This is a genomic window from Acidobacteriota bacterium (genome assembly GCA_035529075.1).
Taxonomy (GTDB): domain Bacteria; phylum Zixibacteria; class MSB-5A5; order GN15; family FEB-12; genus DATKXK01.
The window spans coordinates 57,672-115,342 of the sequence record DATKXK010000009.1 but is presented as its reverse complement, the minus strand read 5'-3'; the positions used below and the strand labels follow the sequence as shown (position 1 = coordinate 115,342).

The 57,671-nt window shown below is 60.0% G+C and carries 49 protein-coding genes (2 of these 49 cut by a window edge); 32 read left to right on the top strand and 17 right to left on the bottom strand.

Annotation, left to right across the window (positions count from 1 at the left end):
- The 6 genes in view from menD to menE are tightly spaced (at most 34 nt apart) and all read left to right on the top strand, a layout consistent with a single transcriptional unit that may run on beyond the window.
- On the top strand, window positions 1-1,562 hold the 3' portion of the coding sequence (menD, locus tag VMY05_03005; protein HUV30051.1) for a 2-succinyl-5-enolpyruvyl-6-hydroxy-3-cyclohexene-1-carboxylic-acid synthase. The gene continues 193 nt to the left of window position 1, outside the view; only the last 1,562 of its 1,755 coding nucleotides appear in the window; its start codon lies beyond the left edge, outside the window; the stop codon is at window positions 1,560-1,562.
- An 11-nt stretch (window positions 1,563-1,573) separates the two neighbouring features.
- On the top strand, window positions 1,574-2,380 hold the full coding sequence (gene menH / locus VMY05_03000; GenBank protein HUV30050.1) for a 2-succinyl-6-hydroxy-2,4-cyclohexadiene-1-carboxylate synthase: 807 nt from the start codon (window positions 1,574-1,576) through the stop codon (window positions 2,378-2,380).
- 34 nt (window positions 2,381-2,414) lie between these two features.
- Window positions 2,415-3,236: a 1,4-dihydroxy-2-naphthoyl-CoA synthase gene (gene menB / locus VMY05_02995; GenBank protein ID HUV30049.1), complete on the top strand. Its 822-nt coding sequence runs from the start codon at window positions 2,415-2,417 to the stop codon at window positions 3,234-3,236.
- A gap of 8 nt (window positions 3,237-3,244) precedes the next feature.
- Entirely contained in the window at window positions 3,245-4,135 is an 891-nt protein-coding gene (locus VMY05_02990) for a 1,4-dihydroxy-2-naphthoate polyprenyltransferase (GenBank protein ID HUV30048.1), read from the top strand.
- On the top strand, window positions 4,123-5,229 hold the full coding sequence (gene menC, locus VMY05_02985; protein ID HUV30047.1) for an o-succinylbenzoate synthase: 1,107 nt from the start codon (window positions 4,123-4,125) through the stop codon (window positions 5,227-5,229). The genes VMY05_02990 and menC overlap by 13 nt, the downstream gene beginning before the upstream one ends.
- Window positions 5,222-6,679 carry an o-succinylbenzoate--CoA ligase gene (gene menE / locus VMY05_02980; GenBank protein HUV30046.1) on the top strand — a complete coding sequence of 486 codons (1,458 nt, stop codon included), beginning with the start codon at window positions 5,222-5,224 and terminating at the stop codon, window positions 6,677-6,679. Before menC ends, menE begins: the two co-directional genes overlap by 8 nt.
- Here menE and VMY05_02975 read toward each other — a convergent pair.
- Window positions 6,670-7,071 carry a thioesterase family protein gene (locus VMY05_02975; GenBank protein HUV30045.1) on the bottom strand — a complete coding sequence of 134 codons (402 nt, stop codon included), beginning with the start codon at window positions 7,069-7,071 and terminating at the stop codon, window positions 6,670-6,672. The two genes, menE and VMY05_02975, sit on opposite strands and share 10 nt — an antisense overlap.
- Before the next feature lie 133 nt (window positions 7,072-7,204).
- Between VMY05_02975 and pepF the strand changes: the two genes are divergently transcribed.
- Entirely contained in the window at window positions 7,205-9,097 is a 1,893-nt protein-coding gene (gene pepF, locus VMY05_02970) for an oligoendopeptidase F (protein ID HUV30044.1), read from the top strand.
- 81 nt (window positions 9,098-9,178) lie between these two features.
- On the opposite strand, the gene VMY05_02965 is transcribed toward pepF, so the two are convergent.
- The 8 genes from VMY05_02965 to VMY05_02930 form a co-directional block, all read right to left on the bottom strand.
- Window positions 9,179-11,764, bottom strand: coding sequence for a hypothetical protein (locus VMY05_02965; GenBank protein HUV30043.1), 2,586 nt, complete (start codon window positions 11,762-11,764; stop codon window positions 9,179-9,181).
- Between the two features lie 29 nt (window positions 11,765-11,793).
- Window positions 11,794-12,666, bottom strand: a complete 873-nt coding sequence (locus tag VMY05_02960) for a hypothetical protein (GenBank protein HUV30042.1) — start codon at window positions 12,664-12,666, stop codon at window positions 11,794-11,796.
- A gap of 104 nt (window positions 12,667-12,770) precedes the next feature.
- Window positions 12,771-13,322, bottom strand: coding sequence for a hypothetical protein (locus VMY05_02955; protein ID HUV30041.1), 552 nt, complete (start codon window positions 13,320-13,322; stop codon window positions 12,771-12,773).
- Window positions 13,323-13,407: 85 nt separating this feature from the next.
- A complete protein-coding gene (locus tag VMY05_02950; GenBank protein ID HUV30040.1) occupies window positions 13,408-13,971 on the bottom strand; it encodes a hypothetical protein in 564 nt (187 codons plus the stop codon).
- A gap of 332 nt (window positions 13,972-14,303) precedes the next feature.
- Window positions 14,304-14,882: a hypothetical protein gene (locus VMY05_02945; GenBank protein ID HUV30039.1), complete on the bottom strand. Its 579-nt coding sequence runs from the start codon at window positions 14,880-14,882 to the stop codon at window positions 14,304-14,306.
- A gap of 167 nt (window positions 14,883-15,049) precedes the next feature.
- Complete coding sequence (locus VMY05_02940; GenBank protein HUV30038.1) at window positions 15,050-15,523, bottom strand: DUF4402 domain-containing protein; 474 nt, start codon at window positions 15,521-15,523, stop codon at window positions 15,050-15,052.
- A gap of 81 nt (window positions 15,524-15,604) precedes the next feature.
- The gene (locus tag VMY05_02935) at window positions 15,605-15,982 is read right to left on the bottom strand and encodes a hypothetical protein (GenBank protein HUV30037.1); all 378 of its coding nucleotides are present in this window, start codon (window positions 15,980-15,982) and stop codon (window positions 15,605-15,607) included.
- 216 nt (window positions 15,983-16,198) lie between these two features.
- The gene (locus tag VMY05_02930; protein HUV30036.1) at window positions 16,199-16,729 is read right to left on the bottom strand and encodes a hypothetical protein; all 531 of its coding nucleotides are present in this window, start codon (window positions 16,727-16,729) and stop codon (window positions 16,199-16,201) included.
- Between the two features lie 307 nt (window positions 16,730-17,036).
- Between VMY05_02930 and VMY05_02925 the strand changes: the two genes are divergently transcribed.
- The 4 genes from VMY05_02925 (at window position 17,037) to VMY05_02910 (ending at window position 22,174) form a co-directional block, all read left to right on the top strand.
- Window positions 17,037-18,551: a T9SS type A sorting domain-containing protein gene (locus VMY05_02925; GenBank protein HUV30035.1), complete on the top strand. Its 1,515-nt coding sequence runs from the start codon at window positions 17,037-17,039 to the stop codon at window positions 18,549-18,551.
- A gap of 195 nt (window positions 18,552-18,746) precedes the next feature.
- Window positions 18,747-19,241 carry a ferritin gene (locus VMY05_02920; protein ID HUV30034.1) on the top strand — a complete coding sequence of 165 codons (495 nt, stop codon included), beginning with the start codon at window positions 18,747-18,749 and terminating at the stop codon, window positions 19,239-19,241.
- Window positions 19,242-19,317: 76 nt separating this feature from the next.
- Window positions 19,318-20,106 carry an ROK family protein gene (locus VMY05_02915; GenBank protein ID HUV30033.1) on the top strand — a complete coding sequence of 263 codons (789 nt, stop codon included), beginning with the start codon at window positions 19,318-19,320 and terminating at the stop codon, window positions 20,104-20,106.
- Between the two features lie 52 nt (window positions 20,107-20,158).
- On the top strand, window positions 20,159-22,174 hold the full coding sequence (locus VMY05_02910; protein HUV30032.1) for a thioredoxin-like domain-containing protein: 2,016 nt from the start codon (window positions 20,159-20,161) through the stop codon (window positions 22,172-22,174).
- Between the two features lie 93 nt (window positions 22,175-22,267).
- Here VMY05_02910 and VMY05_02905 read toward each other — a convergent pair whose 3' ends face one another.
- The 3 genes from VMY05_02905 to thpR form a co-directional block, all read right to left on the bottom strand.
- Window positions 22,268-24,394: a S9 family peptidase gene (locus tag VMY05_02905; protein HUV30031.1), complete on the bottom strand. Its 2,127-nt coding sequence runs from the start codon at window positions 24,392-24,394 to the stop codon at window positions 22,268-22,270.
- A gap of 88 nt (window positions 24,395-24,482) precedes the next feature.
- Window positions 24,483-24,902 (bottom strand): secondary thiamine-phosphate synthase enzyme YjbQ, encoded by a 420-nt coding sequence (locus VMY05_02900; GenBank protein ID HUV30030.1) that lies wholly within the window; start codon window positions 24,900-24,902, stop codon window positions 24,483-24,485.
- On the bottom strand, window positions 24,899-25,456 hold the full coding sequence (gene thpR / locus VMY05_02895) for an RNA 2',3'-cyclic phosphodiesterase (protein ID HUV30029.1): 558 nt from the start codon (window positions 25,454-25,456) through the stop codon (window positions 24,899-24,901). Before thpR ends, VMY05_02900 begins: the two co-directional genes overlap by 4 nt.
- Before the next feature lie 242 nt (window positions 25,457-25,698).
- Here thpR and VMY05_02890 point away from each other — a divergent pair, with 242 nt between their 5' ends.
- The 4 genes from VMY05_02890 to VMY05_02875 all read left to right on the top strand — a co-directional run bounded on the left by VMY05_02890 (window position 25,699) and on the right by VMY05_02875 (window position 30,081).
- A complete protein-coding gene (locus VMY05_02890) occupies window positions 25,699-26,727 on the top strand; it encodes a glycosyltransferase family 2 protein (GenBank protein HUV30028.1) in 1,029 nt (342 codons plus the stop codon).
- A gap of 223 nt (window positions 26,728-26,950) precedes the next feature.
- The gene (locus VMY05_02885; GenBank protein ID HUV30027.1) at window positions 26,951-27,727 is read left to right on the top strand and encodes a hypothetical protein; all 777 of its coding nucleotides are present in this window, start codon (window positions 26,951-26,953) and stop codon (window positions 27,725-27,727) included.
- A gap of 84 nt (window positions 27,728-27,811) precedes the next feature.
- Window positions 27,812-28,774, top strand: coding sequence for a GDP-mannose 4,6-dehydratase (locus VMY05_02880; protein ID HUV30026.1), 963 nt, complete (start codon window positions 27,812-27,814; stop codon window positions 28,772-28,774).
- Window positions 28,771-30,081 (top strand): UDP-glucose/GDP-mannose dehydrogenase family protein, encoded by a 1,311-nt coding sequence (locus VMY05_02875; protein HUV30025.1) that lies wholly within the window; start codon window positions 28,771-28,773, stop codon window positions 30,079-30,081. Before VMY05_02880 ends, VMY05_02875 begins: the two co-directional genes overlap by 4 nt.
- A 15-nt stretch (window positions 30,082-30,096) precedes the next feature.
- Here the strand turns inward: VMY05_02875 and asnB are convergent, their stop codons facing one another.
- The 4 genes from asnB to nadE all read right to left on the bottom strand — a co-directional run bounded on the left by asnB (window position 30,097) and on the right by nadE (window position 35,048).
- Entirely contained in the window at window positions 30,097-32,115 is a 2,019-nt protein-coding gene (gene asnB / locus VMY05_02870) for an asparagine synthase (glutamine-hydrolyzing) (protein HUV30024.1), read from the bottom strand.
- Window positions 32,116-32,133: 18 nt separating this feature from the next.
- A complete protein-coding gene (locus VMY05_02865) occupies window positions 32,134-33,684 on the bottom strand; it encodes a class I adenylate-forming enzyme family protein (protein ID HUV30023.1) in 1,551 nt (516 codons plus the stop codon).
- An 80-nt stretch (window positions 33,685-33,764) separates the two neighbouring features.
- Window positions 33,765-34,028: an acyl carrier protein gene (locus VMY05_02860; protein HUV30022.1), complete on the bottom strand. Its 264-nt coding sequence runs from the start codon at window positions 34,026-34,028 to the stop codon at window positions 33,765-33,767.
- Between the two features lie 54 nt (window positions 34,029-34,082).
- Window positions 34,083-35,048, bottom strand: a complete 966-nt coding sequence (nadE, locus tag VMY05_02855) for an NAD(+) synthase (protein ID HUV30021.1) — start codon at window positions 35,046-35,048, stop codon at window positions 34,083-34,085.
- A gap of 355 nt (window positions 35,049-35,403) precedes the next feature.
- On the opposite strand from nadE, the gene VMY05_02850 reads away from it, so the two are divergent.
- The 15 genes from VMY05_02850 to VMY05_02780 all read left to right on the top strand — a co-directional run bounded on the left by VMY05_02850 (window position 35,404) and on the right by VMY05_02780 (window position 52,614).
- Window positions 35,404-36,927: a Wzz/FepE/Etk N-terminal domain-containing protein gene (locus tag VMY05_02850; protein ID HUV30020.1), complete on the top strand. Its 1,524-nt coding sequence runs from the start codon at window positions 35,404-35,406 to the stop codon at window positions 36,925-36,927.
- Window positions 36,928-37,196: 269 nt separating this feature from the next.
- Window positions 37,197-38,039 (top strand): T9SS type A sorting domain-containing protein, encoded by an 843-nt coding sequence (locus tag VMY05_02845; GenBank protein ID HUV30019.1) that lies wholly within the window; start codon window positions 37,197-37,199, stop codon window positions 38,037-38,039.
- Between the two features lie 205 nt (window positions 38,040-38,244).
- Window positions 38,245-39,330 carry a hypothetical protein gene (locus VMY05_02840; protein ID HUV30018.1) on the top strand — a complete coding sequence of 362 codons (1,086 nt, stop codon included), beginning with the start codon at window positions 38,245-38,247 and terminating at the stop codon, window positions 39,328-39,330.
- 23 nt (window positions 39,331-39,353) lie between these two features.
- A complete protein-coding gene (locus VMY05_02835) occupies window positions 39,354-39,983 on the top strand; it encodes an acyltransferase (protein HUV30017.1) in 630 nt (209 codons plus the stop codon).
- A gap of 2 nt (window positions 39,984-39,985) precedes the next feature.
- Window positions 39,986-40,747 carry a GDSL-type esterase/lipase family protein gene (locus VMY05_02830; GenBank protein ID HUV30016.1) on the top strand — a complete coding sequence of 254 codons (762 nt, stop codon included), beginning with the start codon at window positions 39,986-39,988 and terminating at the stop codon, window positions 40,745-40,747.
- A 109-nt stretch (window positions 40,748-40,856) separates the two neighbouring features.
- A complete protein-coding gene (locus tag VMY05_02825) occupies window positions 40,857-41,543 on the top strand; it encodes a hypothetical protein (protein ID HUV30015.1) in 687 nt (228 codons plus the stop codon).
- Between the two features lie 50 nt (window positions 41,544-41,593).
- The gene (locus VMY05_02820; protein ID HUV30014.1) at window positions 41,594-42,652 is read left to right on the top strand and encodes a GNAT family N-acetyltransferase; all 1,059 of its coding nucleotides are present in this window, start codon (window positions 41,594-41,596) and stop codon (window positions 42,650-42,652) included.
- Window positions 42,653-42,749: 97 nt separating this feature from the next.
- Window positions 42,750-43,817, top strand: coding sequence for a polysaccharide deacetylase family protein (locus VMY05_02815; protein ID HUV30013.1), 1,068 nt, complete (start codon window positions 42,750-42,752; stop codon window positions 43,815-43,817).
- Window positions 43,814-45,337 (top strand): oligosaccharide flippase family protein, encoded by a 1,524-nt coding sequence (locus VMY05_02810; GenBank protein ID HUV30012.1) that lies wholly within the window; start codon window positions 43,814-43,816, stop codon window positions 45,335-45,337. The genes VMY05_02815 and VMY05_02810 overlap by 4 nt, the downstream gene beginning before the upstream one ends.
- A 157-nt stretch (window positions 45,338-45,494) precedes the next feature.
- On the top strand, window positions 45,495-46,349 hold the full coding sequence (locus VMY05_02805) for a methyltransferase domain-containing protein (protein HUV30011.1): 855 nt from the start codon (window positions 45,495-45,497) through the stop codon (window positions 46,347-46,349).
- A 98-nt stretch (window positions 46,350-46,447) separates the two neighbouring features.
- Window positions 46,448-47,824, top strand: coding sequence for an O-antigen ligase family protein (locus VMY05_02800; GenBank protein HUV30010.1), 1,377 nt, complete (start codon window positions 46,448-46,450; stop codon window positions 47,822-47,824).
- On the top strand, window positions 47,824-49,173 hold the full coding sequence (locus VMY05_02795; protein HUV30009.1) for a phenylacetate--CoA ligase family protein: 1,350 nt from the start codon (window positions 47,824-47,826) through the stop codon (window positions 49,171-49,173). Before VMY05_02800 ends, VMY05_02795 begins: the two co-directional genes overlap by 1 nt.
- 1 nt (window position 49,174) lies before the next feature.
- Window positions 49,175-50,374, top strand: coding sequence for a glycosyltransferase (locus VMY05_02790; protein ID HUV30008.1), 1,200 nt, complete (start codon window positions 49,175-49,177; stop codon window positions 50,372-50,374).
- Window positions 50,371-51,477, top strand: coding sequence for a glycosyltransferase (locus VMY05_02785; GenBank protein HUV30007.1), 1,107 nt, complete (start codon window positions 50,371-50,373; stop codon window positions 51,475-51,477). Before VMY05_02790 ends, VMY05_02785 begins: the two co-directional genes overlap by 4 nt.
- 3 nt (window positions 51,478-51,480) lie before the next feature.
- Window positions 51,481-52,614 (top strand): glycosyltransferase, encoded by a 1,134-nt coding sequence (locus VMY05_02780; protein HUV30006.1) that lies wholly within the window; start codon window positions 51,481-51,483, stop codon window positions 52,612-52,614.
- Between the two features lie 82 nt (window positions 52,615-52,696).
- On the opposite strand, the gene VMY05_02775 is transcribed toward VMY05_02780, so the two are convergent.
- Window positions 52,697-53,416, bottom strand: a complete 720-nt coding sequence (locus VMY05_02775) for a hypothetical protein (protein HUV30005.1) — start codon at window positions 53,414-53,416, stop codon at window positions 52,697-52,699.
- 488 nt (window positions 53,417-53,904) lie between these two features.
- Between VMY05_02775 and VMY05_02770 the strand changes: the two genes are divergently transcribed.
- Window positions 53,905-55,095, top strand: a complete 1,191-nt coding sequence (locus tag VMY05_02770) for a hypothetical protein (protein HUV30004.1) — start codon at window positions 53,905-53,907, stop codon at window positions 55,093-55,095.
- A protein-coding gene (locus VMY05_02765; protein ID HUV30003.1) for a fibronectin type III domain-containing protein crosses the window boundary here: on the top strand, window positions 55,076-57,671 show its 5' portion. Its footprint extends 578 nt past the window's final position; the window shows 2,596 of its 3,174 coding nt (coding positions 1-2,596); it begins with the start codon at window positions 55,076-55,078; its stop codon lies beyond the right edge, outside the window. The genes VMY05_02770 and VMY05_02765 overlap by 20 nt, the downstream gene beginning before the upstream one ends.

The following is a 57,671-nucleotide window of genomic DNA, read 5'->3' as shown; positions in this document are numbered from 1 at the left end:
TCGGCCACGCCCGCGCCGGATTGGAACCGGCCGTGCTCATCTGCACCTCCGGTACGGCGGCCGCGAACTTCCTGCCCGCCGTCATCGAAGCCTCCTTGGACATGATACCAATGATCGTCCTGACGGCTGACCGCCCTCCGGAACTTCGCGACACCGGGGCCAACCAGACCATTGACCAGGCAAAGATGTTTCAGCCCTACGTCCGCTGGCAGGCGGACCTCCCGTGCCCGGATGACAGGCTGGACCCGGCCTTCTGGCTGACGACTATCGATCAGGCGGTCTATCGCGCCCGACGCTCACCGGCGGGACCGGTGCACCTGAACTGCATGTTCAGAGAGCCGCTTATACCATCACCGGACGCATGCCGCACCGGGAATGCACCGGCTGCCATCGCCCGGTGGGACAAATCCCGGCGGCCGTTTTCGGATTATTCGGGCCCGACGGAAATGCCCGACTCGGGGGCTGTCACCGCTCTGGCTGAGACGATCGGCCGTACCGCCCGCGGCCTGCTGTTGGTCGGGTCCCTCCGAAACAGCCGGGAGCAGGAAGCAGTTGCTCGCCTGTCACAGAAGCTGCGATGGCCCACGCTTCCAGACATCAGGTCGGGACTGCGACTGACAGATTTCGGGAAGCAGGCACTTCGGCATTACGACCTCCTGCTCCGATCAGAGAGCCGTGCGCGGATGCTCGGTCCTGAGGTGGTATTGCAGATTGGCGGCCGCATGGTGTCAAAGAGACTGCTGCGGTATGTTGAAGACCTGTCTTCATCGGAGTACGTGCTGGTCGACAATCACCCCTTCCGCTACGACCCCGCACACCGCGTTTCCCGCAGGATCGAGTGCGACATTGACGCCTTCTGCGAAGCCCTGGCAACAGCCGCATCCGGCCGAACGGACAAAGACTGGCAGGGCCGGATCAGCCGAACTGATTTGGCGATCTCGACGGTTGTCGAAAACGAGCTTGATGAGAATCCCCGGCTGACCGAACCATCGGTGGCGCGCATGATCAGCCGGCAACTCGGTTCCGGCAGTGCCCTGTTCCTTGCCAACAGCATGCCGATCCGCCTGATGGATATGTATGCCGCTGTCGGCGCTTCTGTGCCGATCGCGGCCAACCGCGGAGCGAGCGGAATTGACGGCACCGTGGCTTGTGCCGCCGGCTTTGCCGCGGGCACCGGCAGGCCGACCACGCTCCTGATCGGAGACCTTGCACTCCTGCACGATCTGAACTCACTGGCCTTACTCGGGGCCGCTCCTTCTCCGGTCACGGTTATCGTACTTAACAACAACGGCGGAGGGCTGTTTGACCTGCTCCCGGTGGCTGAGCATGCTGACGTTTTCGAGGAGTTCTTCGTGGCGCCGCACGGCCGCACCTTTGAAAAGGCCGCGGCGATGTACGACGTACCGTACGAGCGGCCGGACTCGGCGCAATCGTTTACCGAAGCCTGTCGCGGCGCGCAGGAGGACGGCGCATCCCGGCTCATCGAAGTCATGACCGACCGGCAGGAATCAATCGAAACACATAAACGTATCCGTGAACAGATCGCCAAAGCCCTCGCTTGAGGGATTATGCCGTGGTCGACACCTTTCCCTTTGTTCTGATGGGGAACGACAGCTCCCGGCCGGTCGTACTGTTTCTTCACGGCTTTCTGGGAAGCCGGGCCGACTGGCAGCCGGTCGCCGACGCCTTGAGCGATGATTTTCGCCCCCTGGTAACAGACCTGCCGGGTCACGGGTTGAACAGGTCGCGGCCTTCCGGCCACGACTTCACCATGGAGAACTGCGCGGGCGCTCTCCTGCGCCTGCTTGACAGCCTCCATCTCGGAAGCGTCAACGTCATCGGATACTCCATGGGCGGCCGCCTCGGTCTGTACCTTGCCCTGACCTGCCCGGATCGCTGCCGCCGCGTGGTGCTGGAATCATCCTCGCCCGGCCTTAAGACTGCATCCGAACGAAAGAAGCGCATACGCAACGATAACTCTCTTGCCGACAGACTCGAACGAGACGGCCTCGACGCCTTCCTGGAGCACTGGTACAGCCAGCCTATGTTCAAAACCCTTGAAGACTACCCGGATCGGCGTGCCGACCTGCTCAAACTGCGGCGGCAGAATGACCCCGTGTTGCTGGCTACCTCGCTTCGCTCGATGGGGACCGGCAGGCAGCCCTCGCTGTGGGAGCGGTTATCGGCGTGCAGCACACCCCTGCTGCTGCTGGCCGGCGGCAAGGATCGAAAGTTCTCGGCACTGGCTGAGGAGATGGCCCACTTGTGCCCTGCCGCGCAATCTCGTATCATACCCGGCGCCGGGCACAACGTTCACGTCGAGAAACCGGCGGCATTCATACGTGAAGTGAGGGACTTCCTGAAAAGTACGGGGGACTGAGGTCCGGTCCCACCGGTAAAAGGACGAGGTTACCATGACCACCATCAACTGGCTTGCGGCCGGAAACTTTACGGATATCAAATACCACAAGGCCGACGGCATCGCTAAGATCACGATCAACCGGCCGGCGGTGCGCAATGCGTTCAGGCCCCTGACGGTAAAGGAGATGTCCGAGGCGTTCGAAAACGCCCGTGAAGATGCTGCGATTGGAGTGATTATCCTGACCGGGGAGGGCCCCAAAGCCTTTTGTTCCGGCGGTGATCAGAGCATACGCGGCGAGGCCGGCTACAAGGACGAGTCCGGAACCCACCGGCTCAACGTGCTCGACCTCCAGCGACAGATACGCACATGCCCGAAACCGGTAATCGCGATGGTAGCCGGCTACGCCATCGGCGGCGGCCACGTGCTGCACCTGATATGTGACCTGACTATCGCCGCCGATAACGCCGTCTTCGGGCAGACCGGACCGCGCGTCGGCTCGTTCGACGGCGGTTACGGTTCGAGCTACCTGGCGCGCGTGGTCGGTCAGAAAAAAGCGCGTGAGATATGGTTCCTCTGCCGTCAGTATGACGCTCAACAGGCGCTGGAAATGGGGCTGGTCAATGCCGTCGTCCCGCTGGACAAACTCGAAGAGGAGACAGTCGGATGGTGCCGGGAAATTCTGGCTAACTCACCGATGGCGATTCGCTGCCTGAAGGCGGCCCTGAACGCTGACTGCGATGGCCAGGCGGGCCTGCAGGAACTGGCCGGAAACACCACCATGCTGTTTTACATGTCTGAAGAAGGCCAGGAGGGCCGCAACGCCTTCAACGAGAAACGCCCGCCCGATTTTTCGAAATTCCCGCGCCGCCCGTGAGGAAAGCCATGCCCGTGCAGCCGTCACGACTGAACGTCTGGATCAGGGCCAGCCGTCCAAAAACGCTCTGGTTGACCGTCTCGCCGGTCATCATCGGCACCGCCATGGCGTACGCGGACGGCGGGTTGCATCTGCCGTCGGCGCTTGCCGCCTTGCTCGGGGCCGTCATGATCCAGATAGGCACCAACCTCGCCAACGACTACTTTGATTACGCCAAGGGCACGGACCGACCCGACCGATTAGGCCCCCTTAGAGTCACCCAGGCCGGACTGGTATCCCCGTCGGTCATGAAGCGGGCCACCGCTCTTGTCTTTCTGCTGGCTGTGCTCGCCGGCGCATACCTTGTATATCGCGGCGGCTGGCCGATCGTGGCAATAGGTTTGATTTCAATCGCCTGCGGCCTCCTGTACACGGCCGGACCGCTGCCGCTCGGATACACCGGTCTTGCCGACCTCTTCGTGCTTGTCTTCTTCGGGCCGGTGGCCGTGGGCGGAACGTACTACGTCCAGACGCTGCATCTGACCTGGCCAGTCATTCTGGCCGGTCTCGCACCGGGCCTGTTTTCGGTCGCGGTCCTGACGGTGAACAATCTCCGTGATATCGACAGTGACCGGCTCTCCGGCAAGCGCACGCTCGCCGTGCGGTTTGGACCCACGTTCGCACGTCTTGAATATGTCCTCGCCATTCTCTTCGCCTGCCTGATTCCGGCCGTGCTTGCATCGGGACGGGCGGTGATGCCCTGGCCGCTTTTGCCTCTTCTCGTCCTGCCGCTCGCTCTTCCTTCGGCAAAGCTTGTTCTGGTCAATGCCACCGGTCCCGTCCTGAACAACGTTCTGGCCGCCACGGGAAGACTCCTTTTCGTGTACGCGATTCTCTTTACGATCGGATGGCTGCTGTGACCATCAGGACCGTCCGTCTCTTCACCTTCCGACTACCCCTCACGGCACCGCTCAAACTTCGGGACAGAACCCTGTCGCACCGGGAGGGATGCGTGATCCGGCTTACGAGCGAGCGCGGTTTGGTCGGCTGGGGAGAAGCCTCTCCGCTGCCTGGTTTCAGCCGGGAAACGCTGGACGAGGTCAGGGGTCAACTGGCAGAACTGAGAAGCAGGCTCCAAGGCCGGACTTTGCCGCCTGATATCGAGCAGATGGCCGGCAGTTTCGAGGAATGGCTCAGGGAATACGCGCTCTGGCCGTCCGCACGCTTCGGCGTTGAGGCGGCGGTTCTTGACCTGCTGTCCGTCGAGCGGCAGACGCCGCTTCACGTACTGCTGGGTGCGGCACGGCACCAGGCAGTGCCCGTGAACGCCCTGGTCTCAGGCTCGCCCGAAGAAGTCATCCGCGCAGTCACCGAGATCAGGCAAAGCGGCTACCGGGCGGTCAAACTCAAGGTCGGACATGACCGGATGGAAACCGAAATCGCGCTGGTCAGGCGCATTTGCGATCTGGTAAAGGACAGCATGCGCGTCCGGCTGGATGCCAACCGCGCCTGGTCCCTGGCCGAAGCAATATCTTTCGCCGAGGGATTGACCGGATGTGACATTGAGTACCTTGAAGAACCGTGCCGCACCGACGATGAAACCCAGATGTTTGCCCGGCGCTCAAACCTCGAAGTAGCACTGGACGAGACTCTGGCCGGGATCACTCCCGAAAAGCTGGGCGGACTCCAGGCGGCCGCAGTAGTGCTGAAACCGACAATCCTCGGCGGCGTCGAAAAAACCATGCGCTTCGCGGTTGAGGCAAAGCGTCTTGCCGTCAAACCGGTCGTCAGTTCATCGTACGAAACCTCCCTCGGCATGCGCGTGCTGGCGCACCTGGCGGCGGCCCTCGACGATGACGACACCCCGGTCGGCCTGGATACCACGCGCTGGTTTGCCCGGGACCTGCTGCAACCCCCCATGCGGGTGGCGGCCGGCCGGATGATGCTTCCCCAGGAACCCGACGGCGCCGTCGGACCGGACCCGCAATGTCTTCGCGAGATTACCGATGAGTGATTTTAAATCGCTGACGGCTCGTGCAGCCCGGGAATATCATGACCTTCCCGCCCTGGTCAGCGCTGAGCGTGCCGTAAGCTACGGCGAGTACTCCGAACTGGTCTGCCGTGCCGCCTCCAATCTGACCGCACTCGGCATGCAGCCGTCGCAGCGCGTCGCCCTGCTCGGGGATAATTCGCTTGAGTACGTCGTATCGTTGATGGCCGTGATTGAAGCCGGTGGCGTGGCGTGTCCGGTGCCTGCTCGACTCCCGAATGCGGCCGCACGAGAGCTGATCGAACGCACTGACTGCTCATACGTCGTGACCCTTGCCGAAGATGCGGGCCGGGCTGTGCCGACAACGACGCGACAGATCCAGCCGGCCCTGCTGCAACGTCCTGTCCGGGTGGCCCGGCCGGCTGGCCGCGTGACGCTCGAGCAGGACGCCACGATCATCTTTACCTCGGGCAGTTCGGCGCCGCCCAAGGCGGTCCTGCACAGCCTTGGCAATCACTATTTCAGCGCCCTGGGCTCAAACGCTAACATCCCGGTCAACCCGGGCGACCGCTGGCTTCTCTCGTTACCCCTGTACCACGTGGGCGGGCTGGCCATTCTCTTTCGGGTCCTGCTCGGCGGCGGCGCCGTGGTTATCCCCTCTCCGGGGGACGACCTGGCTCAGTCCATTGAGAACACTGCTGCCACGCATCTGTCGCTGGTCCCGACCCAACTATACCGCCTCACGCGGCAGAGCAAGAAACTTCGAGAGGCTTCGCTGCAATTGAAGGCCCTCCTGCTCGGCGGCGCCCCCGCCCCGAGGCAGGTAATCGACGATGCGCTGGCATCCGGCCTGCCCGTGCTCACAAGCTACGGACTTACCGAGATGGCCTCGCAGGTGACAACGACACAGTGCGACGATCCTCCGGAAAAGCTCGCGACCTGCGGCAGGGTCCTTGAGTACCGCGATCTGAAGATGTCGGAGCGCGGAGAGATATTGGTCAGGGGAAAAACACTGTTCGCGGGATATGTCGATCGCTCTCGAATCATCCGCCCGTTCGACCCGGACGGCTGGTTCGCCACGGGCGACGTGGGCCGGACCGATACCGACGGCTACCTTGAAATCCACGGTCGCATCGATAACATGTTCATATCCGGAGGTGAAAACATCCACCCGGAGGAAATAGAGCAGGCTATGATGGCGGTCGACGGCGTGCAGGACGCTATCGTGGTCGGTATCCCCGATCAGGAATTCGGCGCGCGACCGGTCGCGTTCGTGCGGATGGCGGACAATCGCCCGGAGCCAGCGGGCCGACGGGCCCTGACACATATCCTCAGCGAGCGTCTCCCCCGTTTCAAAATCCCGGACTCGATCTATCCCTGGCCCGAAGAATTCGAGTCGTCCGGCCTGAAGGCTCGACGCCGGTACTTCGCCGACCTGGCGCAGAAGCTGGCCGCCCGAAACGGCTACAGGTGAGCCGTTAGCGCCCGGCGGAGACCGTCAGGCAACGGTTTTTTCTTCCGCCCCGCCTTGTCCATGCACACGTGCACCGTTCTCACGGTGCCGGCAGATTTGCCGTCGTCGCCCAGCAAATCGTAGGCAAGCGTGAACGACGTGTCACCGACATCTTCAACCGTCAGCCGGACGGTCAGCCGGTCACCCACAAACAGCTCGGCCCGGTAATCCGCCTCGGCGTGCACAATCGGCAGGAGGAAATCTTCTTCCCGAATGATCCGGGCGAAACCGCAGCCGATCTGCTCCATGAACGTCTCGTATGCGTCGTGGGCGATCGTGAACTGATGCCCGAAAAAAAGAAGGCCGGCGGCATCCGTGTCATGAAGTCTTACCGAGGTCCCAAAAGTTACCATATTCCGCCCTCCGCAGATTTAATTTAACAATTCCAAGCAGGTGGCGTATATTAGCTACCGTCAAGGCGCCCCGCAACAGCGGGATATCGCACCGGGAACAGGAGCCTGAACATATGGTAACTCGGGAGACACCATGAAGCAAAGACAAGTGACAGCCGTGGTTATGATCACTTTTGCGGCCCTGGCCTTTGGCTGGGTGCTGGCCGGCAGCGCCGCCGCCCAGTCCGGCGCGGTGCCGCAGCGATCCGACATTGACGACCAGTACAAGTGGCGGGTCGAGGACATGTACGACAACCTGGAGGCCTGGGAGGCGGATTACGCGTTGCTCGAGTCCCGTATCGGGAGTTTCGAGCAGTACAAGGGTCATCTGGGCGATTCTCCGGACATGCTTCTGGGCTGCCTTAAGTTGTCGGACAGCCTCTCGTCCGTAATCTCGAACCTGTACGTGTACGCGTACCTGAAACTGGACGAGGACAACCGGCAAAGCGAGTTCCAGGAACTGGGCGGCCGGGCCTCGGCCATGGATTCCCGGTTCGAGGAAGCCAGGTCATTCGTGGAACCGGAGATTCTCACCCTGGACAAGGCCAAACTGGAGTCGTTCCTGCAGCAAAACCCGGAACTCGAGTCGTACCGGTTCTACCTGGAAGATCAGATGCGGCTTAAGGAACACATTCTATCTGCTGAAGAAGAAGCCATCCTCGCGCTGAGCGGGCCCCTGGCCGGCTCGCCGCTAAAAATTTTCAACATGATCGACAACGCCGACCATACGCTGGGAAAGGTCATCGACGGCGAGGGCAACGTCATCGAACTGACCAGGGGACGCTACTACAAGCTCCTCAGGGAGCCGGACCGCGAGCTTCGCAGACAGGCCAACGACACCGCACAGCAGTCATGGATGAAGTACGCCAACACGCTTTCCGCCACCCTGGGGGCGTCGCTCGATAAGGACCTGTTCTTTACAAAAGCCCACGGATACAATACGTGCCTTGATATGTCACTGGACAACAACAACATTCCCGTGTCCGTATTCCACAACCTGATCAAGACCGTCAACGCCAACCTGGCCCCGCTGCATAAATGGGTGAGCCTGCGCAAGCGGATCCTCGGGTACGACACGCTGTATACGTACGACCTCTCGGTCCGCCTGGTTCCCGAGTTCGAACGAGAGTACACCTACGAGGAAGCCCGGGACATCATTCTCAACGGACTCAAGCCGATGGGCGAGCAGTACGTCCGCGACCTGGAACACGGCCTCAACTCCGGGTGGGTCGACTGGTACGAGACTGAAGGAAAGGGATCGGGAGCGTACAGTTGGGGAACGTACACGTCCCACCCGTACATCCTCCTGAATTTCACGGGCGCCCTCGATGATATATTCGCCCTGGCCCATGAGATGGGTCACGCCGTTCACAGCTACTACACCAATCGAACCGAACCGTACGTGTACCACGGACATTCGATGTTCACCGCCGAAGTCGCCTCGACGTGCAACGACGCGGTGCTGATGAAGTACCTCATCGCCAACGCCAGGGACAAACAGGAGAAAATCGCCCTCCTGGATTACTACATCAACCAGATTGAGGGTACGTTCTTCACACAGGTGATGTTTTCCGAGTTCGAGAACGTCATACACGAGCGGATTGAAAGCGGCGATGCCGTTTCGGTGGACTACTTTCGCAAAACCTACCGGGACATTTTCCAGAAGTACGAGGGTCCCGACCTCGTGATCGGCGAGAACAACGACATGGGGTGCCTCAAGTTGTACCACTTCTACCGCCTGTACTACGTCTACCAGTATGCGACGAGCTACGCGGCCGCCCAGATGATCTCGCAGAGCATCCTGGAGGAAAAGCCCGGGGTCCTGGACAAGTACATGCAGTTTCTTGCCACCGGCTCATCGGAGTATCCGGTCGAAGTCCTCAAACAGGCCGGTGTCGACATGACCAGCCCGGAGCCGGTTGAGCGAACCATCAAGCTCTTCGGCGAACTGGTCGACGAACTGGAACGGCTGCTCGACGAAAGCTGAGCGCCGTCGCGCACGCTCCGAAACAATGCCAACGAAAAAGACCGGCGATACGGCCGGTCTTTTTTCATATCGGTGTGAATCCTACCGGGAAGTCTGCGTTTTCGGCAGCAGCAGAAAATCGATGTTCACCACTGACATGCCACCCTCCGCCACGGTGACTTTGAACTCGCGTGCCTCCGGCTGTGTGATATAGCCGTAGTTCTCAAGCTGCGCGGGGTCGATATACACGCGGTATGATCCGGGCAGCAAGCCCAGGTAGTAGTAGTCGCCGTCGGCGAACGTCGTCACTTCGCTCATGATATCTTTGCTGACGTTAACCACAATCAGCTTCATGCCGCCGATGCCTGCGTCGCCGTATTCCAGGCGCCGCCGCACCTGGCCTGACAGCTCACCTGCCATCACCAACGGCACATCGATGGGCGTGACCACGTTGGGATTGAGCGTTACCTGGTAGGCCTCGTTGGTCGGCTTGAGCAGCGGGTCATCAAGACTGTACTCGTCGATCTGGAGGAGGTATTCGTCGTAGGGGCGCAGCCGCTCGTAATAGTACACCCGGTCCTTTCCGCGCGGCCTTCCGGACACCCCGGGAATCCGCGCCCGGAGACCCGTAAGATATTCCTCGCCGAGGTCGTAGCGGCCGTTGTAGTTGCCGTCCAGATACGGTCGCACCACGGCCGTACCGTAGCCGACGCCGTTGGTCCGGTCAAACAGCAGCTTGCGGTCGTCCTGATCGTACCTGACGGAGCCGCGCTGAAGCTGATTCATGCTCAGGTTGCCGGCGGCGTGCAGCACTCTGGTGGTGAAGTGCGCAAAATCGCTGAAGAAATTGAAGGTCAGCATGATGGAGTTCGCCTTGGCCATCTCGTTGCGCTCGTACGACAGGGTCAGTTGCCCCGTTCGGAAAAGCCGCTTGCTGATCCATACCCCGTACTTGGCCAGGAGATTCTCCGTGTGATCGTAGTCCAGACGCAACTGCGGGCGGCACCACCGCAGGAACCGGGGCGAAATCAGCAACTGGCTGGTAAAGTTGCTGGCCCTGCGCCAGCCGTACTTCGTCACCTTGTACCGACCCATGTAGTTGACCTGCACCGGACTGAGCGATGCCGTCAGGCCGAAATTCATGTTCACCGAAGTGTGAGAGGGAAATCGGTCCGCGGCTACAAAGTAGCGCACACCGAAATACTTGTCCCTGATGCGCAACGGAACCGAAAAGGCGAACTGAAGGCGGAAATCCTGTTGCAGCGGGTTGCGGAACCGGTTCTCGAAGTACTTGCTGAAGCTGCCGTTCAGGTTGACCCGGGACGGCTCGCTGAAGCTGAAACTGCCGGTCACCACGTTCGAGGGAGAAATCGAGCCGTTGACCGTCAGGTTGTTGGCCAGTTGCAGCACCGCCTCGCCGGCGACCAGCGCGTCTTCCTTATTGTCGCTGCCTACCGGCAGGTCGGCGGACAGCCCGGCGGTCAGGCGGTTAAACACCCCGTAGTAGGCGCTGGCCTGAGCGTAGTTGCGAGCCTGCTCGCGCACCGACGACTCGCCCAGGGCTACCGTGTACTCGATTTCGCCGTCGGGAATCAGGTTATGAGGGATGCGAACGTACCTCTCTTCCGTCCGGATCTCGCCGTTCGGACCGTACATCCGCAGCTCCATTACCGAAGCACCGTAGTAGATGTCGAGCGTAAAATGATACTCGCCCCGGGCATCGGCCGTCACGAAATCAACCAGCGTGCGATCGACGTACAGCTCCACCTCCCAGCTCTCTCCGGCGTACCCGGATACCTCGACCGTCTGGAAGTACTTCCGGCGCGTCTGCGGCCTGTTGGTGACCACGGCGCCGGTGAAGCGGCGGGAGAAGGCGCCGGTGGAGTAAACATGCCCGACATCGACCTGCGTTATATAGGGGCCGTTGTCAAGAAAGTAGTGCCAGCGGCCGGTGAAACGATCGGTGTCAAAACGACTTCGCGAATTGCCGGCCATACCGATGTAGGCGTCGCCCCCGAGCACCATGCCGCCCATACTGAGATCATAGTACTGCCCGTCGCGTTCGAGCGGATTGGCTCCCACGACCCAGTCGATGACGCCACCCTTGAGGTAGTCCCGCTCCTGCGCCAGCCTCAGAACATCATTGAGTGCCGCCTTCGTGCGCTGGAGTTTTTTCCGTTTCGCCTGACGTTCAAGCTTGCGGTATGCCGGAAGGTCCTCGCTTAGGGGCATCAGGACCCGCAACAGGGAGAAGTCGAACGTCACGGGCAGACCGAACAGTTGCTCGAACAGGTCGACTCGAACGTAGAGATCGCTCCGGCCCATGTAAAACTCGGAGGCCAGCAGATGGTACACGCCCTCACGTGCCTGTACCTCAAAGGTGTTCAGGTCGATGCGAAACCGGTTCTTCTCGTCAATAACGAAGCCGGAGATGGTTTTTTCGGTGAAGTCGGCGGCAATGCTGAGATCCAGGATGGTCAGCATCTCGACAACCGGCAGGTAGACGGTCCGGCCGTCGTACTGCACGAAGACGTCCTGCTGCAACAGCCGGGGAACCTCGAAACTGACCACGATCTCTTCGAAGGAGGGTTCCTGCGCCGGCACCGTTGATGCCCCCAGGCACAGAACGGCGGCGGTTACCGCCAGTATCCCGGCCCCCGGTCTTCGTCTTGCGCTATGCCGTTCCATGGCACGTCACCGCCGTTCCGGAAACCACGCTATTCCGGCGTTTGGGTCAGCATGATATTGTTGCCGTGGATCATGTCCTCGGCCGCAATATCGGTGCGGCCCCTGGTGCTGATAGCGAGTTCCACGTGATACGGTTCCTTGAAATCGGACCCGGTTACGGGCAGGAAGACTCGCCGCCGCAGACTGTAGTAGACGGCAAGTTGCACCGACTGGCTGCTCAACTCCCGGTTGTCGGCATCCAGCAGCCGGCAGTTTAGCAGCCCCACGTAGGAGGCATTCCCCTGGCTGGTCATGTCGACCGTAACCTCGACGTTGCCCGAGTCACGGCGCACCTCCATTCCCGTGACCTCGAGTTGAGACACAAGATTTCCCTTCCGGAACTTCAGCATCATCGCCGTCTGCATCACCATGTTGAGTCGGGTCGTGATTATGCCCTCCTCGCTCGCCGGCGGCACGGCCGTTTCTGCTTCGCGTGATTGCACGACAATCCGGGCCCAGTACTCTCCCTCGGGAAGGTCGGCCGGCGGACTCGCCACAAAGCGGATGATCTGCTCTCCGCTCGGCGGGAGAATGAGCTTTCGCGGAAACGCTTTTACCCAGCCCAGCGCCGAATGCGGGTCCGTGACGGCGCTGTCCTGAAGGGCTATGTGTACCTGGCCGAGGCTGTCCGACACGGGTAAGCCGAAGCTGAACCTGATCGTGATTTCCTTGGGCGTGTCGGTGGGGTTCTGAACGGTCAAACGACCGGTCCGCTGCTTGCTCGATATGAAAACGATGGTTGGCGCGACCAGAACTCCGGCCGCCGCGTCGAACAGCGGCACCAGAAGCATCAGGCAGAAGACAACAAATCCCCGCAGTCCCGGCGCTGTGCTGCGGGGAATCAATCTTTCAAGCGGTTTCATGTCCGGCCATCCTATGCTACGGTTGAGGTTCCCAACCCGGTCGGAACCGGCAATCCATGCCGGTTCCGAATGGGTCGTTATCAGTTCAGGACTGAATTTTCAAATTAGGTCCCCGTGTAGGCGACGGTCAATATAATGTCGGCCGTGTATGCGCCGGCAGCCTGATCGACCGACGGAATGACGGAACCTCCCAGGAAAATATTGGTGGTGCCGAGACCGCCGACGACGCAGTCCGGAAGGTTGTGTGGATCGACGTCTTGCCAGCCTACGCCGAACGTCGTGGGATCGACATTACCAGTTGAGTCGATCGAGGCATCGGTGGCGCCAAAAGCGATCACCATCCGGTCATCACCGGTCGCGGTGGACAGGTAGTCCGGTAGCTGCATGTACGCGGCGATCCCGGCCAGCCCCTGTCCCGTGATCAGGAACCTGCCCGCCTCGGCCACGTTGTTGGCGACCGACTTCGGTACTCCCTGATATACGGTACCAAACGTCAACGTACCGGGAGCCGTCACGACCAGCGCCGACTGCACCGTCGCCGTCGCCGAACCGTTGGCGACGTCCTGGGCCAGCCCGGTGTTCGGCACGGCCAGCAACACGAATCCCGCGGCCACCAGGAGCAGCCCCGTCAGTCTCATCCGTGAATGCGTTCTCATAGATTTCTCCCTGTTGGGGCGATCCCGCCCCGCACTGTTATGTTTACCCGCTTAGTTTGCTGTGTCTTTCATCGGTTTAGACCGCCTACGACCCGTTGTAAGCCACGGTCAGCACGACATCGCCCGAGTATGCGCCCGCCGCCTGATCGACCGACGGGATCACTTTGCCCCCGAGGAAAATCGCGCTCTGATTCTGTCCCGCAGTACCGACCGTTATGGTATTGGGGAAGTTGTGCGGGTCGACGTCCTGCCAACCACTTCCGAATGCGGCTGGATTGACGTTAACGGTCGAGTCAACCGAGGCGTCGGTGGTGCCGAACGAGATGACCATGCGGTCATCACCGGTGGCCGTGGCCAGGTAGTCGGGAAGCTGCATATATACGGATATACCTGCACCCCCCTCCCCGGTAATCGTAAACACCCCGGCATCCGCGGCGCTGTTGGCGATGGATTTGGGAATCCCCTGGAAAACGGTGCCAAAAGCGAGCGCTGCCGTCGCCTGCACCTGCAGTACCGCCTGAACCGTCGCCGTCGCCGAACCAACTGCCACGTCCTGCGCAAAAACGGCAGCAGGCCCCAGGCAGACGGCTGCGGCAGCCAGGAGTGCGAAAGTTCTCGCCATCAATAGCGGTCTTGACAGCTTGCTCATAACTATCCTCGTTCCGATGTTCATTCTGCGAACAGAATGAACTGTTTCTGTTTACGCCATTTGTGTAGTTGTTTAATCGTCATGCAGTTCAGAATCTTAACAGGGGGAATCGGTTTTTTTCGCAGAGTGCGACGCGGCGAGCCACCCGTGTGGGACCCGGGCCAGACCACGCTGTTTCAACCGGCGGTGCCCGGAGGACTCCCCACTTCGCCCGTGTGACGCGGGGAAGTTCACAGCGTAACCCGCCCAATACCAGTCAACTAGAAGGATGTGATGAAAGGAAACGGGGAGCCTGACCGCTCCCCGTTGCAGGCTGCAAGCGGTGTGAGCGCTCAGGTGCCGTTGTAGGCAACAGTGCAGATAATGTCGGCCGCGTAGTTGCCCGCGGCCTGGTCAATAGCGGGCGTCACCCTGCCGCCAAGGTACAGGTTCGTCTGGCTGGTGGCACTGCCGATGACTACGCCGGTCGGCGGCAGGCTGCCCAGGTCTCGCGGGTTGACATCGAGCCAGCCGTCGCCTGCCACCACCGTCGCCGGTGACGTCGCGTTCGTGTCCACAATGGCATCCGTGCTCGAAAAGGCAATTGTCATGCGGTCGGAACCGTCCGGCAAAGCCATGTAATCGGGCAGCGTCAGGTATACGGAAATGCCCGCCCCGGTGGCACCGGCCACGGAGAATATGCCGGAATTGGCGTCGTCGTTGTTCGGGGTCGACTTGGCAACACCCTGAAGGACATTTCCGAACTGAAGGTCCTGAACGGCGGTCACGACGAGACCGGCCAGCACGGTTGCCGTGGCCTGACCGTTGGCCACGTCCTGCCCAAAACCGGGCCGGCTGAAGAACACCAGCAGGATCGCTGCAACCAGCAGCACCGAACGAAGGCGGCGGTTCCGGTCATGTCTATTTTTCATCTTCCTCTCCGTCAGTTCTACAGGAAAAACCGCAGGCGATCTTTTTCTTGCCTTTCCTTGTATATTCGCCCGCCCGGAAAGTCTCAATTACCCGGCGGCGCAAGAAAGCAGGCGTACCGGCAGAGTATGCCTCAAGATTGAACAAAGCCCAAAGGAGAAGGAGATCGTCAACTGCCGGTGTAGGCCACGGTAAGAACGATAACGGCCGAGTAATCGCCGGGCGGCTGCCCGATCTTCGGCACCAGCATGCCCCCCAGCCAGACGGTCAGGCCGCTCGAGCCAAGCCGGTACGTAATCACGTCCCACGGGTCAAGATCGTCATACCCCGGATTACTCTGGTCCGGGGAGGCGCTGGAATCCATGGCGCAGTCCATGTCCTGGAAAACCAGCTGCATGTTGAAGCCGTTCATGTTCATATAGGTCGGGAGAGTGAAATCAATCGAAACCTCGTCGCCGGCGGTGCCGGTTATCAGGAATTCCGCCGCCGCCCCGGCCGTGTACTTGGATACTACCTTGGGAACACCGGGAAACACGTTGCCGAAAGCGAGACCGGCGATGCTCGTGGCGTTCTGACCGGCCGAATCAGACGTGGTCAGCCCCATGACCACCAGAACGCCGAGGAAACACCGGCCCACGTTCATAACCCAACCGCGCGGAAACACAAGGCAAGCTACCGATGCCGCGACGACGACGTCAAGGTTTAACAGGCCTCGGCCGGCCGGTCAGTTCTCCGTGGCGATCACCGTTACGGTAACGTCGGAAGTACCGGGCGGTACCAACCTGAGAAGAGCCGCCGTATCGACAGCTGCCTCCGCAGAGCCTGCTTTGAGGGCGGGCCGACTGCACTCGTGCGATTCCGGGGCGTCTCCCCTCGGGAAGCACCGGACCGGGCGTTTGTCAGCTTCCAGCCAAAGCAGCCAGGAACTCCCCGGAGGAAAGCGAACGAGAAGCGCGCCGGTGCCGGATTCCCGAACCCCGACAGTCGGCATCAGGCCCACGGCATCTTCGGACTGAGACGGTGAGGCCTCGCTGACGATCAAACCGAGTGGCGGCACCACCGTGGCTGAGGCGCTGATGGCCGCCGACGCTCCGGCGTTCACAGGCCCGGCCGGCGAGGATAAGGCCGGGAAAAACAGCAGGATCGCCACCGCCGCACAAAGGCATATACTGTTTATTCGAATCACAACGGTATCGAGGTGTAAACAGACAGGTACACCTCAAGATACCGCGAATCCGGATATTGTCAATACCCGATTGGCCTCGGCGCGCCCGCGCCGCCCAAAAAACGGCCTGTGATGTCGCCGGCAGGGCCGCCGTCAACTGCCCGTGTACGCTACCGTCAGGACAACATCGGAGGCGTAGTTGCCGCCCGTCTGGGAAATGTCGGGGAAGACGGTGCCGCCGATCCAGACGGTCATCGTGCCCAGCGGACCCAAGCGCTCGGCGCTGGGGCCGTTTGGATTCAGGACCCCCGAGGGCAACGTCTGCCCGCCACCCGTGCCGTCATCGAAGGAAGCGTCTATGGCGTTGAAGCCGATGTTCATTCCGACCGGCTGGAGGGCGTGCTGCAGGGAGTCCGGCAGCGTAAAATTGAGCGTTATCTCGGAGTTGACCGTTCCCGAGATGGCCCATTCGCCGGCCTGCCCAATGGTCGACTTGTCCACGGTTTTGTTGATCCCCGGCGTAACCACGTTAAAACGCAGGTTCTGGGTCCCGGTGATCGACAAGGTGGTAGTCACCGAAGCGGTAGCCTGGATGGCCGCCGATTCCTGCGCCGGCACCCGCTCTACCGCGAGCCCCAACACTATTGCGACCGGCACCAACACCGCCAAAGACTGTCTGGACATCACGATCTCCTCTCTTGCATCCGAACCACAGTCTACCTGAAACAGTGACAGAGCAAGGCCGATGCCACCCGCCCTGGCGTGGGCTATCCCATTGACAGCAAACGGATTAGGTCGGGATCTGAGCGGCTCCGCCCGGTCAGGTCCGGGGGCCCGTGTGGGCTGACCGCTATACGCTGTGGAGAGATTCTGAGAGTGCCGTGCCCGGCTCGCCGGGAATCAGCACCTGGATCACGAAAGAAACTAAAGTAGTCCGACGGCCGGCCGATACTTCAGGTAGCAGAGGCTGTTCAAAAAAAGAACAGCAGTCATGCAGATAGGATCTAAGGCGATGATTACCGCGTTCGGCCGAAAGCTCTTTTGTACGCTCGTTTCGGCAATCCTGCTTGTTGCCGGCGCTTCCGGAGTGAAGGCACAGGGCGTCGTCTGGTCAACCAACTACGGCGGCATCTACAACGAACAGGGCCACTCCGCGTGCAGCCTGCCTGACGGCGGGTACGCGGTCCTGGGTGCCACCTACTCATTCGGTGACGGTGACCACGACATATACCTCCTGCGGCTCAACTCCTTCGGGGACACGATCTGGACACGGCACTATGGGGGCGCCGCCGCCGACTACGGCTTCGATATCCAGCCGGCGGCCGGCAACGGGTTTGTTATCGTCGGAGTCACTCAGTCGTACGGGCTTGGCAAGGGCGACGTTTATCTCATCAGGCTCGATTCGCTGGGTGAGCTTCTGTGGTCGCGAACTTACGGTGGAACGGAACTCGACGAGGGGCACTCGGTACGTCAAACCGGTGACGGCGGATACATCATCTGCGGCACCACCAATTCTTCCGGTGCCGGATACGCCGATCTGTACCTGGTCAAGACGGATGCCAACGGCAACGTTCAGTGGACCCGGACCTATGGCGGAGCCGGCGGCGAGTCGGGTTCGGCCGTCCGCGTGACCGCGCAGGGAGGCTATATCGCCGTCGGTTCGACCGGGTCGTTCGGCGAAGGGTACAGCAGCCTCTACGTTGTGAGAACCGACGCTGCCGGTGATTCCTTGTGGGCCGCGGCGTACGGCGGCAGCAAGGCGGACTTTGGCTACTCGGTTGAGGGGACCTCCGACGATGGGTATGTCTTTGTTGGCGCCAGCGCCTCCTTCGGACTCGGCTATACTGACGCGTACCTGCTGAAAACCGATGCCGATGGTTTCGTCCAGTGGCAGGAGGCTTACGGCGGCGCCAAGGACGACCGGGCGTACGCCGTACGGTGCACGGCGGACGGCGGCTACATTCTTGCGGGAACGACCGAGTCATTCGGAAACGGTAAGATTGACTGCTACGTCGTTCGAACCGACCCGGCCGGAGTGCCGGTATGGACACAGACCTACGGAGGCCGCTATTCTGATTTCTGCCGCAACCTCGTAACCCAGACAGGCTCTTTCTGCCTGATCGGTTATTCATACTCATACACGGCGGGCGGATCGGATATCTATGTCCTTAAAGCCTACGCCGACCAGATGACAGCGGTGCCGGAGGACGACGAGCCTCCGCTGCCGGCCGGCCTTCGGTTGGCGCAAAACTACCCTAACCCCTTCAACCTTTCAACCACCATTGAGTTTGCCGTGTCGAACCGTTCCCCGGCTCGCCTGACTATTTTCAACGTGCTCGGCCGCAAAGTCGCCGAGTGGGTGTTTGCCTCCGTGCCGGCGGGCACAAGCTCCGTGGTGTGGGACGGCTGCAATGCCTCGGGCAACGTGGTCACCTCCGGTGTTTACTTCTACCGCCTGGTAACCGGCACAGCGGTACAGACCAAGAAAATGGTGTTGATCAAGTAGGCGTCCGCCTGATCCCGCGTTCCGGGGGACTCCTCCTGCTCCGTAGCAGGAAGCCGATACTCCCGACTGCCACCGCGCTTCTCGATTATGTCCTTGCTTTTTCGGCTCAAGGAATGGAAATTAGGAACTGTTTCACTCAATCAAGGTTTATCCAATTAGTATCGCGCTTTACAACTGCAAAAACGGAGAGGTCTCATGAAGATGATTTCGGACAAGATGGCCGCTCGCCTGAACGAGCAGGTCAAAAACGAGTTCTTTGCCTTCTGGTCATATCTTGCCATGGCCTATTCTTTCGAATCGATGGGCTTCAAGGGTTTCGCCCAGTGGTTCTTCGCCCAGGCGGACGAGGAGAAGGGGCATGCCACGAAGATTGCCGGCTACCTGCTCGACCAGGGAGCGGAAGTAATTCTCCAGCCACTGCCCGAACCCAAGGCGAAGTACGCGTCGGTCGAGGAGATCATCAAGGCGGCACAGCAGCACGAACTGAAAGTAACCAAGCAGGTGCACGAGATTGTCGATTTGGCCGTGGCCGAGAACGACCACGCCACTCGCAAGTTCATCGACTGGAAGGTCGAAGAACAGGTGGAGGAAGTGTCGACGATTACGGCGATGCTGGAACTGGTTCAGAAGTGCGAAACGCCCGGACAACTGCTCATGATGGAGAGTCAACTCTCGCGGGGCGAAGGCTGACCCGGCCAATGACGGCAGACGGTCACCTTCCCGGGTGACCGTTTTTTGTATGCGGAGCAAGGCGCATAGGATTAGAATGAAAACAAACAACTCACTGCTTTCACGTGTCCTCGGAGTCGACATCGGCGGCAGCGGAACCAGGGCCGCACCGGTTGACGTCCGAACCGGCACCCTGTCGGCCGCACCGTATCGCGTGCCGCTCACCGAAAGCTCGACACCCGAAACCGTCATGGCCACCATAAGCGAGACACTGGCCCATTTCGGTTGGTCCGGACCCCTCGGCTGCGGCTACCCGGGAGTGGTCAGGGACGGCGTAGCGAATTCCGCGGCCAACGTCTCGAGCGCCTGGCTGAACGTAAACGTGCGTCAGAAACTAACCGCACTGACCGGCGGCCCGGTGGTTGTGATCAACGACGCTGATGCCGCCGGTTTGGCCGAGATGCATTTCGGCGCCGGACGGACTCGCAACCACGCCGCCGGGGGCACCGTGCTTATGATTACGCTCGGCACCGGGATCGGCAGCGCTTTCTTTCACAACGGACGACTGTTCCCCAACACCGAGTTCGGACACGTCTACCTGCCGCAGGGGATCGAGGGCGAAGCCCTGGCCGCCGGGTCTATCCGGGTAAGCGACGACCTCTCCTGGGAAGACTGGGGTACCCGCGTGAACCTGTACCTTCAGGAGATGGACAAGCTGATCTCACCCGATCTGATTATCATCGGTGGCGGCGTGAGCGAGAATTTCGACCGCTTCAAACCGTACCTGACGGTCAAACCGGACGTCGTGCCGGCTCGAATGGGCAACGATGCCGGTATTGTGGGCGCCGCCCTGGCCGTTCTTCTGCCTGACAGGGAACAAATCTGACCCCGCACCGATTACAGTGGCTACGGACTGCCTAACCACTGGAGCGAAACACATGGGTAGATTTGTAACACTGCGATGGTTCTTGTACGCGCCGGCGTGGATGGTGCTGATCGTAACTCTCTCGTGCACCGGCGGCCATACCCAGCAGCAGTCAGACCCCGGAGACGCGTTTATGACAGACAAGCAGTTGGAAGGGCTCGTTACCGCCCCGGAATTCCCGACGCACCTTCAATGGGTTAATACCGACCACCCCCTGACTCTCAAGCAGCTTCGCGGCAAGGTGGTCCTTCTGGATTTCTGGACGTTTTGCTGCATCAACTGTATGCATGTGCTGCCCGACCTGCGAAAACTGGAAGAGAAATACAACGACGAACTGGTGGTAATCGGTGTTCATTCCGCCAAGTTCGCCAACGAACAGGACACGGAGCAGATCCGGCAGGCAATCTTACGCTATGAAATCGCGCACCCGGTAGTCAACGATTACCGATTCGAGATATGGAACAGCTACGGCGCACGTGCCTGGCCGACGCTGGTCTTGATCAACCCGAACGGCAGGATCATTGGCTCGCACTCCGGCGAGGGAGTCTTTGACGCTTTTGACGGGATCATCGCCCGCGCTGTCGAATACTTCGACAGGAAAGGCGAACTGAAACGGAGCGCAATGGAGCCGTTGTCCGTCGGCGAAGGCACGGAGCCGACAGCCCTGCTTTTCCCCGGCAAAGTCAAGGCCGACACACGAGGCAAACGGCTCTTCATAAGCGATTCCAATCACAACCGCATCATTGTGGCGGACAGGACCGGTGCGGTGGCCGATGTCATTGGCAGCGGCTCCAACGGGTCAGGAGACGGCACCTTTGAAGAGGCCGCGTTCTTCCACCCACAGGGGACCTGTCTCGTCGGCGACATTCTGTATATTGCCGACACGGAAAACCACCTTATCCGTGCGGCGGATCTGAAAAAGCGAACAGTCCGCACCGTACTGGGAACCGGCAAACAGGCCCGACGGTCAAATGTCGGAGGGATCGCCACCGGGGTCGCCCTGAACTCACCGTGGGATCTCGTGGCGCACGATGGCAAGCTGTTTATTGCCATGGCCGGACCGCATCAAATCTGGGTGGCTGACTTGCACACCATGGAAGCAGCGCCGCACGCCGGCTCAGGCCGCGAGGATCGCCTTGACGGGCCGTTGCCGGACGCCGCCCTGGCTCAACCCAGCGGCATTACGACGGACGGCACGAAATTGTACTTCGCTGACAGTGAAGTCTCATCCATACGGTCAGCCTCAATTGCACCCGATGGCACTGTGGAAACGATTATCGGCCATGCCCTCTTCGAGTTCGGTGATGTCGACGGTGGCTGGGAAGAGGCGCGGCTCCAGCACCCCCTTGGTGTCGTATATAAGGACGGGCTCCTCTACGTCGCTGACACCTACAATGCCAGAGTCAAGGTCGTCGACCCGGAGACTCGAACCAGTACTACATATGCGGGCACCGGTGAGCACGGTCTGACCGACGGTCCCGCCGACGAGGCACGCTTCAATGAACCGAGCGGCATCACAACTCTGGATGACGAGCTGTTTATCGCCGACGCCAATAACCATCAGATACGCGTATTGAACATGGAAAGCAGGCAGGTGCGGACGCTGGTCCTTACCGGACTGGAACGATTCGAGCGCCCGTCATCGCCCCGGTTCGCGGGTCGGATAGTCCGGCTGGCTCCCCACCGGCTGCGCGCGGGAAGCGCGGAAATTACGGTCGATGTGAACCTGCCGGGCGGCTGCAAACTGGCCCCGGGAGCACCTACCCTTCTTCACTGGCAGTCCAGCGACGAGGATGTCGTTCAATTCGCCCGCAACGACGGGGAAACCATCAGCTTTCCCTTCAGCCTGCCTGCCCGAACAGCAAGCGGAACGAGCGATCTGACGCTTGAAGCCGTCGTGTACTACTGCCAAGGCGAGTCAAGTGTCTGTCTGCTCGACAATGTGCGAATCCTCGTGCCGGTGACGGTTGACACCGACGGTCCGAGCCGCCTCTCCGTCTCGCTGGAGGTGCAGCGGGCGGAGACGTAACGACCCCGCCCCGGCTGCCGTACGCCCGCATAGACGAGAAAAATACGCCCGGCCGAAGCCGGGCGTATTTCGTTACGATCGCCGTTGTTGATCTCACTCAGTGATGCCGAGGCAGTCAAGTACGAAGGCGTATTCGAAGGCAATCTCTCTCAAGTAGTCGTACCTGCCCGAAGCGCCGCTGTGGCCGGCTCCCATGTTTGTCTTCAGCAGAAGGCGGTTGGACCCGGTGTTCACGGCGCGCAGCCTGGCCGTCCACTTGGCCGGTTCCCAGTAGTGGACGCGAGTGTCGTTGATCCCGGCCGTTATCAGCAGATTCGGGTAGTTTTTCGGCCGCACGTTGTCGTACGGAGAGTAAGACAACATGTACCGGAAATACTCCTCGACGTTCGGGTTGCCCCATTCATCATACTCGATAACCGTCAGCGGAATCGATTCATCCAGCATCGTGTTCATGATGTCGACGAACGGAACGTCGGCCACCACCGCCTGAAACAGATCGGATCGCACGTTCACAACCGCGCCGATCAACAAGCCGCCCGCGCTTCCGCCCGCGACCGCAAGCTTCTCCGGTCGCGTGTACTTCTGCTCGATCAAGTATTCGGCACAGGCGATGAAGTCGGTGAACGTGTTCTTCTTGTTCAACAACCGGCCGTCCTCGTACCACCGCCGCCCCATCTCCCCGCCACCGCGAACGTGGGCAACGGCCCAGACAAACCCCCGGTCAAGATAGCTGATGCGATTGGTCGAAAACCACGGATCCATGCTTATCCCGTACGCCCCGTAACCGTACAGAAGGGTCGGATTGTCGCCGTCCGTGACCAGGCCCTTCCGGTAAACCAGGGAGATGGGGACACGCGTGCTGTCGCACGTCGTGGCGAAAAGACGTTTCGACTCGTAGGCACCGGGATCGTACCCACCCAACACCTCCTTCCGCTTCTTGAGCTCCCGCTCCCTGGTGCGCATGTTGTAGTCGTAGATTGAATTCGGGGTAATCAGTGACGTATAGGTCAGGCGCACGGTCTCGCTCCTGAATTCAGGATTGTCGTGACCGTAGAAAGTATACACCGGCTCGGGAAACGTCACGTAGTGAGTCTCGTCGGCCGCAAGGTCCGTCACGCGCATGGCCTTCAAACCGTTCTTGCGTTCGTAGACGACCATGAAGTCAGCGAACATCTCGACGCCGTCAATCTTGACGCTGTCACGGTGGGGGATCAGTTCTACCCAGTTTTCTTTTCGGGGATCATCAACCGGCGCCGAAAGGAGCTTGAAGTTCGTGGCCTCCTCATTTGTCCAGATGTAAAAACGGTCACCGTGGTGCGCTGCGCCGTATTCCATTTTGGGTTGCCGGGGATGAATCAGTCGAAACCGGCCGTACGGATCATCCGCCCTGAGAAAGCGTATCTCCGTCGAGGTCTGGCTTCCCGCCTCCAGCAGCAGGTATACGTCGGACTTGGTCCTTTCGATGCCCAGCCAGAAGGCGTCGTCATCCTCCTCATAAACGAGCGTGTCTTCAGAAGGATCTGCCCCGAGCCGGTGCCGGTACAGACGGTACGGCCGCCAGGCGTCGTCCGGTACCGTGTAGAACAACGTTTGGTTGTCGTTGGCCCAAACCACGTCGCTGGTGACGTTTTCGATGGCGTCCGGGTAAAGCTCGCCCGAATCAAGGTCCTTGATCCGCAGGCTATACCGTTCAGAGCCGTCGTCGTCCGTGCCGTAGGCCAGGAGCGAGTGGTCAGGACTGACAGCGTACGGCCCGATATCCATGAAGTACTTGCCTTCGGCAAGCACATTGACGTCCAGAAGCACCTGCTCCTGAGCGTCAAGCGAACCCTTCTTGCGGCAGTAAATCCGATACTGCTTGCCTTCTTCCATGCGATCGTAGTAGTAAAAGTCGCCGTGTCTGACGGGAACGGACAGGTCGGTTTCCTTGATACGGGCCTTCATCTCCGCGTACAGCTTTTCCTGGAGCGGTTCGGTGTGTTTCATGACCGCTGCCGTGTATGCGTTTTCGGCCTTCAGGTAGTCGATTACTTCCGGTTTCTCCTTACCCCGCAACCAGGAGTACTCGTCCGTAAGGACGGTATCGAAGATGGTGTCAGCCGTGAGTTCGGTTTTAGCCGCCGGAGGCGTCAACTGCTCCGCCCGTAACAGAGCGATCGCGAGCAGACACGAGACCACCAGGCCCAGCCAGGCCGGCCGGTGTAGTTTTCTGAAAATCATGGTAGGTTTTCCTGTGTGGTTACTGCCTTACTTACCGGTTTCGAATTCACGCCGGCAGCGCCGAGGGAGCTCTGCCGGCGCTTCCTCGCTATTCTCCGATTATCTTCACCAGTACGCGCTTACGACGGCGGCCGTCGAATTCCCCGTAAAATATCTGCTCCCAGGGACCGAAGTCGAGTTCGCCGCCCGTGATCGCGACCACCACTTCGCGGCCCATCACCTGCCGCTTGAGGTGGGCGTCGCCGTTGTCCTCGCCGGTCAGGTTGTGCCGGTACCGCGATACCGGCTCATGGGGCGCAAGTTGCTCGAGCCACGCCTCGTAATCCTCGTGCAGGCCTTTCTCGTCATCGTTGATAAACACCGAGGCCGTGATGTGCATGGCGTTTACCAGGACCAGTCCCTCCTGCACTCCGCTTTCACTGACGCACTTATCGACCTCGGGGGTGATGTTCACAAAGGCTCGTCGAGTGGGAGTGCTGAACCACAGTTCCTTACGCAAGCTCTTCATTCCTTCAGGCTCCTCCTGCCGCGCAATTCGTAAACCGCCTCCTGGTTATGGATAGCACCCTCTGAAGCCAGGTAACTGGAGTAAAGGGAAAAGCGGTCAACCCTGAACGGATCAGTTTTGAACAGGTTGTTGACCGCAAGATACTGCGCCAAACGCCCGGCCGGAGTGTCTTTAATCGTGGCAATCCTCACGTGAGCCGAGAACTTGCGCCCTTCAGGCGCCAGGCCGGAGCGCACCAGGGTGGATTCGACTTTGTTACGAAGGCGAACCAGCACCGGGTTAGAAGCGACCCCCACCCACAGAATCTCTGGGTTCCGCCGGGGAGGGAAAAAGCCCAGCCCCTGAAGCGTTACCGAAAACGGCTCTGCTTCAATCGACTGGAGCGCCTCCTGGACGTCACGGAATACGCCGCCGTCGACCTCGCCTATGAAACGAAGAGTCAGGTGCATCTGGCTTTCCGTCACCCACCGCACCCTCGGCAAACCGAAACAGATCGCCCTGAGCTGCTCGTTGATCCACGCGGGAAAATCTATGGCCACAAATAACCGGTACACGGCAGCCCTCGCTAAGGTGGCGGTCATCCGGGCGACCGGCGAGGTCTCCCGGCATCAGCACGTGCCAGGGAAAATACCGGTTTTCCGCCAGAAGTCAAACGCCTCAATCGGCCCGTCACCGGGAAGCGCCGCAGCATCAACTATCTGCTTGACCACCCGTGGTGGGAGGGCTTTACTATAATCACGCCCGGCGGCTGCCAACTGTCGGCGTCGAGGATCGGTCTCTCAAAAGGAACCCGGCAGTGGATGATTACCCCACAATCACGGTTGTTGTTCCCATACGGAATGAGGAGAAATTCATTGCGCAGACGGTCCGTTACGTGCTGGAGCAGGACTACCCGCAGGACCGGCTTGAGGTGCTCGTCGTTGACGGTGACTCGGACGACGGCACCGCCGAGGTGGTCCGGCAAATCGCCGCTGCCGACCCGCGCGTGAAGCTGCTGCACAACGCGAAACGCCTGTCATCGGCGGCCCGCAACATCGGCGCCCGAAACGCCACTGGCGACATCATCACCTACATCGACGGCCACACGTATATCGACAATGATCAGCTCCTGAAGAACGTCGCCCGGTTGCTCGGCGAGAAGGAGGTTTCAGTCCTCAGCCGGCCGCAGTTTCTGGACACCCCGCACAACAATGTCTTTCAGAAGGCGGTCTCGCTGGCAAGGAAATCAGCCATCGGGCACGGGCTGGATTCGACCATTTATCTTGACCGGGAGTGCCTTGTCGATCCGACCAGCGCGGGCGCCACGTACAGGCGGGAAGTGTTTGAGAAGGTCGGCTATTTCGATGAGCACTTTGACGCCAGCGAGGACTACGAATTCAACTACCGCGTGGCAAAGGCCGGTTTTAAGGCCTTCACCTCCCTGAAACTGGCGGTGTTTTACTACCCGAGATCCTCACTGTCGGCCCTGTTCCGCCAGATGGCCCGGTACGGGACCGGACGCATGCGGCTGGCCCGAAAGCACCCGGAAACCCTGTCACCGGGGACCCTGATCCCGGTGCTGTTTACAGCCGGACTGGTAGCGCTCCCCCTGCTCTCCATTGTTCTCCGCCCGTTCGGATATCTCTTTCTTCTCCTGTACGGGCTGTACCTGCTGATCGTCCTGGCCGCGTCCGCATCGGTGGCCGTCAGGAACGGCCTGGTTTATCTGCCGCTCGGGCTCCTGATATACCCTGCCATTCACCTGGGACTCGGCTACGGCTTTCTAAGCGAATTGATTCGCGCCCTGATCGGCCGCTCGCCGCGTGTGAAGTCAAGGCCCGCGTAGATAGCCTCGACGCACGGCCGGCGCCGTCTGATCACTCTGCACACACCCCCACCACGGACTAACCCGCCTTTTATGCCAACAACTTAGCTTGACCGACCGGGCAGCTGAAGGACGGCAGCTCGCGGCCATGGGTCCGTCAGACGGCTCGCCTTCACACGGCTTCATCGCGTCACACGCGCCTACGGGAACCGGCACGACCGGCCGGGTGTTCGCTTAATAAATGATGAGAGCGCTGTTGAAGATGTTGTTACCTGTTCTCGTGCTGATCGCACAGTGTGCCTCGGCGGGGAGCCTGCAGACAGGCGAGCAAATCCATCCGCCGGGGTATAACCTCTCGCATCGGTACGAGCTCAGCGCTTCGCTGCTGGAGGTCGGCGATACGCTCGTGATCGCACGGATTCTCACGAACGGCGAGGCGTTTACCCTCAGCGGGCTGTACTTCTCCGATAACCTGTCCCCCCGGTTCACGATTGTCTCCAGTTCACTCACGCGAAACGGCACGGATATAGCACACTCGATGCAACGCGCTGCGGGTAACCCGATTATCAGCGGCTTCACCACGTGGTACTGGGTTGTCGATGATCCGGGCGATCCCGGCATGGGTTCAGGTGACGTCGGCACGGGGGATACCGTGCGCCTTGAAATGAGAATCACCAGCACATTGCCGGGTAATTACCAATTGCCCTTTCACACGACCGTCTTCTGGAACGGCCGGACCGGTTTCTTCGCGACCGGCGAACCCGTGGCCGTCCGGTTCCTCCCCGACCCGTCCTGCTGTATCGGGTTGACCGGCAATATAGACTGCGACCCGAAACACGTCATCGATGTGGGAGATCTGACGACCCTTATTGATTACCTTTTCATCAGCCACCCGCCCCTTTGCTGCCCCGCCGAGGCCAACCTTGACTCAGACACCGCCGGCATTGTCGACATCAGCGACCTGGGGGTGCTCATCGATTACTTGTTCTCAGACTTCTCCCCGACCCCCGTGTGCCAGTAACGCGGCCCGTGCCGCCATTACCGATTGACAAGCCGGTGAGAGTCCTTTAGATTTGCCTCTCATTTCGGGCGGAAGGCTTCATAGATGTCATCTGGCGTACTGGTCACCGGCGGTGCCGGCTTTATCGGGTCTCACCTTGTAGATCGTCTCCTGGCGGACGGCGAATCCGTCACGGTGCTTGATAATTTCAACGATTTCTACGATCCCGCCGTCAAGCGAACCAACATGGCCGCCCATCTGGATTACGGCCATTACACCCTGGTCGAAGGTGATATCCGGGACCGGGAGCTGGTAAACGCGACCTTTCGGGCCGGCGGCTTCCGGCAGGTCATTCATCTTGCCGCCATGGCCGGAGTGCAGCCGTCGATCCAAAACCCTTCTTTGTACCAGGAGGTTAACCTGACCGGGACCGCGAACATACTGGAGGCCTGCCGGACGTATGACGTTTCCCACCTCATTTTTGCCTCGTCATCCTCAGTTTACGGCAATAACGAGAAAGTCCCGTTCAGTGAATCCGATCCGGTGGACCGGCCGATCTCGCCGTATGCTGCGACCAAGCGAGCCGGTGAACTGATGACCTTCACGTATCATCACCTGTACGGAATCAAGACGGCATGCCTGCGCCTGTTCACGGTCTACGGCCCCCGGCAGCGTCCCGAGATGGCCATCCACCTGTTCACCGACCGGATATACCGGGGCGAGGAGATTACGGTATTCGGCGACGGCCGTTCCAGCCGGGACTACACTTACGTCGATGACATCATTGCCGGCATACTGGCCGGCCGCACGGCCGAGTACGATTTCCAGATCATCAACCTCGGCTGCTCGCAAACCGTGTCGCTGGCCGAACTCGTCGAAAAGATAGAACATTACCTGGGAAAGAAGGCGAAGATCGTCCACCGGCCGGACCGCCCGGGCGACGTCCGGCGAACGTTCGCCGACACGGCCAGGGCCCGGGAACTGCTCGGCTTTCGCGCCACTACGCCCATTGACACCGGGCTGAAACTGTTTACCCAATGGTACTGCGAAAAGCGAGGGAGACAATGAACGTCTGCGTTGTCGGCACCGGATATGTCGGCCTTGTGGCCGGAACCTGCCTGGCGGATTTCGGGACGAACGTAACCTGTGTCGACAAAGACCGGCAGAAGATTGACATGCTCAACGGCGGCCGCATACCCATCTACGAACCCGGGCTGTCCGAACTCATTCAGCGCAATATCAAGCTCAACCGGCTGAGCTTCTCAACCGACCTCGAAGCGGCGGTGGACCGGTCCCTGGTCGTTCTCCTTGCGGTGGGTACACCTGAAGGCAACGAGGGGCGTGCCGACCTGTCGCAGATCAGGGAAGTGGGCACGGCCATCGCCTCGTGCATGACCGAGTACAAAGTAATCGCTATCAAATCAACGGTACCGGTGGGGACGGCTCGTATGCTGCGGCAACTGATCAAAGACAACCTCAAGCGCGATATCGAATTCGACGTCGTCTCAAACCCGGAATTCCTCCGCGAGGGAGCGGCCGTGAACGATTTCCTCCGTCCCGACCGGATCATTCTCGGCTGCGATTCGGAACGTGCCCTGGCCATCATGCGGGACATGTACCGCCCCCTGTACCTTCTGAAGAAGCCGATCGTCAACACCACCAATGAAACCGCCGAACTCATCAAGTACGCGGCCAATACCATGCTGGCCCTGCGGGTCTCGTTCATGAACGAAGTGGCCAACCTGTGCGACCGCGTCGGCGCCGACGTCTATGACGTGGCCGTGGCCCTGGGGATGGACAGGCGGATCGGACCCAAGTTCCTTCACCCCGGCCCCGGATTCGGCGGGTCGTGTTTCCCCAAGGACGTCAAGTCACTGGTCAGAATCGCCCGCGACAACGCTTACGACTTCAGGATCGCCGAGGCCATCGTTGACGTCAACGCCCGGCAACGCAAAATCGTACTCGAGAAAGCCCGCCGGGTCCTTGGCGCGTTCGACGGCCGGACCGTGACGCTTCTCGGATTGTCGTTCAAGCCGGACACCGACGACATCCGCGAGTCCCCGGCTATGTACCTGGCCGGGGCGCTGCTTGCCGAGGGCGCGGCGGTTCACGCCTACGATCCGGCGGCCATGCAGGAGGCCGGGCGGGCCCTGCCCGGTATCCGGTGCTTTGACGATGCCTACGCGGCATGTGCCGGAAGCGACCTGGTCATTATCGTGACGGAGTGGAACGAGTTCCGCGACCTTGACTTCACGCGTGTCGAACGGACGATCCGCACGCCGAATCTTTACGACACCCGTAACATCTACGATCCCGAGCAGATCCGTTCACTGGGATTCACCTACATCGGTACCGGGCGGGGTGGATCAGAATAACGGGGACTGCTGCCGTCAACGCGCCTTGCCCCGACTCTGACCGGCGGCATCGGTCGCGCTGTCGTCCTGCCAGACGGCAAAGGCTTCACGCGTGGGACAGGCGGGCATGGCAAAGTTATCTATAAACCGGTGCACCAGCAATTGGGTCGAGAGGATGCCGACAAAGGACATATTATCCTTGAACGACAGGTGCGTGCCGGCCTGCCGCCGGCATTTCTTTTCCAGCTTGGCCACGGCCGCCGGATTAAAGATACCCGCCCGGGCGACGGTCGACTCCGAGAGCATCTGGCCGACCCAGTCCGGGGAATCATCCTGAACAAAACTGTTGGAGTCCGGCGCCATGTACGGCTGTTTGACGCGGGCTATGATGTTGGCCGGCAACTCCGCCGCCATGGCCTTCTTGAGCACGTATTTCTCATTGAGACCGAATATCTTGTAGCCCGGCGGGATCGTGGCTGCAAACTCCACTACCCGGTGGTCAAGAAACGGAAACCTCCCCTCCACCGAGTTGGCCGCTGAGACCCGGTCCCCCTGCGACGACAGCAGGTACCCGGCCAGCAGCGATTTGGCCTCCAGATACTGCGCTTTGGCAAGGTGATGCCAGCTCGAAAAGGCGTCCGGCAGCCCTCGCCCAAAAACGGCCGTAGCGTCGTGGCCGGCCACTGCTTGCCCTGCCTCCGCCGAGAAAAAGCCCTTGATCTTGGACGTCGTGTTTATCCGGGGAATGTGCGAAAAATGATAGCTGTCCGGCTGATCGAGGCCTGCCTTGTAGAACTGCTCGAGGTAGTACCGGGCACGGGCGCCGGAGACGGGAAGGGTCGGGTACAGCCGGCGCAGCAACGACGGCCTCCAGGGTGAGTCGGGGTTCTTCGCCCAGAACGAACGGATCAGGGTCTCTTTGAAAATATCGTAGCCGCCCAAGATCTCGTCGGAGCCCTCACCCGTCAGCACGACCTTGAAGTTGTGATCCCTGACCAGTCCGGAAAGCAGGTACAGCGGCGTCGGGGCAGTCCGTACCAAGGGCCGTTCGGTGTGCCAGATGACGCTGGGAAAGGCGTCGGCGATAGTGCGGTAGGTGCAGTGCACGGTATGGTGGTCGGTGCCCAGATACCGGGCCATCTGCACCTGGTACGAGGATTCATCGTACGCCTTATCCTCAAACGTGACGGAAAACGTTTCCAGGCGCGCCTTCGTGAAATGCCGGACGAGGGCGGTGGTCACCGACGAGTCCAGCCCGCCCGACAGGTACGCTCCGACCGGAACATCGGCCCGCAGCCGTAATCGAACGGAGTCAACCAGGAGGGCGTGCAATTCCTCGGCATAGGACGCCACCGGCCGGTGGTAGTCAAACCGGGTCGGAAAGGCCATGGTCCAGTAGCGGCCCTCGTTGAGCCGCCCCTGGCGGATCTCCACGAACGTGCCGGCCTCCAGTTCGTTGACGTTTTCAAACATCGTCCGCGGAGGCGCCGAGGTCCACCAGGTGAACGTCTCGTCAAGAGCTTTCAGGTCCAGCCGGCGGGGAATGGACGGGTTACAGAAGATCGATTTTATCTCCGAGGCAAAATAGAAACAGCCCTCGTGCACGGTGTAGAAGGCCGGGCGAATGCCCAGTCGGTCGCGGGCCAGCAGCAACGATTGCCGCGCACGATCATATACGGCAAAAGCGAACTGGCCGTTAAAGTAATCCAGGCAGTTGCGGCCGTACTCTTCGTAGGCGTGGACAATAACCTCGGTATCAGAGGTTGTGCGAAAACGGTGGCCGCGCTTTGTGAGGTCCTCGCGAAGCTCGATGTAGTTGAAGATTTCCCCGTTGTACGTCACCCAGACGGAGCCGTCCTCGTTGCACAGCGGCTGCGAGCCGCCCTCAAGATCGATAATGGAGAGACGCGCCTGGCCCAGGGCGCAGCGGTTGTCGAAATAGGCGCCGAATTCGTCCGGACCCCGGTGCCGGATGACGTTGACCATGCGCGCGATCAACTCCCGGTCGGGCGGTGCCGGTCCATCGAGATGAAAGTAACCCGCTATTCCGCACATTGTCGTTCATCCCGGGGGTCAGGAGTCCCGGTTCTTCAACGCCATCTTGTTGACTTTGCCGGACTGGTACTTGGGCAGGGCGTCCATGAACTGCACGCGTTTCGGAATCTGGTGGGCCGCAAGCTTCTTTTGGCAGTGGCTCTGGATTTCCTTTTCATCCGCCTGACAACCGGGCCTGAGCACGACCACGGCCCTGATGGCCTCGCCCAGGATATCATCCCTGACGCCGAAAACCGTCGCCTCGGCGACCTTCTCGTGTTCCAGGATACGCTCTTCGATCTCCTTGGCGCTGACCCGGTGCCCGCCGGTCTTGATAATCTCCCGCTTGCGCCCAACGACGTAGAAATACCCGTCTTCGTCAACGCGGGCAAGATCACCCGTGTACAACCGGCCGTCGTGCAGCACCTCGGCCGTCTCCTCGGGCTGATTCCAGTAGCCCAGCATGACGTTGTCGCCCACCACCGTGATTTCGCCCGTCTCGCCCGGAATCACCGTCTGTCCCGACTCGCTCAGGACTTCCACCGTGACGCCTGGCACGGGGATGCCGATCGACCCGAGTTTCTCGCTGAGCTTCTCCGGCGGCAGCCACGTCACGCGCGGCGCGGCCTCGGTCTGGCCGTACATGATGAATATTTCCTTGTGCCCGAAGGCATCCATGAGCTTGCGAATCACCTCCGGGGCCATCGCCCCGCCGGCCTGGGTGAAGTACCTGAGATGCTCGAGCTTGCGCGACGCGAAGGTCGAGTTGTTCAGGAGAATCATGAAGTTCGACGGCACGCCGGAGAAACCGGTCACCTCCTCGCGCTCCATGGTGTCGAGAACCACCTCGGGATACATGAAGCGGTTGTCGATGACGAGCGTCCCGCCGACCGCCACGTGCGTCAGCAGCAGCGAGTTTCCGTAGATATAGTAGAAGGGCAGTATTACCAGCACCGAGTCGTCCGGCGTGAGCCGCAAATACTCCACCGTCGCCAGCGTGTTTGAGACCAGGTTCAGGTGCGACAACATGACGCCCTTGGAGGAGCCGGTGCTTCCGGAGGTATAGAAAATGGCCGCCAACTCGTGATGGTGCGTATCGTCCCCGGCACTCTCAGGCACGGCCGGCGGGTCGACTCTGACGTCCCGGACGCCGATCTCCTCGAACGTCTCCACCGCCACCGTGGAGCCCGGCACCGCAACCGGCTTGTCCGAAACAAGCAGCCTCAGCGACAGGTTGTCGCCGAGGATCCTGCCCAGGTGCCGCCGGTAGCGACCCTGGACCAGCAGCACGCTGGCCTGGCAATCCGCGAGGATGAAGTTGTGGTTCTCCGGCCCGAGCGAGGTGTCCAGCGGCACCGCCACCAGTCCCGACTCGAAGACGGCAAAAAACGATACCGCGTAGTCGATGGAGTTCTCGAAGAGAATCGCCACCCGGCTGCCGGGAGCCAGGTTGAGTTGCTGCAACCGGGAGGCCAGCCTGGATACGGCCGACCACAGTTCCCCGAAGCTGATTCTCTGCTCCTGGTGTATCAGGGCCGCCTTGTCCGGAAATGTGGCGGCCGTTCTGGTCAGCAGGTCAATAACATTCATATCACGAGCAAGTTTGCCTGCGGCTTCAACTCCTCCGAAGTGCGATACGGGGTACAGCCCGCGGTTTCAAGCGGGCGCGATCACTGCTGCTTGCGGCCGATGTACGCTGCCAGGTTATCGACCGAGTCGAGATTGGCGGGTACCATCTCCTCGTCGTCCACCGTTATGCCGTACCTCTCCTCGAGAAAAGCCGTGAGTTCGAGTACGCCGGTAGAGTCTATTATCCCCTTCTCCATGAACGAGTCGTCATTGGCGAACGCCTCCGACTCGTCACCGAACAAGAACGTCTCGAAAACAAACTCGCGTATCTGCTGTCGGACCGTGTCGATATCCGTTGCTGCCATGTGGTGTCCGTATTCTTCCTTTGCTGTAACGTATCCTTTGCGCCCGCCGCCGCGTCAAACGGCCTCGAGCGGGTGCAGCCTGAGGTATTCAGTAGCTACGATCTTCCGCGTAATGTTGGCGTAACCTCTCTTTACCTGTTCTTCGGTCAGCCCCAGGACGGCCGCCGCGTCGGCCGGGGGGACCTTGTTCTCCATGGCATACCACAGCATATCCATGGTGTAGAAATCAAGCCCGAAGAAAAACTCCTCCTGCGTAACGTCGGCGCTGTATGTGTCGGTTGTCGGCGTGCGCCTGACAATGCTCTGCGGGACGCCAAGGTACTCGGCCAGCTGGAACACCTGCACCTTGAACAGGTGCGCAATCGGCTTGAGATCGGCCCCGCCGTCTCCGTACTTTACGAAGAACCCCTGCATGTGCTCGTCCTTGTTGCCGGTCCCGACCACGGCGTAGTTCCTCTTTTCGGCATGATAGTACAGGGTGGTCATGCGCAGGCGCTGCTTGAGATTGGAGGCCGCGACTACCTGAAGGTAGGCCTTTAGCGGCAGCCGCTTCGTCTCGACCCGACCGTCGGGGTCCTGGACCGTAAGCTGGAAGAAATTGAAGGTGTCCTTATCCAGGATGTTGGACGGAATGGTGATCTTTGACTTGTACCCTTCCCCGAACTCCGGAAACACCTGCCTGATGGCCTCATCCCGCCGACGATAGCATCCAAGACCGTCCAGCCCGCCGCCGATATCCTCCTTGATCGTCTCGAAATCGAACGCCGCCGCCAGTTCACGGGCGAGCTGCTCGCTCTCAGGCGAGGAGTCGGTATCCGGCATCATTATGCCGATAACGCGATCCGGACCGAGTGTTTTCGCGCACAGAGCCGCGCAAACCGAGGAGTCTATACCCCCCGAAATCCCCACCACGGCACCGCTTTTCCTGATATCCTTGTGAATCTGCCGCCGGATTACCCGGCCCAGTTCCTCGGCGACCTGCCCGGCGTCTATTCTCAGGCTATCCTTTGTAAACCTCAATGATGCGTTTCCCCTTATATCTCGTAGTGAATGTGCTCAGCCTAAGGTGCTCAACAAAATAGCCAATTGGCGCATAAACACAACCGCAAAAACGCGCCTGGCCGGATCTTCTCGACCGCCGATGCCGGCGTCTCCACCATTATCGGACCGGGCTTACCTCGGCTGAACTGACCTCCTGCGGCGATGATATTTCTTTACTCGGGTACCGATCCTACCTTATATATCAGCGGTTGCGACAGGCGCAAGAAAAGAAAAACAAAGGGAACCGGTGCGCCGGCCGATGGTAACAGGGGCGGGGAATTGTTGCCTGCCCGGCAACAACCCCGCAACAACCTGCTCAAGAGGATAAGGGTTCATGAAAGTCAGGGATTCGCGCGATTCTCTTAATATAAGGGATATCCTGGCCGTATTCTGGAAGCGGAAATGGCTCATTGTCATTCCCCTTATTATGGTGGTGGCGGTCGCTTTCGGTGGCTCGTACCTGATAACACCGGAGTATGAGTCATGGACGATCATCCAGATCGATCCGCAACTGCCGCTGACGACGGAGATCCAGCGCCTGGTCGGCCAACAACCGGGCCTGCAGCGGCTTTCAGTGGCTGAAAAGCAGAGTCAGCTCAACAGCATTTTCAATTACCTGACGTCCAGCAGCTATACGGCGGCTCTCAACGAGCGCCTGCAACTGGACCGCGAACCCGACATCGACAAGCAAGCTCGCGCCTTTGTCCAGCGGCAGCCTAATATCACCCTTGAGCAGGCGCGGCTCAACGTCCTGCAGTCCAGGCTCAAGAAAGACATCCGCCTATCCTGGGCGGCCAATGATCAGGTCAAGATAACCGCGGGCTCCACCGATCCGGTCAAGGCGAGGAATATCGCCAACGCGCTCGGTGAGATCTTCATCGCCGGCAAGGTCAAGCAGGAGTTGGCGCAGATCCGCTCCTCTCAGGACTTTTCCGATATTCAACTGGAGAAGTATGAGCGGCAGCTAACCGACAAGCTTGCCGATAAGACCGCCCTGGAAAAAGAGTTCCTCGCCGTCCAGCTTGGCGAGTCCATCGCCTCCGAAGCCAACCGGGCCGATATCTCCCACGAGATTGACCGAACAACCACTGAAATCAATGACCTGCGTGAGGAAGAACGGACCATCCTGAATCAGCTTATGACGGTCGAAGGGCTGTCCGTCGACCGGTTGACGTTGAACGATTCGGATGAAAAGGCACAGAAGCGGCGGGAACTCAGGCAGGAAATGCAGGAGATCGGTGAGCTGATAGTCAAATACACCTGGGACAGTCCCCAGATGCTCAATTACCATGGCAGAGTGAACAACATACTCACTGCCATAGAGACGGAAAACCAGCGGCTGGTGCAGCGGCAGTATGCCGACGCCGACCAGCAGACACAACGGCTGCTCGTCGAGCTTTTCAACATCCGGACCAGCCTGGACTACCTGTCAACGAACAGGCCGTTTGTCCAGGCGGCCATGGATGAGTTGACGGCACGGATAAACCTCGTCCCCGAGTACGAAGCGCGCCTGGCCCAACTGGATCGAGAGATTAGCGCCACGACTGACCTGCGCGACCGGTTCCAGCGGCAACAGGAAAGCTCGACGATCTCCCAGGCGCTGATCCAGGACGCGTCGCTCTCCAGCAACCGAGTCGTCGAACCGGCCAAGCTGTCGTTGAGTCCGACCAAGCCCAACCGTGGCAAAATTGTCATCCTCGGAGTTATCCTCGGCCTGATGATAGGCGGCGCCGTGGCCTTCCTGGTGGAACTGCTGGACTCCTCGTTCAAGAAGCCCGATGAAGTTGAAGAAGTAATGGGGCTGCCGGTGCTGGGCATCGCGCCCAGAATTGACTTTCTCAAAAAAGTAGCCCGGTAATTTCCGCTGCCGGTGCATCCGGCCACGGGACCACCCAGTCTGATACCTGCCGGGCAGAATTCTAATAACAACCATGAAATTTGTATTGTATTCGGAATTGAGCCGGGTGATCTTTCGACAAAACCGGACATAAAGACACCGATCTTTTGTCAGCCAAACCCCGACAGACATCAACCACTTAACTGACAAATAGTTAACGGCGACTGATTTCAGTCGTCCCAGCTTGATCTTAGGTTTACTTGACGCACCGCGCTGTCGATAAAGGCGATATGAGAGCAGGACTGATTCTGACTGCAGGGCTGACATTCCTGGCAGCCCCGGCCGGGTTGTACTCGCAGGAGACCGTCTACCCCGCCGGAGCCGCGGTGGAGAACTACTACCTGACGAGCTCTGTCACGCTCTCGCTCGGCGACACCTTGACTATCACGCGGGTACTCGTCAACCACGAGAGTTTTGATTTGAGCGGCCTGTATTTCAGCGACAACCTGCCACCGGAATTCCAGGTTGTGGCGCAATCGGTCGAGATAAACGGGGCGACGATTGACTACGGATTCTCCGACCACGTGCCGAACCTCGTCATTCCGGGCTTGAACTGCTATCACTGGGTACTCGATTCGCCCGACGGCAGCGAGAATATCCATAACCTGATCTCTCCGGACGACAGCGTTGTGCTCGAAGTGAAGATAGTCGCCACGGACGTGGGAAACTTCGTGCTTCCCCTCCACACGTCCGCTTTTTTCGGTAACAGCGCCGGGTTCTTTTCAACTTCAGGGCCTATTTCGGTGGACGTGATCCTCTCCGTAGGCATTCAGGACGATTTCCCCTACGGCGGCGAAGCATCAACACAACAGCTAGTCTGCCTGGCCTTTCCCAACCCCTTCAATCCGCAGGTTACTATATCTTACCGAGGAGCGGACCTGGCCGGCCGGAAGGTTCATTTCGAAGTATTCAACATCCTTGGGCAACAGGTATTCTCCAGGTCGTTCGTGGCCGGTCAGAACGAAGGCACTATCACGTGGCTTAACGACGGCAACCTGGGAAGCGGCACGTACTTCTACAGAATTTCAACCGACGTTCAGCGGTTCGTGGAAAAAGTAACTCTCTTGAAATGATGCTCCTGCCCTGCCGACAGGCGGCGCGGAAACCGAAAGAAGTGGACTTTCGATAAACGTTGCTATTTGCCATGATTGGTGATTCATTGATACCCGAAAACCGAGCGAGACGACGCGCTGCGGCTTGCTCCAGACGCGGCGGGAGGTCGGCCGGCCACCGTCGGCCCGAACGGTTCGTCTTTCGCTCAGACAGGATGTTGTCGATATGAAGGTGTTCGTCAGATCCGGTCTCCTCGTGCTGGCCGCACTTGCCCTGGCCCGGGCCGACCAGACGCGAGTGTCGTACATGTTCGCGCACTACTCGGTAGGCGAATCGGCGGTCGAAAACTGCTACGCCTGGGGCCAGTACCGAAATATCCAGGACGTGCTGGACACGACAACGGTGACTTACGGAAACGATACGGCCCGGATTGTCTTTAGAAGCTACAGCATGAACAACGACGGCACCGGGGTCAACGCGATTTCTGACACCGTGCCAACTTACAACGGACAGGACTGCCCCAAAGTCAACTACCTGAACGTGGCGGATTACCAGTGGGTGGGACCGTCCTACCGGAACCACATCATCCAAATGGCTACCGTCGATGATTGTCCTATTCTCGAGGATATGTTCCGCGTCCCGGGCAAGCAGGACTCGGTCTTCTGGCACCCGTTCACCGGGCACTGGATTTACTACACCCCGACCGACTCGGTGTGGGAAGACTACGACATGGTCATAATCAAGAACCCCTACCGGCTGTGGCGTGATCCCACCCAGCAGAAGGTCGACAGCATCAAGACCTGGTACCGGGAGCTTGTCGACAGCCTGACCAACCACCCAGAGCAGAATTTCTGCCTCATTATGGGCACACCGCTGGCCCTGAATACGTCAAACAGCGACAATTTCGGTGGTGATACGGCCCGCGCAAAACTCATCTATGACCTTGCCACGTGGTTCGCCTCGGAGGATTTCTTTACCCATAGCAACGTCGGGGCTTACAGAAACGTCTGGAAGTTCGACCCGTACCGCCTGCTGTGCGAAACGGCGGCGGGCGCGGCCAACAGGTACTGCCTGAACGAAGACTACTGGGCAGGATATGCCTATGGATCACATCTGAACCCTGACGGCGCGCAGTACCTTCAGGATACTCTTCTGGGCTTTATCAGGCAGGCGACACAGGATATCCTCGTTCAGAACACGGGCACCGTCACCCGGCAGGACATCGACCGCATGATCAGGGATTTCAAGGACGGCAAAGCCACCGAGCAGGACGTGCAGGATCTCATCCGCCGCTACAACGAGGGCACGTAGACCTGCCACCGAACCGGCAAGGCATGCAGACTGTAAAGCTGATACTCAAACGATTGCTCTTACTGACGGGGCTTGTCCTCACCTCGCCGCTGATCTTCGTGACCCTCCTGGAGGCACTGCTCTTCGGTAGAAAAGCCGAACGGGTCTACGGTTCGTGCAAAGAACTCCTGGCCCTGTGCCCCACGCTGTGCGGCCAGTACCTGAGGCTGGCCTTCTACTGGGCGGTCTGCACCCGAATATCCCCCGATGCCTGCTTTCTGTTCGGCAGCATGGTGGCCCACCGCGACACGGTGATCCGTGGCGGGGGGGTCGTCGGCACTCATTCGATCATCGGGTACGCGGACATCGGCGAAAACGTGCTGTTCGGCGCGAGGGTGTCGGTCATTTCGGGCAAGTATCAGCACGGGCGTCCCGAAGAACGGGCACAGGACGGGGCGGTCAGAGAAGAGTACCAGTGCATCCATATCGGCGGCAACAGTTGGATCGGCGAGGGCGCGCTGATCCTTGCCGACGTCGGCGCGGGCTGCACGGTCGGCGCCGGCAGCGTGGTTTACAAGGAAGTGCCGGACGGCATCACCGTCATGGGTAACCCGGCGCGCAAGGTCAGCCTTCAGGTGACCGACACCGCCGGCAGTGCGGCGGGGGACAAATAATCATGCAGAACCTCTGGAAAATCATTCTGGTCGGTTCGATACTGCTCAACCTCGTAGCCATATGGGGGTTCTTCCACTTCATCCGGTACGGCGGGTCGCCGCTGGGTGAACTCAAGCGACGGCTGACCGGAACCACGAAGCAGACCGGCCCCTCAATCCCGTACGCAGAAGAAAACGAGCGGATCAAAAAACGCCTTGAAGCGGGAGAGACTGATTCAACGCGCGTGGTTTTTTTCGGTGCCTCCATCACCGCCAGGTGGGACCTCGAGCGCGATTTCCCCCGCGTTTCGATACTCAATCGCGGCGTCGGTGGTCAACTGGTACCGCAGATGCTCGCGCGCTTCAAGCGCGACGTTGTCGACCTCAGGCCGCGAGCGGTGGTGATCAAGTTCTGTTCCATCAATATCCGTCCCCAACTTCCCCTGGCGGTCCTGAAGGACGGGATGGAGATGATGACCCAACTGGCCCGGGCCAACGACATCACGCCCGTCGTTTCCACGATTATCCCGGCGGGAAAACCGGAGGCGCACATCGGCGACTTCAGCGCGGCTGATTCCCTCAGGGCCTTCAATACCTGGGTCCGACAATATGCGGAGGTAAACAGTCTGTACTTGATCGATTTCGCGGCCGCCATCGAGGATGACGACGGCTTCCTTCCCCGCGATTGCTCGACCGACCCGGTTCACGTCAATGAGAGAGGGTACACCATCCTGGCCGCCGCCGCACGGCCCGTCATTTACCGGGCGGCCGGACTGAGCCCGTAACGGGAGCACCCGCCATCGACCCGGCCGCGACCGCAGGCAAAAACGATCTTCCGACAAGCGGCAAAGGGAACGGCGCCCCCGACCGATACGACTGAAATAAGGCACGAACGTGAAACCGATACGATTCCTCGGCAGAATTCTCAGGCTGTTCGCCAGGGGAGAGTTTTCGCTCGGCCTGCATACGCTGGCCGGTGAACTGCCGGCGTGGCTCTTTCGCTTCAACAGAGCCTGGATAGTGAGAACCGTGTCCTTTGAGTTGTCAGAAAAATACAGCCCGGAAGTGAAGGTACATACCGCCACACTATCCGACATAGATGACATAGACCGCATCGGAAACCTGACGCGTGATCAAGTTGAATCGCTGTTGAAAGCAGGGGCGGTGTGTTTTCTGTCGTCGCTGGGGGACGACCCGCCCGTTGCCGTGGTCTGGGGGGCCTGGGGCCGCTGCTACGTCCGGGGGATGGGGTTTGATTACGATTTCGGTCCCGCCGGCTACTACATGTTCGGGGCCTATACGGTGCCGGAGGCACGGGGAAAAGGTATTTACATGCCGGCCCTGGCGGCAAGCATAAGGTACGCGCATGATCATCAAGCGACCGCCTTTTTCGGCCTGCTGGAGTTCACCAACAATCATTCATTCTCGATTCACACGAAACTCGGCCTGAGCCCGTTCCTATATATCACATACGCGAAAATACTGTTTGTCAGGTTCTCTCACGTGAAGAACCTTGCCGAGGGGAAGTCCTCGCTCAAGGTTTCTATTCGTGTGCCGAGGAATAATGTTACTATTGTGTGATGGTGACATAACCACAACACCCAAGGGCCGAACCGGCTGAGCACAGCGATATGAGTTACCCAATCTACAGAGCAGACCTGCATAAGGACAAGCGGGACTATATCAACTTCTGGAAGCGGCACTTTCCCGGCTGGCAGGAGCAGAAGTACGACCTCTTTTACGAGAACAATCCGCGCGGGCAGGCCGGCTGTTGGATTGCGCGAGACCCCGAGGACGACTCCGTGATCGGAGCCAGCGCCGTCTTCCCCAGGCAGATGCTGATCCACGGCAAACCGAAGCTAAGCGGAATTGCCGGCGATCTGGCAGTGAGCACGGTCTGCAGAGGACATGGAACCGCGAAAATGCTCCAGAAGGTGCTCATCACCGAGTATGGGCAACTTGGGCTGGCCTTCCTGTACGCAACAGCGAACGTGGTTTCCGAGAGAGTCGCTCAGGCCGTAGGCTTCCGGATCGTGGGAAGAACCGTGAGGATGGTCAAAATCCTGCGGTCCCGAGAATACATCCGTAAGTATCTCAGGCTCGGCTTCCTTACGCGGGCCGCGTCGGGTCTCGTCGACTGGACGCTCAAACTGGTGTCACCGGACACGCGCTACAAGGGCAGTACCCAATACACGTTCGAGATTCTCCGTGAGTTCGACGGCCGCTTCGATGACCTCTGGCGGGAGGCCTCGCCGCACTACGCCATCATCGGAGAGAGAACGAGCAGTTTCCTCAACTGGCGATTCGCCGCCTGCCCGTACAAGTCGTTCTCCGTGTTCGCTCTCACCGCTGAATCGACCGGCGCAGTTGTGGCATACATCGTCTATCACACGATTCACGGGAACAACATCCACATTGCCGACCTTTTTTCCATGCGCTCACCAGACGTGCTCAACGCGCTGCTCTCAGAATTTATCCGCTACCAGAGGATGCAAAACGCTGACACGATCACGCTCTGCTATTTCGGCGACAGGACCATAGTGGACACGTTCAAACGGTACGGCTTTTCGCCCAGGGCCGATAACAGAAAAATCGTCGTGCACATAGACCCGACTCTGCCGCACGCGGCGGCGGTCATGGACGCGAACAACTGGCACTATCTTGACGGCGACAATGATGCGGACGCATGAGACGTGCAGGCCCGCAGCCGGCTCGGTTTGTGCAGGGCGACAGGGAAGGCCGGCGATGATCGTCGTGGAAGACATACGGTAGACCGGGGGGACATTCATGAGCGGGCTCGTAAAGAACATCGTTACGCACCTGGCCTTTTATCTGAAGATCTGGAAGCTCTGCTTCTGTGTTTGCCGCCTCAGGACCAGGCAGAAGCTGCTGGTAGTCTTTACCTTTCACAGAATTACGGACACGGAGTCCTCCCGACGGCATTACCTCAATTACGACCGGGGACTCGATGACCGGGTTTTCGAAACCCAGCTCGGCCGACTCTGTAAGTACTTCAAGGTCATCGACCTGGACGAGTTCCTGGCCGTAATCTCCGGTGAGAAGCAACTGCGCGAGCATTCGGCCCTGCTGACCTTTGACGACGGCGATTCCGACTTCGTGAAGTACGCCCTCCCGGTTCTGCGCCGGCACGGTTGCCCCTCCGTCATGTTCGTCCCCACCGCCTTCGTGGACACCGACAGGCATTTCTGGCACCTCCGTGTATCGAACTCTTTGCACAACATGGGCCCGGACGGCTGGTCGGCCCTGCAAGGTGATATAGACGGGTTTCCCGAGCGCGTCCGGGAGATCGTCAGGCACTCGTCCCTATCCAGCGAGAAGGAAAAGCGCAGGACGTGCCAGCAGCTCGTCGATACCCTTGATTCACTGGATTGCGACACCATCAACGGTGTCATCAGCGCGCTCGAAAGGCACGACGGTGGAGAATATACGCTCGGTATTCGGTGCATGGGCTGGGCCGAACTGCGGGCGCTGCTGGCTGAAGGTGTGCGTATACAGTCGCACGGCGTGTCACACCGAAAGCTCACCCAACTCAGTGCCCGGGAGGCCGAGAGAGAACTGGTGGATTCCAAAACTGAACTGGAAACGCGGCTCGGCAGAAGCATCGAGACGGTCTGTTACCCGGCCAACTCCTTCGACGGCGACATGGTCGGACTCGTAGTGAACGCCGGTTACCGCGCCGGCTTCACGGGCCGGCCCGGCACGTGCCGCTACCCCATGGACGCCGCCGGCAGGTGCCAGATACCGCGCCTGTCCATCTGGGGCGCCAACAAGTTTGACGTCGATCTTTACCTTGGCAAGATCGCTATCCAGAGGATTTTGCACAGACTGTCATGATAAGCCCGATTCAGGCGTTAGCGCGCAACATTTTCTCCAACTGGGCCCTGACCCTCACCACCATCGCTATCGCCTTCTTCATGAATCCTTTCCTGGTGCACAACCTCGGCAAGGAGCAGTACGGCATATGGGCGCTGGTGCTGTCGGTCGTCGCCTACACGGGCTTCCTTGACGCCGGCCTCAGGCAGAGCCTCGCCCGGTACATCCCGAAATACTACGCCGTGAAGGATTACGAAGGCCTCAATACCGTCCTGAACTCCAGCAACGTCGTTTACACCGCTTCCGGGTCGCTGGTCATCGTTGTGACGGTGCTGATAGCGCTCTTCCTCGTCGGGGTCTTCAACGTTGCGCCCGAGCTCGTGCGCGTGATGCAGATCGTTCTGATGGTGGTCGGCCTGAACCAGGCCGTACGGTTCTACTTCCTCACGAGCGCGTCCCTGGGGCCTTTCCACCGGTACGACGTCGGCAATGCCATCGACGTCACCGCCGCGATAGTCACGGCCCTTGTCATCGTGTTCTTCATCCGCCGCGGTTACGGGCTGGTGGCCATGGCTGTCATTACCTTGGCCGTATCGTTTCTTCAGTTCGTGGCCAGGCGCGTGGCCCAGAAGCGCATTGTGCCGGAGGTTGCGTACCGCCTGAGCTACGTCAGCAAATCCTGTATCCGCGAACTTCTCGGGTACGGCATCATCAGTTTCCTCATCGTCATTGCCTGGATGGTGATATTCAACACGCAGAACGTGGTCATCGGCATTTTCCTGACCTCGACCGACGTCACCTACTACAGCATTGCGGGTATGATGATAAACTACCTGCGCACGATGATCGGCGCTATCGCCATACCGCTGGTGCCGGCCATCAGCCACCTTGACACGACCAGCAACCTCAAGGAGATTGCCGCCCTGTTCAACAGGCTCTCCAACTACCTGTACTACCTGTGCACCGGCATCGGTGTGGCCGTGCTGTTTTTCGGCGGGCAGTTCATCTACCTGTGGATGGGCAGGGATTTCCAGGTGACGGTCAACGTGCTGTGGATTCTGATCGTCCCCGCCTGCGTGTACCTTCCGCAGTTCATGGCCAACTCCGTTCTGCTCGGCATCTCGCGCCACAAGCCGCTGCTCTACGTTCTGACGGCCGAGGCCGTCGGCAACATCGTGCTGAGCGTCATCCTCGTAAAACCGCTGGGCGTGTACGGCGTGGCACTGGGGACGATCATCCCGCAATTCATCATATATGCGTTCGTTTTCCCCTATGTGTTCCACCGTATCATTCAGGGCAGCCTGCGATCATTTTACTATAACTCGGGGAAAATGGCGCTTACGGCGCTCGTGTTTACGGTGCCGCCGGCCTTTCTCACCAGGGAATACCTTCCGGCCTGGGGCTGGTTTGGTCTCGTGGCCAAGGTGGCCGTGCTTTGCGCCGCTCTCCTGCTGGGTTTCTGGTGGCGGGTGCTTGACCGCGACACCAGAGCCGGGTTGGCCGCCAGGCTGCCGGCGTTTCTACGGACGCGACAACGTTGAAGTCGGCGCGGCGTCACAACCGTGCAGGGAAGAAAAAACGGTTCCAAAACCGGATTTCATATGGTAGGTTACATCATAGAATCGCAGAACCCATTGCGACAACGACGATCAACTCGCAACTGACGAGTCGACTATCCGGGGAAGCCATTCGCAAACGATGAAAAACAAGCGGCTGACAGACAGTCGGTACTGGCAAAGCATGCAGAGCGCGACCGACGGCAAACGCCCGGACCAGCCGCCGTCCGGGAAACGGCGGATCAGGGACAGGCTCTTTCCGGGTATTGAGCGGGGCTACGCCGCTCACCTGGCGTTCGACGTAGCGTGCGCGAAGTACTTGCCGAAAGGCGACCTGAAGCTGGTCGAGATCGGCAGCGCCCCCGGCGACAAGCTGCTCAGGCTTCACCGGAATTTCGGCCACGTCCCGTACGGCGTGGAGTACACGCAAATCGGAGCCGACCAGAATCGCGCCCTCTTCGAGGGGAACGGGATCAGCGCCGACAACGTGATTCAGTCCGACTTTTTCGACGACGCTTTCCAGGCCGCTTACCGTGAGCATTTCGACATCGTGATGTCGAACGGATTCATCGAGCACTTCGACGACACGGCTGACGTTATCGCCAAACACCTCGACCTGCTCAAACCGGGCGGTACGCTGTCGATTGCCGTGCCCAACTTCAGGTGGTTCAACTACGCGCTTATCAGGTTCTTCGCCCCGCATACGCTGAAAGCCCACAACCTGGCTATCATGCGCAAGAAGAAACTGCTGTCATACTTTCGGGACGGGTCGGTCGACGTCGTTGTGTGCAAGTACATCGGCACGCTCAATCTCGGGTTGATTTACGGCCCCAACAAGACGCCGGTCAAGCTCCTGCTCATGAAGCTCCTGTTGAAATTTCAGCGGCTGGTCGATATCATGCTGTACCTGGTCGTGCCCAGGGGCGGTTTCGAGAGCTTTCTCTTCAGTCCGTACCTGCTGTTTGTCGGTCGCAAGCAACCGGGGCGGAACTCGTGAGGCCCCCGGGCGCCGCTTTCGGGCACTGCCGATCATGCGTGCCGAGCGCCGGGCAAACCCGGCCGGCCGCATGACAACGCCGGTTGTTGGTAGAGAATATGGAGCGGATTAGCAGACAGGCGGTCACCTATCGGCATATTGGCTGGGGCCTCCTCCTGCTGTTCGCCGTCGCCGCCGGGCTCGCCTCGGTGTTCGTCGACCCCCTCTTCATCATGGTGGCCGTCGCCGGCCTCGTCAATCTTGCCCTGATCCTCAAGTACCCCATGTGGGGGCTTCTGATCTACCTGGCTCTCTTCCTGCTTCGCCCCGGCGAAGTGTACCCGTCAATCGCCCCCCTGCGCCTGGAACTGCTCGTGGGCGTCTTCGCAGTTATCAGCGTTGTTGTCCGCCAGAAGCTGCGAGAAGGAAAGGTTACGTTCCCGAGCGACAAGATAACTCTTTCGATGGTAGCCATTCTGGCCGTCATGGCCCTGTCGCTGTTCACCTCGTACGAGATGACGCAGACCAAGGACCACTGCGTCCGCTTCCTGAAGCTTCTCGTCTTCGCCTACCTGATAATCTCGATCGTCGATTCTCGAAAGCGGTTCATGACGTTCGTATCGGCGTTCGTCATCCTCATCACCTACATTGCGCTGGACGCCTTCAGGCTGTACCTTTCCGGGGAATTCATCCACACGATGAACGTCGATCGCCTGTCCGGTAGGACGTCTATTTCCGAGGACCCCAACGCGTTCGGGGCAACGCTTGTGTCTTCGATACCGATCTGCGTCGCGGCGGCGCTCTACTATCGTCACGCCCTGGCCAAGGTCGGCATGGCCGTGTTGTCGCTGTTCATGACCTACCTGATGATGATCACGGCCTCGCGCAGCGGCCTGCTGGCCTTTTTCGGCGTCCTGTTCGGCGGCCTGGCCTTCTCCAGGCAAAAGCTGCTGAACTACTCAGCGGCTGTGCTGCTTCTGGTGGCCGCCTGGTTCGCGCTGCCCGAGCAATACCAGGCCCGCTACGCCCGGTTTACCGAGTTGGGCGAAGATATCAACGACGTCTCTTCCGGCCGCTGGGAGATCTGGCAGGCCGGGCTGCGCATGGTTCCCGAGCACCCCATCCTCGGGGTGGGCGCAGGCGCGTTCGCCTGGGCCAACGCCTCGGGCAGGTTCGGGCGCGCCCAGTGGATGCAGTCCCATAACCTGTACATCGAAGTGCTGGCGACCACCGGCATTCTCGGATTCGCCGCCTGGTTCTACTTTGTCTTTGCCGTTGTGAAGCGTTTGCGCCGGCTGACACGAGAGGAGTTGCCCGAGTCGATGCAATGGATTCCGCTTTTCAGCAAGGCCTTCCTCATTGTCATCTTTGCCCTTCTTATCTCCGGCATGTTCGGCCACAACCTCTACCGGTACACCTGGTACATGGTGGCGGCTCTCACGGTGGCGCTCGCAGCATTGGCGTCCGGCGCGACGGCGCGCCAGGTGGAGGCGTGATGGATCTGCCAGGTACCCTCGCCCGACACGTTTTCATTCCGGCCTATAACCGCCGCTGGGGAATCCGCAACGGGCCGATTATACGAAACCTGATGCGTTCGCAGTATTTTACGCCGGAGCAAATCCGGGCCGACCAGTGGCAGGCAGTCAAACGGCTGCTCGACTTCGTATATGCCCACAACACGTTCTACCGCCGACGGTTCGATGCCGCCGGCATGACGCCTGACGACGTCACGTCCCGGGAGGAGTTCGCCCGGCTCCCCGCCCTTACGAAGGACGACATAAGACAGAACAGCGAACTCCTCATCAGCCGCGGCTACTCACGGGAGCAGATGACCCACAAGCGGACCGGCGGATCGACCGGCCTGCCGGTTCACCTTTACGTGGACGCCGAGGCCTTCAGTTTCAAGTATGCCGTTACGTATCGCCATGACAGATGGGCCGGCTACCTCCCGGGCGCCAGGCGGGCCGCGCTGTGGGGAGACACGGACAAGAAGTACAGTCTCAAGGAGCGCCTGTACAAGGCCCTGTGCGAGCGGACGCTGTACATGGATACGCTGAAGATGGATGACGAGTACCTCCTTGCCTTCGTCCGGAAGCTGCGCCGCTACCGACCGCACTCGCTCATCGGGCACGCACATTCACTGTACTTTTTCGCGAAATTCCTCAGGGACAATGCCATTACCGACGTCTGTTTCGACAGCATCGTCTCCACTGCGGAGACGCTGTCGGCCGAGGAACGACAAACGGTCGAGGCCGTGTTCGGCAGGATCGTGTTTGATCGCTACGGGTGCGAAGAATTGTCACTTATCGCCTCCGAATGCGAGCAGCACGACGGCCTGCACATCAGCGCCGAAGGCCTGTACGTCGAGATCATCGGGGGCGACGATACACGTCCCGGAGACCTCGTTATAACCGACCTGGTCAACCGGGGCATGCCGTTCATACGCTACGAAATCGGTGACACGGCCACCACCCTGGGCGGCGCGTGCGCGTGTGGCCGGGGACTGCCCCGCCTGGGCAGAGTCTCCGGCAGAACCGCCGATATCCTGTACACACCTGAAGGCAGGAAGATATCAGGCATAAGCATCCTGGATACGTTCGTCATCCACATCCCGGGCCTCAGGCAGGTGCAGATCGTACAGGAAAAACCGGACCAGGTCACATTCAAGATCGTCAAGGACGCCGACTTCGGTCAACACACCCTTGAAAAACTGGCCCGGACGGTCTCGGGTGTTTTCGGTCCCGCCATGAAGTACGATATCGAGTATGTCACGCAGATTCCCATGACGCCCCGGGGAAAGTACCAGTTCTCGGTTTCCAGGCTCAAAGAAGAGGACCTGCCGTAGGATGAAGATACTGGTCATCGACGAAGAACTTCCCTACCCGGTGAATTCCGGCAAACGCAGCAGGACCTTCAACCTGACCCGGCTCCTGGCCAGCGACAACGAGATAACGTACCTTGCCTACGGCACGCCCGACAGCGAGTCTTTTCGACAATTGCGCCGGCACAAAATCTCGCCCGTGGTGGTGCGCCCGCCGCAGCGAACGCAGGCCGGTGTGCGGTTCTACGCAAGATTATTGCTCAACCTGTTTTCGCCTTACCCCTACATCGTGACGAGCCACTACACCAGGCGGTTTCGGGACCGGCTGAACGAGCTGCTCGCCGCGAGCCGGTACGACGTCCTGATCTGCGAGTGGACTCCATACGCCGTTTTTATCCGGGACCTGCACGGACCCGCAACCGTGATAGTCGCCCACAACATCGAGTCATCGATCTGGCGGCGGTACGAGGCTTACGAGAAGAACCCGCTCAAGAAGCTCTACATAGCGATCCAGCGGCGAAAGGTGGAGCGCTTTGAAAGGCAGTGCTTCGGCTGGGCCGACGGTGCGACGGCCGTTTCGAAGGAAGAAGCCGACGCGATCGAGGCGTACGGCGCAGGCTACACCGTTCAGGTCATCGAGAACGGCGTCGACATGGACTACTTCAGGCCGCAGGCCGCCGACGTCAATCGCGATCTCGTGGTCTTTACCGGCGCCATGGATTGGCGGCCCAACCAGGATGCGGCCAGGTACTTCGTCGAGAACGTATTCCCGCTCCTTCGCCGCCGGAGACCCTGCATGAAAGCCGTTCTCGTGGGCCGAAACCCGACCGCACAGGTGACGAGCCTGGCCCGGGTCGACGGTGTCACCGTTACGGGCACCGTCGACGACGTCCGGCCATACATCGCCCGCGCCGCCGTCTACGTCGTCCCCCTGCGAATCGGCGGAGGTTCCAGATTGAAAATTCTGGAAGCGATGGCTATGGAGAAAGCGGTGGTGTCAACCTCGGTGGGCGCCGAAGGACTGGCCGTGACTGACGGTGACAATATCATCATTGCCGACGGTGACGAGTCATTCGCCCGTTCCGTTCTGCGCTGCATTGATGACGAAGTGCTGCGGCAATCCGTTGCCCGCGGCGGCCGGCTCCTGGTCGAGTCTCACTACCGGTGGCAGACGCTTGCGGCCCGGCTCAACCGCTACCTGAACTCTCTCGCGGGCGGCAAATGAACATCATCCACCTGAGAGCCTCTAACTTCTACGGAGGGCCCGAGCGGCAGTTGCACGTTCACGCCGTCAGGTCGCTCGGCTCGCCGTATGGCGTCACCGTCTGCTCTTTTGTCGAGCACGGCTTGACGCCCCGGTTCCTCAAAGTTATCGCGAGCGACAACGTTCCCACGCATGCCTTTGACGTCAGGAATCCGTACGACCCGGCGGCCGTCAGCGCGCTTCGGCGGTACATGACACAGGAGCAGACCGACATCCTGTGCACACACGACTACCGGTCGCACCTCATCGGCTGGCTGGCCACTCGCGGCAGCAGCACCCGGTGGCTCGCCTTCTCCCGGGGCTGGACCGCCGAGAACGTCAAGGTCCGAATCTATCACACGATCGAGAAGATGATCATCAGGTTCGCCGATCACGTCGTTGCCGTCTCGGACGCCCAGCGGCGGCGGCTGACCAGACGCCTCGTGCCGGGCCGCAAGATGTCGGTGGTCCATAATGCGATTGACGTCAGCAGCCTTGACAACCTGCAGGCCGTCGATCTGCGCTCGCACTACCGGTTTCCGTCCGAGGCCGTGATTTGTATCACCGCAGGGCGCTTCAGCAGGGAGAAAGGTCAGGCCTTCCTGGTCAGGGCGGCCGCGCAGGCGCTCGACCCCAGGCCCGACCTGAGGTTTGTCCTGTACGGCGACGGTCCCGACCTGGCATCGGTCAGAAATCTCATTTGCCGGCTGGGCCTGCAGGACCGCGTGCTCTGCCCCGGCTTCGAAACCGATATGATGGCTCACGTCAAGGGTGCCGATATCCTGATCAACCCGTCTCTGTCCGAAGGACTGCCCAACGTTGTCCTCGAGGCTATGGCGCTGAAGATACCGGTAGTCGCAACGGCCGTCGGAGGCGTGCCTGAGATCATCGACGACGGGGACACCGGTTACCTCGTCCCGGCAAGAGACGTCTCGGCCATGGCCGCAGCCGTCGTCCGCGCCGCCTCAGAACCCAAGGCGGCCGCCCAGATCGCCGAACGAGGCCGCCGGAGAGTCCTCGACCGATTCAGTTTCGACCTGCAGTACGAGAGATTGACGGAGATATATCGAAAACTGGTTCCCTGAGCTATGCCACGACCGATCAAAATCGCTTACGTCATCGACACCATCGTCACGCCCTCGGCCGGTACGGAAAAGCAGTTGCTGATGCTGCTGCACGGCCTGGACAAGACCCGATTCAAGCCGTTCCTGATCTGCCTGCGTGACTCCGACTGGCTTGGCCGACAATCGCTTCCTTTCGACGTCACCACGCTCGACGTGGCCAGCCTTCTGAGTGTACAGTGCCTGCGCGGTCTGCGGCGTTTTCGGCAGCTGCACGGCCGGGAGCAGTTTGACATCGTCCAGACGTTTTTCGACGATGGCAACATCTTCGGTACCCTGGCAGCTCGCCTGGCCGGCTGCAGGACCGTCATATCCAGCCGGCGAAACATCGGCTACCGGCACGGCCGGATGCACCGTTTTATTCTGCGGCGGCTCAGGCGGTGGACGAACCACTACCTGGCCAATTCAACTGCTGTCGCTCAGTGGACGACGGCCACCGAAGGCGTCGTCGCGGCGAAACTGAAGGTCATTCACAACGGCCTTGACCTGCAGGCGTTTGAGTCCGTGCCGGAGGGCGCGCGGCAGCGGCAGCGTGCCGAGTGGGGCATCGGCGACGATGAAACTCTCATTGGGGCGCTGGCCAATCTTCGGCCCGTAAAGAACGTTGAATCGCTTATCGAGGCAGCCGCCGCCCTGTGCCCCGAATTCAGCAACATCAAGTTTGTCGTCGTCGGCGAGGGGCCTGAGCGAAATCAGTATCAGCGCTTCATCGATAATCGCGGGCTGACCGACCGGTTCGCGCTCGTGGGCCGATACAGCAACGTCATCCCCTGCCTGGCGGCGTTCGACATCGCCGTGATGTGCTCAAAATCCGAGAGCTTTTCCAATTCCCTGATCGAGTACATGGCGATGGGACTGCCTGTTGCAGCTTCGGACGTCGGCGGCAACCCCGAGGCCGTGACGCACCGTGAAACAGGTCTGCTTTACTCCGTCGAGGACGGCGCCAGCCTCGCCGGTGCCCTCCGGGAACTGCTCACCGACAAAGCGATGGCCTCCCGGCTGGGTGAAAAGGCGCGCCGTGACGCCCTCCTGAAGTATAACACGGCCGATACGCTGGCCCACCACCAGACCTATTACGAGCAGATCACGCACCGCAACTGACCGGCTCAGCCGGCGGGCCGCGATTCCCGGCCAAGTCGCCGGAAACCCCGGATCAGATTGCAAAGGGAAAACCGTGGTCCGGTCAGCCGCTCTCCGGGCCCAGCCTGAACAGATCCCGCGGGCGGATGACGCCGTGCAGGGCGAAACAGAACAGGCCAATGGCCATCAAAATTTCTCTGACCTCGGACGAGGCATCGTACATAAGAATGTTGTAGTAGTACTTCCCGAATATCCAGCCGCCCACGAATAACAACATATAGCCGATGGGCAGCACGGGGAAAGCCAGCTTCTGAAACAGGCGTCTGCCCCGGCCGGCCAGGGCAACCACGGGAAGCAGAAACCCCGTTACCCACATCATGATCGAAAGAAGGCGATACTTCTGGTGCTCCACGTACTGGTAGTTGTGTATGTTGAACTCGCCCTGCACGTTGCTGTCACGCACGGACGCGGGCGTCTCGTAGTCGAAAATGCGCTGGCCCCAGCTCACCTCCTCGCCCATGAAAACAAACATCAGCAGCGCCCAGCATATCACGAAAACGTAGCGCCACCATTCCGTTCGCCGTCGAAGGAAACGGCTCCGCCCCATAAAAATGACGAAGCCAAGCGAGGTCAGACCGAACAGCAGCGCCGAGATGTACTCTATGGGACCGTCTTCCAGGCACGCCCTGACCAGGCTGCGGGGATCTGTCTCGGCCCAGATAACAAAGCCCGCGATAAAAACGATGGCTAGTGCGCTTCCCCAGAGGAACTGAATGAAACGTGATCTCTTTTCACTCGTCATCTTTACTATTTCCCATCTCATGTGGTTGGGCCCACCGTCAAGCCGGGCGGCTCGCGAACCGGTTTCCCGGCTTCGTGGTCGGGCGGGCACTTGTGACTGATAACTTGACTATATACGAAAGCACCAGGGGTGTCAAAGTTTTTTGGCCGGCGGTTTGTCAGAAACGGGGGTCCGGCCGACGTGTGGACTGTATGCGCAGTGTTCCCGTCGTCACCTGAGGTCTAACCTGCTGCAGGGCAATGAATGCCGTCCATTCCCTGTGCAGTTTCTGAACTATGACTGATCGGCCATGCCGCCCAGGCCCGACCGGGTGCCTGTTAAGGCACTGTTATGCAACAGGATACGTCACGGCGTATTCTGTCGGGCCGGTAAGCTATTTGCAACAATACAGGCCTGCCAACTGTTCTTTACAAGGTGTATGAACATCCGTACCATGCCCCGGTCGGGCCGTTGGACCGGTGAACACGCAAAAGCGTTCCCTGCCGGGATCAGGGAAGACAAAGGATCGAATGAAGAAGCGAACAATACTGCTGGTCGTGCTTATCCTGGCGGTCGCCGCCATTGGAGCCGTGAGTTACAGGACGTACCAGCGAAACTACCACCTCTGGCTGTGGGACTATACCTTCAACAGCCCGACTCGGGCCGACACGGACGGTCTGACCGATATCATTTTCGTCGTCGTCGACCATTGGGAACCCGGCGGAGACCTCGACATCGTCAATACCTGGATGCAGGACTACCGCAAGCTGGCCGACGGGCACGTCGACGCCGACGGTGTCAGGCTCCAGCATACGTTTTTCTACCCCCTCGAATCCTTCCGGGGGTGGGAAGTAGACAGCCTGGTGAGGCTGTGCGGTGAAGGGTACGGGGAAGTCGAGGTTCACCTGCATCACAGGAATGACGATTCGTCATCAGTGCGCCGCCTGTTCCGGGACGGCATCGACTCGCTGCGCGCTCACGGAGCCCTTCGGACGCCCGACGGGAGCACCTATTTCGGGTTCATCCACGGCAACTGGGCGCTGGATAACTCCCGTTCCGACGGCAATTTCTGCGGGGTCAACAACGAAATCGACATCCTGCTCGATCTGGGTTGCTACGCCGATTTCACCTTCCCGGCCCTTACCCAGACGGCGCAGCCGTCGCTCGTAAACAAGATTTACTATGCCGCGGACGATCCGGAAAAGCCGAAATCCCATAATACCGGCGCCCGGAGCCGGGTTGGCCGGGCCGACACTGAAGGCGGGCTGATGATTATGGAAGGCCCGCAGGTGATCAACTGGTCCGACTGGCGGTTTAAAACGCACCCGGTGATCGATGACGGCAACCTGTACCCCGACGTGCCGACCTCGTTTGAACGGTTTGAACTGTGGCTCAGGGCCGACGTGCACGTTCAGGGGCGGCCCAACTGGGTGTTTATCCGGCCCTTTACTCACGGCGCTTACCTGCGGGACGGGGCTTTTGACGACATACTCGGGGAGCGCCTGGACGGCATGCTCACGCAGGTCGAGGAACGGTATAATGACGGGATAAAATACCGATTACACTATATGACGGCCCGGGAGGCCTACAACGTGGTAAAAGCAGCAGAGGCCGGGTATGACGGCAACCCTGATGAATTCAGGGATTTTGTCCTGAAGCCCTACCTTTATGAGCAGGAAACTTTAGACAGGAGAGACCGCGATGGCGTTCAGAAGAAGTGAAGAAACGCTGACCTCGTGCGTCAGAATCCTCGGCTTTACGATATTCGGATTCCTTGTGGTGACGTCGCCCGCCGTCGCCGGCAGCCATACGATCACATCACTGCCGTACACCGTTACCGAGGCCGGGACAAACTACAGTGAAACGCTGTACGTTGCGGGAACGCACCTGTCATCGGCCACCGACGGAATCCAGTTCGGCAACAGCGCGCATGACGTGGTTCTGTACCTGGGCACGGACACGATTTCATTCGGCACCGGCAACGGCGACGGGCACTACGGTATCCGATTCTTCGGCGACGGCGTCAGCGGCGCGTACAACATCAAGATCATCGGCGGCACCCTGTTGCACAACCCGTCGGATACCACCGTCAGCGGGAACGTCTGTCTGTTCTCCGGGGGCGGACGAGACATTTACATCGAGAACCTCGACGCCACGGTCAAGGGCTACAACGGCCACGTTGTCCGTGCACCATCGAGCGCCTACAAGACCTACAACGTCGAGATTAACGGCGGCACGTGGAGAAGTGACGTTACGGCATTCAACAGCAGGTGCCAGTACGACGGAGCCGTTCTCATCGTGGGGGTCGGCTCCCTGTCCGATGCCGGACACGACTACCACTGGAAGATACATGATGTGACCGTCGCCAACTGCCCCGCCCAGGGCTTCTGCATAAGCGGCAAGTCATACATTTACAACTGCACACTAACCGTCGACGCAAGAAATGACTTCTATACGTACCCCTCAGGCGGCGTCTGCTATTCTGCAGCCAACAGTTTTACCATTCTCGCCAGCCGGATGTGGGCGGGCACCGAGATATACAACAACTTGCTGCTGGCGGGTACCAACTACGCCGGCGCCGACGGCGGCATTCTGCTGGAGACGTGCCTGGGGACGGCCACCGATTCGATCAAGGTATACGGTAACCGGATTGACGTTCACCGGGGCTGGGACGCCTATTACGGTCACATGAACCCCAAGGGCATCAAGATGCGCTACCACAACCGGTACGTGCATATTTTTGACAACGACATCACCATAACCGTCGGCGACACCGCCAACCCGAACAACACCGCTTACGGCCCTAACGGCATCGGTCTGGAGGTCGTAACCTACCCCGACCAGGGCTGCGACTGGGCCACCGGCGCGGACGCCGACAGCAACTGCGTCTGGGAGAACAACTACGTCGAGGTCAGGGCCCTTGACGCGGAATTCTCCGGCACTCACCCGGGCCTGGGGGCCAGTTGCGTAAGGGTAGCACTGAAGGACGACCAGGGTTACACGTGGACAGGAGCCGGGAACCACTTCCGGTACAACCACCTCAAGGGGTGCGAGAATATCTACAAGATTGCCGGCTACGACGCCCAGGGCAAGTGCGAGCAGATGTTCATCTACGAGGACACCATCGAGTTCGACGAGACGGATTACGCTGGAATAGGCAAGTACGTCTTCTATGTCGGCTATGACCTTGAAGCCCAGGGTAACATTGCCAGGGACCTCTGGTTTGTCGGCCGGGCCGGTGACTCGGTCAGAGCGAATGGCTCCATCCGCATGCACACCGGCGGCGACGCCGGCGAACGGGACCTGGCCATCGAGCGAACGCTGCGGATCTACGTGCAAGGGAACAACGACTCGCTGGTCTCGAATGCCGCCGTATGGGCCGTCAACGCCTACGGTGATACCGCCTTCGTAACCAGCACCGGTTCCACCGGCGGAGCTACCGGCACAGCCCGCTACTGGCAAGAGTTCAGGTATGCCGCTGATTCCATGCAGTATAACGATTACACGCTCGGAGCGGCCAGGGGAAGCGACACGACGACCATACCCTTCACGGTCAGTTGGAACCAGTACGTCAGCACGCTGACGCTCTCGAACACCGCCGGGGATACCGAATGGGGCGACACATCGCTTGTCGATACGGAACCCCCGTCACCGGTGAGGGACCTGAGTGCCGTTCCGGGGCCTGAACTCGGCTCCACTCGGCTGACGTGGACGGCGACCGGAGATGACGGGTCATCCGGAACCGCCACGTACTATGCCATAAAGTACGCCACCACACCGATAGATGCGTACAACTGGTATTTCGCACGCAACTTTTCGACCCCCCCGACCCCGGCGACCGGCGGCCAGCCGGACAGCTGCATAGTCGACGGCCTGGTGCCGGGACAGTTCTACTACTTCGCCGTAAAGGCATTCGATGAGATGGGCAACGCCTCCGCCATCGCCGATACCTCCGGCTTCTCGCGCGGCATCCTGGCGCCGGTCACGTCGATGGACACGATCATCGCGGATACTATCGCGGGGGAGGCAACCCTGTTCGCCGGGACGGTTCCGTCGTACCTGACGCTCATCTATGAGTTCATTCTGGACACCGACACTTTCTTTACGGGCGCCGATACCGTGACCGTCGTCAGCTACGACGAGTTGGCGCAGGCAACGTTTTCCGGCCTGTCCAATTCGCTGGTATACTACTACCGCTGCCGGGCCATCGCCGACGATTCCTCGGAGTACAGCCCCTGGTCACTAGCCAGGGGTTTTAATTTGGTGACAGGATTCATCAACCTGCCGCCGACCGTCC

Excerpts from the sequence above, each read along its gene's own strand:
- VMY05_02920 (HUV30034.1), top strand. The coding sequence starts at position 18,747 with ATGAAGATGATTTCGGACAAGATGGCCGCTCGCCTGAACGAGCAGGTC.
- VMY05_02950 (HUV30040.1), bottom strand. The coding sequence starts at position 13,971 with ATGAGCAAGCTGTCAAGACCGCTATTGATGGCGAGAACTTTCGCACTC.
- VMY05_02790 (HUV30008.1), top strand. The coding sequence starts at position 49,175 with ATGAAGATACTGGTCATCGACGAAGAACTTCCCTACCCGGTGAATTCC.
- VMY05_02880 (HUV30026.1), top strand. The coding sequence starts at position 27,812 with ATGTCATCTGGCGTACTGGTCACCGGCGGTGCCGGCTTTATCGGGTCT.
- VMY05_02960 (HUV30042.1), bottom strand. The coding sequence starts at position 12,666 with ATGAAACCGCTTGAAAGATTGATTCCCCGCAGCACAGCGCCGGGACTG.
- VMY05_02815 (HUV30013.1), top strand. The coding sequence starts at position 42,750 with ATGAGCGGGCTCGTAAAGAACATCGTTACGCACCTGGCCTTTTATCTG.
- menB (HUV30049.1), top strand. The coding sequence starts at position 2,415 with ATGACCACCATCAACTGGCTTGCGGCCGGAAACTTTACGGATATCAAA.
- VMY05_02805 (HUV30011.1), top strand. The coding sequence starts at position 45,495 with ATGAAAAACAAGCGGCTGACAGACAGTCGGTACTGGCAAAGCATGCAG.
- VMY05_02990 (HUV30048.1), top strand. The coding sequence starts at position 3,245 with ATGCCCGTGCAGCCGTCACGACTGAACGTCTGGATCAGGGCCAGCCGT.
- VMY05_02850 (HUV30020.1), top strand. The coding sequence starts at position 35,404 with ATGAAAGTCAGGGATTCGCGCGATTCTCTTAATATAAGGGATATCCTG.
- VMY05_02900 (HUV30030.1), bottom strand. The coding sequence starts at position 24,902 with ATGAAGAGCTTGCGTAAGGAACTGTGGTTCAGCACTCCCACTCGACGA.
- VMY05_02925 (HUV30035.1), top strand. The coding sequence starts at position 17,037 with ATGCAGATAGGATCTAAGGCGATGATTACCGCGTTCGGCCGAAAGCTC.
- VMY05_02860 (HUV30022.1), bottom strand. The coding sequence starts at position 34,028 with ATGGCAGCAACGGATATCGACACGGTCCGACAGCAGATACGCGAGTTT.
- VMY05_02940 (HUV30038.1), bottom strand. The coding sequence starts at position 15,523 with ATGAACGTGGGCCGGTGTTTCCTCGGCGTTCTGGTGGTCATGGGGCTG.
- pepF (HUV30044.1), top strand. The coding sequence starts at position 7,205 with ATGAAGCAAAGACAAGTGACAGCCGTGGTTATGATCACTTTTGCGGCC.
- VMY05_02930 (HUV30036.1), bottom strand. The coding sequence starts at position 16,729 with ATGTCCAGACAGTCTTTGGCGGTGTTGGTGCCGGTCGCAATAGTGTTG.
- VMY05_02780 (HUV30006.1), top strand. The coding sequence starts at position 51,481 with ATGCCACGACCGATCAAAATCGCTTACGTCATCGACACCATCGTCACG.
- VMY05_02810 (HUV30012.1), top strand. The coding sequence starts at position 43,814 with ATGATAAGCCCGATTCAGGCGTTAGCGCGCAACATTTTCTCCAACTGG.
- menE (HUV30046.1), top strand. The coding sequence starts at position 5,222 with ATGAGTGATTTTAAATCGCTGACGGCTCGTGCAGCCCGGGAATATCAT.
- menC (HUV30047.1), top strand. The coding sequence starts at position 4,123 with ATGGCTGCTGTGACCATCAGGACCGTCCGTCTCTTCACCTTCCGACTA.
- asnB (HUV30024.1), bottom strand. The coding sequence starts at position 32,115 with ATGTGCGGAATAGCGGGTTACTTTCATCTCGATGGACCGGCACCGCCC.
- VMY05_02840 (HUV30018.1), top strand. The coding sequence starts at position 38,245 with ATGAAGGTGTTCGTCAGATCCGGTCTCCTCGTGCTGGCCGCACTTGCC.
- VMY05_02965 (HUV30043.1), bottom strand. The coding sequence starts at position 11,764 with ATGGAACGGCATAGCGCAAGACGAAGACCGGGGGCCGGGATACTGGCG.
- VMY05_02955 (HUV30041.1), bottom strand. The coding sequence starts at position 13,322 with ATGAGAACGCATTCACGGATGAGACTGACGGGGCTGCTCCTGGTGGCC.
- VMY05_02945 (HUV30039.1), bottom strand. The coding sequence starts at position 14,882 with ATGAAAAATAGACATGACCGGAACCGCCGCCTTCGTTCGGTGCTGCTG.
- VMY05_02830 (HUV30016.1), top strand. The coding sequence starts at position 39,986 with ATGCAGAACCTCTGGAAAATCATTCTGGTCGGTTCGATACTGCTCAAC.
- VMY05_02845 (HUV30019.1), top strand. The coding sequence starts at position 37,197 with ATGAGAGCAGGACTGATTCTGACTGCAGGGCTGACATTCCTGGCAGCC.
- VMY05_02885 (HUV30027.1), top strand. The coding sequence starts at position 26,951 with ATGAGAGCGCTGTTGAAGATGTTGTTACCTGTTCTCGTGCTGATCGCA.
- VMY05_02785 (HUV30007.1), top strand. The coding sequence starts at position 50,371 with ATGAACATCATCCACCTGAGAGCCTCTAACTTCTACGGAGGGCCCGAG.
- VMY05_02795 (HUV30009.1), top strand. The coding sequence starts at position 47,824 with ATGGATCTGCCAGGTACCCTCGCCCGACACGTTTTCATTCCGGCCTAT.
- VMY05_02800 (HUV30010.1), top strand. The coding sequence starts at position 46,448 with ATGGAGCGGATTAGCAGACAGGCGGTCACCTATCGGCATATTGGCTGG.
- VMY05_02865 (HUV30023.1), bottom strand. The coding sequence starts at position 33,684 with ATGAATGTTATTGACCTGCTGACCAGAACGGCCGCCACATTTCCGGAC.
- VMY05_02875 (HUV30025.1), top strand. The coding sequence starts at position 28,771 with ATGAACGTCTGCGTTGTCGGCACCGGATATGTCGGCCTTGTGGCCGGA.
- VMY05_02775 (HUV30005.1), bottom strand. The coding sequence starts at position 53,416 with ATGAGATGGGAAATAGTAAAGATGACGAGTGAAAAGAGATCACGTTTC.
- VMY05_02910 (HUV30032.1), top strand. The coding sequence starts at position 20,159 with ATGGGTAGATTTGTAACACTGCGATGGTTCTTGTACGCGCCGGCGTGG.
- VMY05_02905 (HUV30031.1), bottom strand. The coding sequence starts at position 24,394 with ATGATTTTCAGAAAACTACACCGGCCGGCCTGGCTGGGCCTGGTGGTC.
- VMY05_02915 (HUV30033.1), top strand. The coding sequence starts at position 19,318 with ATGAAAACAAACAACTCACTGCTTTCACGTGTCCTCGGAGTCGACATC.
- VMY05_02770 (HUV30004.1), top strand. The coding sequence starts at position 53,905 with ATGAAGAAGCGAACAATACTGCTGGTCGTGCTTATCCTGGCGGTCGCC.
- VMY05_02820 (HUV30014.1), top strand. The coding sequence starts at position 41,594 with ATGAGTTACCCAATCTACAGAGCAGACCTGCATAAGGACAAGCGGGAC.
- VMY05_02975 (HUV30045.1), bottom strand. The coding sequence starts at position 7,071 with ATGGTAACTTTTGGGACCTCGGTAAGACTTCATGACACGGATGCCGCC.
- VMY05_02835 (HUV30017.1), top strand. The coding sequence starts at position 39,354 with ATGCAGACTGTAAAGCTGATACTCAAACGATTGCTCTTACTGACGGGG.